The 57,671-nt window shown below is 66.6% G+C and carries 40 protein-coding genes, 1 tRNA gene and 3 pseudogenes (2 of these 44 cut by a window edge); 18 read left to right on the top strand and 26 right to left on the bottom strand.

Going from position 1 to position 57,671, the window contains the following annotated elements:
• Positions 1-208 carry the start of a transposase gene (locus tag JRI60_RS53290; RefSeq protein WP_239470505.1) on the bottom strand. Its footprint begins 314 nt before the window's first position, so the window shows 208 of its 522 coding nt (coding positions 1-208); it begins with the start codon at positions 206-208; its stop codon lies off the left edge, out of view.
• A 486-nt stretch (positions 209-694) separates the two neighbouring features.
• Here JRI60_RS53290 and JRI60_RS53295 point away from each other — a divergent pair.
• A pseudogene (locus JRI60_RS53295) lies at positions 695-1,861 on the top strand (recombinase family protein); the annotation flags it as partial.
• Between the two features lie 836 nt (positions 1,862-2,697).
• On the opposite strand, the gene istB (JRI60_RS13910) reads toward JRI60_RS53295, so the two are convergent.
• Both istB (JRI60_RS13910) and istA (JRI60_RS13915) read right to left on the bottom strand, forming a co-directional pair.
• Entirely contained in the window at positions 2,698-3,456 is a 759-nt protein-coding gene (istB, locus tag JRI60_RS13910; protein ID WP_204226325.1) for an IS21-like element helper ATPase IstB, read from the bottom strand.
• Between the two features lie 145 nt (positions 3,457-3,601).
• Positions 3,602-4,957, bottom strand: coding sequence for an IS21 family transposase (istA, locus tag JRI60_RS13915; protein ID WP_239470506.1), 1,356 nt, complete (start codon positions 4,955-4,957; stop codon positions 3,602-3,604).
• Positions 4,958-5,181: 224 nt separating this feature from the next.
• Here istA (JRI60_RS13915) and istA (JRI60_RS13920) point away from each other — a divergent pair, with 224 nt between their 5' ends.
• Positions 5,182-6,696, top strand: coding sequence for an IS21 family transposase (istA, locus tag JRI60_RS13920; RefSeq protein WP_204219789.1), 1,515 nt, complete (start codon positions 5,182-5,184; stop codon positions 6,694-6,696).
• A gap of 118 nt (positions 6,697-6,814) precedes the next feature.
• A complete protein-coding gene (gene istB / locus JRI60_RS13925; RefSeq protein WP_204219788.1) occupies positions 6,815-7,573 on the top strand; it encodes an IS21-like element helper ATPase IstB in 759 nt (252 codons plus the stop codon).
• Here the strand turns inward: istB (JRI60_RS13925) and JRI60_RS55105 are convergent.
• The 6 genes from JRI60_RS55105 to JRI60_RS13955 all read right to left on the bottom strand — a co-directional run bounded on the left by JRI60_RS55105 (position 7,503) and on the right by JRI60_RS13955 (position 18,590).
• Complete coding sequence (locus JRI60_RS55105) at positions 7,503-7,871, bottom strand: sigma factor-like helix-turn-helix DNA-binding protein (protein ID WP_204226326.1); 369 nt, start codon at positions 7,869-7,871, stop codon at positions 7,503-7,505. The genes istB (JRI60_RS13925) and JRI60_RS55105 overlap by 71 nt on opposite strands.
• Positions 7,872-8,028: 157 nt before the next feature.
• A complete protein-coding gene (locus JRI60_RS13935; protein WP_204226327.1) occupies positions 8,029-9,153 on the bottom strand; it encodes a transposase zinc-binding domain-containing protein in 1,125 nt (374 codons plus the stop codon).
• A 524-nt stretch (positions 9,154-9,677) separates the two neighbouring features.
• Positions 9,678-10,373, bottom strand: coding sequence for a collagen-like triple helix repeat-containing protein (locus JRI60_RS54480; RefSeq protein WP_204226328.1), 696 nt, complete (start codon positions 10,371-10,373; stop codon positions 9,678-9,680).
• A gap of 463 nt (positions 10,374-10,836) precedes the next feature.
• Complete coding sequence (locus JRI60_RS13945) at positions 10,837-11,385, bottom strand: hypothetical protein (protein WP_204226329.1); 549 nt, start codon at positions 11,383-11,385, stop codon at positions 10,837-10,839.
• Positions 11,386-11,662: 277 nt separating this feature from the next.
• Entirely contained in the window at positions 11,663-11,806 is a 144-nt protein-coding gene (locus JRI60_RS13950) for a hypothetical protein (RefSeq protein WP_204226330.1), read from the bottom strand.
• 265 nt (positions 11,807-12,071) lie between these two features.
• Positions 12,072-18,590 (bottom strand): type I polyketide synthase, encoded by a 6,519-nt coding sequence (locus JRI60_RS13955; RefSeq protein WP_204226331.1) that lies wholly within the window; start codon positions 18,588-18,590, stop codon positions 12,072-12,074.
• A 198-nt stretch (positions 18,591-18,788) separates the two neighbouring features.
• Between JRI60_RS13955 and JRI60_RS13960 the strand changes: the two genes are divergently transcribed.
• Both JRI60_RS13960 and JRI60_RS13965 read left to right on the top strand, forming a co-directional pair.
• A complete protein-coding gene (locus tag JRI60_RS13960) occupies positions 18,789-19,100 on the top strand; it encodes a DUF1349 domain-containing protein (RefSeq protein WP_204226332.1) in 312 nt (103 codons plus the stop codon).
• 123 nt (positions 19,101-19,223) lie between these two features.
• Complete coding sequence (locus JRI60_RS13965; protein WP_204226333.1) at positions 19,224-19,862, top strand: hypothetical protein; 639 nt, start codon at positions 19,224-19,226, stop codon at positions 19,860-19,862.
• 394 nt (positions 19,863-20,256) lie between these two features.
• Here JRI60_RS13965 and JRI60_RS13970 read toward each other — a convergent pair whose 3' ends face one another.
• Positions 20,257-20,508 carry an ATP-dependent helicase HrpA gene (locus tag JRI60_RS13970; RefSeq protein ID WP_239470507.1) on the bottom strand — a complete coding sequence of 84 codons (252 nt, stop codon included), beginning with the start codon at positions 20,506-20,508 and terminating at the stop codon, positions 20,257-20,259.
• Between the two features lie 26 nt (positions 20,509-20,534).
• Between JRI60_RS13970 and sitA5 the strand changes: the two are divergent.
• Positions 20,535-21,431 (top strand): annotated as a pseudogene (gene sitA5 / locus JRI60_RS13975) (SitA5 family polymorphic toxin); the annotation flags it as partial.
• A gap of 121 nt (positions 21,432-21,552) precedes the next feature.
• Complete coding sequence (locus JRI60_RS13980) at positions 21,553-21,987, top strand: tetratricopeptide repeat protein (protein WP_204226334.1); 435 nt, start codon at positions 21,553-21,555, stop codon at positions 21,985-21,987.
• Between the two features lie 478 nt (positions 21,988-22,465).
• Here JRI60_RS13980 and JRI60_RS13985 read toward each other — a convergent pair whose 3' ends face one another.
• The 4 genes from JRI60_RS13985 to JRI60_RS14000 form a co-directional block, all read right to left on the bottom strand.
• Positions 22,466-23,722 carry an SAM-dependent methyltransferase gene (locus JRI60_RS13985; RefSeq protein ID WP_204226335.1) on the bottom strand — a complete coding sequence of 419 codons (1,257 nt, stop codon included), beginning with the start codon at positions 23,720-23,722 and terminating at the stop codon, positions 22,466-22,468.
• A 37-nt stretch (positions 23,723-23,759) separates the two neighbouring features.
• Positions 23,760-24,929, bottom strand: a complete 1,170-nt coding sequence (locus tag JRI60_RS13990) for an acyl-CoA dehydrogenase family protein (protein ID WP_204226336.1) — start codon at positions 24,927-24,929, stop codon at positions 23,760-23,762.
• A gap of 25 nt (positions 24,930-24,954) precedes the next feature.
• Positions 24,955-28,980 carry a protein kinase domain-containing protein gene (locus JRI60_RS13995; protein ID WP_204226337.1) on the bottom strand — a complete coding sequence of 1,342 codons (4,026 nt, stop codon included), beginning with the start codon at positions 28,978-28,980 and terminating at the stop codon, positions 24,955-24,957.
• Between the two features lie 484 nt (positions 28,981-29,464).
• Positions 29,465-30,064, bottom strand: coding sequence for a TetR/AcrR family transcriptional regulator (locus JRI60_RS14000; protein WP_204226338.1), 600 nt, complete (start codon positions 30,062-30,064; stop codon positions 29,465-29,467).
• Positions 30,065-30,239: 175 nt separating this feature from the next.
• Here JRI60_RS14000 and JRI60_RS14005 point away from each other — a divergent pair, with 175 nt between their 5' ends.
• The 3 genes from JRI60_RS14005 (at position 30,240) to JRI60_RS14015 (ending at position 35,415) form a co-directional block, all read left to right on the top strand.
• Positions 30,240-31,532, top strand: a complete 1,293-nt coding sequence (locus JRI60_RS14005; RefSeq protein WP_239470509.1) for an alpha/beta hydrolase family protein — start codon at positions 30,240-30,242, stop codon at positions 31,530-31,532.
• A 7-nt stretch (positions 31,533-31,539) separates the two neighbouring features.
• Positions 31,540-32,604 (top strand): BamA/TamA family outer membrane protein, encoded by a 1,065-nt coding sequence (locus JRI60_RS14010; protein WP_204226340.1) that lies wholly within the window; start codon positions 31,540-31,542, stop codon positions 32,602-32,604.
• A 306-nt stretch (positions 32,605-32,910) separates the two neighbouring features.
• Positions 32,911-35,415 (top strand): RCC1 repeat-containing protein, encoded by a 2,505-nt coding sequence (locus JRI60_RS14015; protein WP_275439236.1) that lies wholly within the window; start codon positions 32,911-32,913, stop codon positions 35,413-35,415.
• Positions 35,416-35,614: 199 nt separating this feature from the next.
• Here the strand turns inward: JRI60_RS14015 and JRI60_RS14020 are convergent, their stop codons facing one another.
• From JRI60_RS14020 to JRI60_RS53315, 3 genes are all read right to left on the bottom strand, one after another.
• A complete protein-coding gene (locus JRI60_RS14020) occupies positions 35,615-36,271 on the bottom strand; it encodes a hypothetical protein (protein ID WP_204226341.1) in 657 nt (218 codons plus the stop codon).
• Between the two features lie 525 nt (positions 36,272-36,796).
• Entirely contained in the window at positions 36,797-37,420 is a 624-nt protein-coding gene (locus tag JRI60_RS53310) for a transposase (protein ID WP_239470510.1), read from the bottom strand.
• Positions 37,421-37,459: 39 nt separating this feature from the next.
• Positions 37,460-37,600 carry a hypothetical protein gene (locus tag JRI60_RS53315; RefSeq protein WP_239470511.1) on the bottom strand — a complete coding sequence of 47 codons (141 nt, stop codon included), beginning with the start codon at positions 37,598-37,600 and terminating at the stop codon, positions 37,460-37,462.
• A gap of 32 nt (positions 37,601-37,632) precedes the next feature.
• On the opposite strand from JRI60_RS53315, the gene JRI60_RS14035 reads away from it, so the two are divergent.
• The 3 genes from JRI60_RS14035 (at position 37,633) to JRI60_RS14045 (ending at position 38,509) form a co-directional block, all read left to right on the top strand.
• On the top strand, positions 37,633-37,815 hold the full coding sequence (locus JRI60_RS14035; RefSeq protein WP_204226342.1) for a hypothetical protein: 183 nt from the start codon (positions 37,633-37,635) through the stop codon (positions 37,813-37,815).
• A 27-nt stretch (positions 37,816-37,842) separates the two neighbouring features.
• Positions 37,843-38,139 (top strand): hypothetical protein, encoded by a 297-nt coding sequence (locus tag JRI60_RS14040; protein WP_204226343.1) that lies wholly within the window; start codon positions 37,843-37,845, stop codon positions 38,137-38,139.
• A gap of 160 nt (positions 38,140-38,299) precedes the next feature.
• Positions 38,300-38,509 (top strand): hypothetical protein, encoded by a 210-nt coding sequence (locus JRI60_RS14045; RefSeq protein WP_204226344.1) that lies wholly within the window; start codon positions 38,300-38,302, stop codon positions 38,507-38,509.
• Between the two features lie 50 nt (positions 38,510-38,559).
• On the opposite strand, the pseudogene JRI60_RS14050 reads toward JRI60_RS14045, so the two are convergent.
• Positions 38,560-39,330 (bottom strand): annotated as a pseudogene (locus JRI60_RS14050) (acyl-CoA dehydrogenase family protein); the annotation flags it as partial.
• Between the two features lie 479 nt (positions 39,331-39,809).
• Here JRI60_RS14050 and JRI60_RS14055 point away from each other — a divergent pair.
• The 3 genes from JRI60_RS14055 (at position 39,810) to JRI60_RS14065 (ending at position 43,940) form a co-directional block, all read left to right on the top strand.
• Positions 39,810-40,394 carry a sensor histidine kinase gene (locus tag JRI60_RS14055; protein WP_204226346.1) on the top strand — a complete coding sequence of 195 codons (585 nt, stop codon included), beginning with the start codon at positions 39,810-39,812 and terminating at the stop codon, positions 40,392-40,394.
• Positions 40,395-40,507: 113 nt separating this feature from the next.
• Positions 40,508-43,435: a PQQ-dependent sugar dehydrogenase gene (locus JRI60_RS14060; RefSeq protein ID WP_239470512.1), complete on the top strand. Its 2,928-nt coding sequence runs from the start codon at positions 40,508-40,510 to the stop codon at positions 43,433-43,435.
• Positions 43,436-43,739: 304 nt separating this feature from the next.
• Positions 43,740-43,940 (top strand): transposase, encoded by a 201-nt coding sequence (locus JRI60_RS14065; protein ID WP_204226348.1) that lies wholly within the window; start codon positions 43,740-43,742, stop codon positions 43,938-43,940.
• Between the two features lie 376 nt (positions 43,941-44,316).
• On the opposite strand, the gene JRI60_RS14070 is transcribed toward JRI60_RS14065, so the two are convergent.
• The 3 genes from JRI60_RS14070 to JRI60_RS14085 all read right to left on the bottom strand — a co-directional run bounded on the left by JRI60_RS14070 (position 44,317) and on the right by JRI60_RS14085 (position 49,700).
• Complete coding sequence (locus JRI60_RS14070) at positions 44,317-45,783, bottom strand: S41 family peptidase (protein WP_204226349.1); 1,467 nt, start codon at positions 45,781-45,783, stop codon at positions 44,317-44,319.
• Between the two features lie 147 nt (positions 45,784-45,930).
• A complete protein-coding gene (locus JRI60_RS14075; RefSeq protein WP_239470513.1) occupies positions 45,931-49,059 on the bottom strand; it encodes a CARDB domain-containing protein in 3,129 nt (1,042 codons plus the stop codon).
• Positions 49,060-49,448: 389 nt separating this feature from the next.
• Positions 49,449-49,700, bottom strand: coding sequence for a hypothetical protein (locus JRI60_RS14085; RefSeq protein WP_239470514.1), 252 nt, complete (start codon positions 49,698-49,700; stop codon positions 49,449-49,451).
• 241 nt (positions 49,701-49,941) lie between these two features.
• Here JRI60_RS14085 and JRI60_RS14090 point away from each other — a divergent pair.
• Both JRI60_RS14090 and JRI60_RS55110 read left to right on the top strand, forming a co-directional pair.
• Positions 49,942-50,044: transfer RNA gene (locus JRI60_RS14090), tRNA-OTHER, on the top strand.
• Positions 50,045-50,555: 511 nt separating this feature from the next.
• On the top strand, positions 50,556-50,657 hold the full coding sequence (locus JRI60_RS55110) for a hypothetical protein (protein ID WP_430384405.1): 102 nt from the start codon (positions 50,556-50,558) through the stop codon (positions 50,655-50,657).
• Between the two features lie 37 nt (positions 50,658-50,694).
• On the opposite strand, the gene JRI60_RS53325 is transcribed toward JRI60_RS55110, so the two are convergent.
• The 5 genes from JRI60_RS53325 to JRI60_RS14115 form a co-directional block, all read right to left on the bottom strand.
• Complete coding sequence (locus tag JRI60_RS53325; protein WP_239470515.1) at positions 50,695-51,777, bottom strand: MBL fold metallo-hydrolase; 1,083 nt, start codon at positions 51,775-51,777, stop codon at positions 50,695-50,697.
• A 173-nt stretch (positions 51,778-51,950) separates the two neighbouring features.
• Positions 51,951-52,073 (bottom strand): hypothetical protein, encoded by a 123-nt coding sequence (locus JRI60_RS54485; RefSeq protein ID WP_275439238.1) that lies wholly within the window; start codon positions 52,071-52,073, stop codon positions 51,951-51,953.
• Between the two features lie 253 nt (positions 52,074-52,326).
• Positions 52,327-54,717, bottom strand: a complete 2,391-nt coding sequence (locus JRI60_RS14105) for an arylsulfatase (protein ID WP_204226350.1) — start codon at positions 54,715-54,717, stop codon at positions 52,327-52,329.
• An 855-nt stretch (positions 54,718-55,572) separates the two neighbouring features.
• Positions 55,573-56,187: a response regulator transcription factor gene (locus JRI60_RS14110; protein WP_204226351.1), complete on the bottom strand. Its 615-nt coding sequence runs from the start codon at positions 56,185-56,187 to the stop codon at positions 55,573-55,575.
• A protein-coding gene (locus JRI60_RS14115) for a sensor histidine kinase (RefSeq protein ID WP_204226352.1) crosses the window boundary here: on the bottom strand, positions 56,184-57,671 show its 3' portion. Its footprint extends 423 nt past the window's final position; only the last 1,488 of its 1,911 coding nucleotides appear in the window; the start codon falls outside the window, past its right edge; it ends in the stop codon at positions 56,184-56,186. The genes JRI60_RS14110 and JRI60_RS14115 overlap by 4 nt, the downstream gene beginning before the upstream one ends.

Raw genomic sequence — 57,671 nt, forward strand, 5'->3', positions numbered from 1 at the left:
AGATGCCATGAAACCTCGTGAGGTTCGCCCGAGGCGGGGGTACCAGGGACGCCAGGCGACGCAGCAACTCCAACTCGGTGAAGAAGAGGTGCGTGGTGCCGCCCGGCAGCGGGCGCTTCATCCGATAGGCGATGCGACCGTCCTCCGCTCGTGACAGCCGCTCCAGCGCCAGCGCACCGCGCGCCCCGTAGCGGCATAGCCGTTCCACATCCCATTCGCAGACTACGATACATGCAGGGCCGGTTTCGGGCTGCGTGACCATCACCCTGCCGACTCATCCGCTCCAAGGCGTGCAGTTGCCGTTCATCCGCACCGTCCGCAGCCAGGACGGCAGGCGGTACATCGATGTGGAGCACCCACCTGGCTGGTGCATGAGGCTTCCCATCGAGTGGACAGACCGCTCCCCGCCTCAGCTTCCACCCAGCATCGGCGGTCGTGAGGCTCGCCTCGGCATTTCCGACCTGCTCAAGCTCGCTGATGCTGTTGAGGTGGCACTTCGCCAAGAGCCTGCCCCGCCGCCTGATTATGACTCAGCGGCTGCGCATAGCTTTATCCATGTTGCCTCCTCCAGTCCCTCAACCCGCACTGCCCTGGTCAACACTGCCCGCCGCAATCCGACAAGACCTCCTCAGAGCGTGGACGACCCTCCTGCACAAAATGCTTCGCGCCGAGGCCGCAAGCGCGGAGGAAAGCGATGAACGAGAAGATTCGAGCAACCCATCTGGAGCGGCGCGCGATTGTCTACCTGCGACAGTCCACACTCAAGCAGGTCCACGAACACCATGAATCCACCGCTCGCCAGTATGCCCTGCAACAGCGGGCCTTGGAGCTGGGTTGGCCGACCGAGCGGATAGAGACCTTGGATGAGGACATGGGCCAGAGCGGTGCAAGCGCGAGCTGGCGTGCAGGCTTCCAACGGCTGGCCGAGGACGTTGCACGCGGACGAGTAGGAGCCATCTTCTCCCTGGAAGTTTCGCGCCTGGCCCGCTCTTCAGCGGACTGGCACCGCCTGCTCGAACTGTGTGCCCTGGCCGATGTCCTCATCGCAGACGAGGACTCCGTCTTCAGCCCTCGGGATTACAATGACCGGTTGTTGCTCGGTCTCAAAGGCACCATGAGTGAGGCCGAGCAGTACTGGATGCGCCTGCGCCTGCAAGGGGGCAGACTCTCCAAGGCCAGGCGGGGCGAGCTCTTTCTCCCGCCACCGGTCGGCTACGAATGGGATGAAGCGGCTCAGCGCTTGCGCCTCGACCCTGACGAGCAGGTCCAACGCATGGTGCGCCTGGTCTTCGAGCGCTTTCGTATGGAGGGCAGTGCCTTCGCGGTCATGCGCTACTTCGAAAGGAATGGGCTGAAGATGGAAAGGAATGGGCTGAAGATGCCTGTTCGCTCTCAAAGCATGCACCAGGTGCGCTGGGGTCCCGCACGTCACGGAACCATCCTCCAGATACTTCACAATCCCGCATACGCGGGTGCCTACGTCTTCGGCCGCCGCGAGGAGCATCTGGCGCTGGTGAATGGTCAGTTGAAGCGACGGCGCATCATCAAAATGCCACAGGAAGAATGGAAGGTATGTCTGCGAGACCACCACCCGGCATATATTTCCTGGGAGGAATACCTGGCCAACCAGAAGAAGCTCCATGAAAACCGCTCCAACTCCAGGTTGCCGGACCAACGTGGTGCTGCTCGCGAAGGGAATGCGCTGCTGCAAGGCCTCGTGCTGTGTGGGCGGTGTGGCCACCGCATGCAGACGCGCTATCACGGCCTACGACGCCATGCGTACTACGAGTGCCGTAGTCCCACACCAGAAGGTGGCGACAAGAGCATGTGCTGGATGGTCGCGGCAGCAGCGATTGATGAGGCCGTTGCCAGGCTCTTTCTCGAGGTAACTCAGCCCCCAGAAATCGAACTCGGGCTCGCCGTGGCCCGAGAGGTGGAACGCCAGGTGGGCGAGGTCCAGCATCAATGGAAGTTGCGCTTGGAGCGTGTCCGCTATGAGGCTCAACTGGCGGAGCGCCGCTATAAGGCCATTGACCCAGATAACCGTGTCGTGGCCCGGACTCTTGAGCGCGAGTGGGACGACCGTCTTCGCGAACTCGAAGAGGCTGAGCACGAGTACCAGGAGGTCCTCAAGCGCGAGAAGCTCGAACTGACGGACAAGGACCGGGCAAGAATCCTTGCTCTCTCAAAAGACCTGTCTCGCGTCTGGAATGCGAAGAGCACGACCCATGCAGAGCGCAAAAATCTCCTCCGTATCCTTGTGCGAGAGGTAACGCTGAGGCCGCTCGAAGTGCCCGAGCGGATGACGCGTATTCAGGTGGTCTGGCAGACGGGGGCGAGCAGTGACCTCAGCATCCCACGTCGTACTCGATTCGAGGCAAGGAAGACCTCCGCCGAAGCTGTCGAGTGCATTCGCACGCTGTTCGAAGAAAAGAGGAGCGATGACGAGATAGCGGTCGAACTCAATCGGCGCGGCTTGCGCTCCGGTGGCAAACGCCCTTGGGATGCAAAGGCAGTGAGTTGGGTCCGCTGGCGCCACGGTCTCCATCACTTGCCCGTGCCACCGCAGGCGGGGCCGCAACCCACTCGCCGAGCTGATTGCGTATTCCGGCGAAGTGGAACACTCGTTCCGGGCGAAGTGGAACACCCGTTCCGGCCATGTGGAACAGTCGGAGCGTCAGCGACGCTGGCCGGGGTTCACTTCGCCCCCTTCTTGGCCCGGGTCAAATTCCCGCCCGGGCTGCGCACCGACTCGCCCGTGAGCTTGAGGCGATGGGCGTTGTGCACCAGCCGGTCGAGGATGGCGTCGGCCAGGGTGGCGTCGCCAATCACCGCGTGCCAGTCCTTGGGGTCGAGTTGGGAGGTAACAACGGTGGCTCCAGAGCCATAGCGGTCCTCCAACACTTCCAGCAGCTCCTTGCGCTCGCTGGCGCCCAACGGCTCCAGGCCGAAGTCGTCCAGAATCAGCACCTGGGCCTTGGCGAGTCTGCGCAGCAGGTGCGGGTAGGTGCCGTCGGCGCGAGCCTGCGCCAGCTCGTCGAAGAGACGCGAAGCGCGGCGGTACACCACGCCGTAGCCATCGCGGCACGCCTTCTGCCCCAGCGCGCACGCCAGGAAGCTCTTGCCCACGCCGGTGGGGCCCGTCACCAGCACGTTCTGCGCCTGCGCCACCCAGCGTGAGGTGGACAGCTCCAGCACCTGGCCCTTCGTCAGTCCGCGCGCCAGGCTGTAGTCGATGTCCTCCAGGCACGCCGTCTGGCGCAGCCGCGCGTTGCGCAAGCGCGAGGTGAGCTTCTTGTTCTCCCGGTGCACCCACTCGGCATCCACCAGCAGGCCCACCAGGTCCGTCGGGCCCACCTCCTTGTCGGCTGTCCGCTCCGTCCAGGTGCGTAGGTAGTTGGCCATGCCGTACAACTTCATCGCGTTGAGCTTCTCCAACGTCTGTTCCACCAGCATCGTCTCTTCTCCTCGTTGGGGGTGTTGGGTGTTGCTCCGCCTGCGCGCGCCCGAAGGGCGCGCGCAGGCGTCCTCCGAGGCACCGGGCCGCGAGGGCCGGCACCGCGGAGAGTTGTCCGCGCGCCGTGGCCGGGCGCGCGAAGCGTCAGTGGTAGTAGTCGGCGCCGCGCACGTTCTCGTGCGCGGGCAGCGGGCCCTTGTCCTCGTGCGCCGCCTCCACCTCCTCGAGGTGGTGCTGGAGGATTGCTGCCACGGACTTGTAGCTGTAGGCGCGGTGGCGCACGGCCCTGGCGCACGCCTTCTCCACGCGCTGCGGCCCGTGGCGCTCAGAGAGGCGGATGACGCCCAGGGCGGAGCGGAAGCCCTGCTCGGGGTGGGGACGGCGCTTCATCAGCTCCTCCACCAGCCTCGCCGTGCTGGGCCCCACCGTGGCGGCCCAGGAGAGAATCCGGCTGGGCGTCCACTGCGCGTGCGCGCGGTGGCTGGCCGGCATGTGCTCGGCCAGCGTGGTGAAGCGTCCGCGCTCCTCGCTGCGCACGTGGCTGGCCACGCGCCGGCCGCCCAGCAGCACCTCCACGCATGACTGCGTGTAGCGCACCTCCACCTGCTGCCCCACCAGCCCGTAGGGCACGCTGTAGCAGTGCCCCTCCAGCTCCACGTGGTAGTCCACGTTGACGCGCGCCTTCTTCCAGTGCGCCAGCTCGTAGGGCTTGTCCGGCAGCGGCTTGAGCACCGCCCTCTCCACCTCCTCGAAGAGTTGCCGGCGGCTCTTGCCCAGCTTGCGCATGGGCCGCGTGTTCAACTTCTCCAGCAGCACCGCCACCGCCTCGCGCACCTCGGAGAGCGACGTGAAGCGCCGGTTGCGCAGCGCCGCCACAATCCACCTCTCGGCCAGCAGCACTCCGTTCTCCACCTTCGCCTTGTCCCGCGGTTTGCGCGGCCGCGCCGGCACCACCGCGAAGCCGTAGTGCCTGGCCATGTCCGCGTAGCTGGGGTTGATGTCCGGCTCGTACCGGTGTACCCGCGTGACTGCCGCCTTCAGGTTGTCGGGCACCGCCAGCTCCGGCACTCCTCCGAAGTATGCCAACGCCCTCTGGTTGCACCCCACCCACGTGGCCACGTCCTCGCCGAAGACGGGCTCCGCGTACGTGTAGTTGCTGGCCCCCAGCACCGCCAGGTACAGCTTCGCCACCCGCACCTCTCCGCTCACCGCGTCGTGCACTTGCAGCCCGTCGCCGCTGAAGTCCATGAAGCACTTCTCCCCGGCCCGGTGCTCCTGTCTCATGGTGACGCTCACGCTCTTGGCCCACCGCGCGTAGCGCTCGCAGAACTGGCTGTACTGGTAGCCCTCCGGGTTGCCCTCCCGGTACTCCTGCCACAACAGTAACTTGGTGACGCCCTTGCGCCTGAGCTCCGCGTGCACGTGCGCCCAGTCCGGCTCGGGCCGATTGGCCACCACCTTGCCCTCGTCGGCGAACAGCAGCGCCGTGAGTGCGTGCACCGGACCATCGCGATCACCGATTCCGGAGCAAGCCGATCACCGATTCCGGAGCAAGCCGATCACCGATTCCGGAGCAAGCCGATCGGTGACACGGACGTAGGGATGACGGATGCAGTCCAAGGGGTCATCCCCGGAGTCATGGGAGCGGAGAAGACGCTGGACGTCACATGGAAGCAGGCTGCCTCCCTCGCAAGGAGGAGGACCTGGCCGCACCGAGGATGTCCATGAGGAAGCTACGAGAGATTCTGAGACTACACCTGGAAATGGGACTGACCGGCAGGGCGATAGCGCGCAGCTGCGGACTGTCACCGAGCACGGTGAGCGATTACCTGGGCCGGATAAAGCTGGCGCGGCTGAACTGGCCACTGCCGGCGGAGCTGGACGATGACGCAGCTCTGGAGCAGCTGCTCTTCCCCGACGAGCACAAGCCGAAGCTCAATCGCCCGGAGCCCGACTTCGCGCGAATCCACGAGGAGCTTCGGCGCAAGCACGTCACCAAGCAATTGCTGTGGCAGGAGTACCGGGAGCAGCACCCGGATGGCTACCAGTACAGCCAGTTCTGCGAGCACTACGCGCGCTGGTGCGCGCAACTGTCGGTGACGATGCGGCAGACGCACCGGGCCGGAGAGAAGGGCTTCGTGGACTTCAGCGGGGATGGGCTCGAGCTGGTGGTGCCCGAGACGGGGGAGAGGCAGAAGGTGAAGCTCTTCCTCTTCGTGCTGGGCGCCAGCAGCTACACCTACGTGGAGCCGGTGCTGGGGGAGGACCTGGCCACGTGGGTGGGCTGCCACAGCCGAGCGCTGGAGTACTTTGGCGGCGTGCCTCAGGTGGTGGTGCCCGACAATCTCAAGGCGGCAGTGCAGCGGCCTGACCGGTACGAGCCGGAGCTCAACCCCACCTACGCGGAGCTGGCCCGGCACTACGGTTTCGCCGTCATTCCCGCGCGCGTGCGCAAGCCGCGAGACAAGGCGAAGGTGGAGGCCGCGGTGCTGCTGGCCGAGAGGTGGATTCTGGCCGTGCTGCGCCACCAGCGCTTCAGCACGTTGCAGCAGGTGCGCGAGGCGGTGCGTCCGTTGCTCGAGAAGCTCAACGAGCGCCCCATGCGCAAGCTGGGCAAGTCGCGGCGGCAGCTCTTCGAGGAGGTGGACCGGCCCGCGCTCAAGCCCCTGCCCGCGGAGCGCTACGAGCTGGCGTGGTGGAAGAAGGCGCGCGTCAACATCGACTACCACATCGAGGTGGACGAGCACCTCTACAGCGTGCCGTACCAGTTAGTGGGCAAGCAGGTGGAAGTACGCGCCACCACGGCGTGCGTCGAAGTCTTCCTCGCAGGCCGTCGCGTCGCCAGCCACCCGCGCGCCAGCGGGCCGCGGCCGACGACGCTGCCCGAGCACATGCCCAGCTCGCACCGCGCCCATGCGCAGTGGACGCCCTCGCGAATACTCGAGTGGGCGGCCAAGGTGGGCCCCTCGACTGCGGCGCTGGCCGAGGAGCTGATGCGTCGGCGCAAACATCCCGAGCAGGGGTTCCGCGCCTGCCTGGGCCTCATCCGCTTGAAGGAGAAGTACGGCCCGGAGCGGTTGGAGCGCGCGTGCGCGCGTGCGCTTCGGCATCGTGCCTGTACCTACGGCAGCGTCGCCGCCATCCTGCGCAACAAGCTGGAAGCCGTGGAGCCGGTGGCCGAGGAGCGCGCCGCGCTGCCCGTCCACGAGAACATCCGCGGCCCTGACTACTACCACTGAGGTGAGAGTCTTCCTCCCCCTCGGGCAGTCCTCGAGCTCTCTGCCCCGGGGGAGCGCGGCGTCGCGCGGTGCGCGCCGCCGCGCGCTATCGCCGAGCTCGCTCACACAGAGGAAAGCCATGCTGATGAAACAGACACTGGAGAAGCTCAAGGCGATGAAGCTGCTGGGGATGGCCAGCTACCTGGAGGGGTGGCTGGACGTGCCTCCCACGCAGGACGTCAGCGCGTCCGAGTTGCTCGGGCTGCTGGTGGACGCCGAGTGGACGCAGCGAGAGAACCGCAAGCTCTCCCTGCGGTTGAAGAACGCGAAGCTGCGGCAGCCGGCATGCGTGGAGGACATCGACTACGCCCACGCCCGAGGGCTGACGAGGGCCCAGGTGGTGGAGCTGGCCTCGTGCCGCTGGGTGGCCGCCCACCAGAACGTCCTGCTCACCGGGCCGACGGGAATGGGCAAGAGCTACCTGGCGTGCGCGCTGGGCAACAAGGCGTGCCGCGAAGGCTACACGGTGGTGTACCGCAGGGCCTCCCGGCTCTACGACGAGCTGGCCCAGGCGCGGGCCGATGGCACCTGGCGCACGGTGCTGCAGCGCTTGTCCAAGGCGCACGTCTTCATCCTCGACGACTTCGGCTTGGAGCCACTGACGGCCAACGAGCGAAGGGACCTGCTCGAAGTCTTGGAGGACCGGTGTGGAACTGCTTCCACCGTCATCACCTCCCAGCTCGATCCCAAGCAATGGCACGCGCTCATCGGTGATGCGACCGTCGCCGACGCCATCCTCGACCGGGTGGTCCACAACGCCCACCGCATCAAGCTGATGGGCGAGTCCATCCGCAAGCAGCATGGAAAGTTGACGACCGAGCCGAAGCCGGAGAAGTGAGGGGCACCAGCGTCGCTCCGCTCCGATGATCGGCTTCGTCCGGAACAGGTGATCGGCTTCGTCCGGAACGAGTGATCGCGATGGCCGGAATACGCACCGTGAGCGCCGCGTCGTCGTCGAGTTGCGGCGGCAGCGGCCAGCTCGTCAGCTTCGCCGCCTTGGCCCGGTACAGGTAGCGATTCACCGTGCCCACGCCGATTCCCAGGCTCCGGGCAATCTCCCGCACCGACAGCTTCAGCTCCAACCTCTGTCTCAACAACTCTCTGAGCTTACGCATGGACAGCCTCTCTGCCGCCATCAACACCTCCTTGGGGGGAGGTCAGAGGCGGCGGCTCGTCCAGCACCGTCAACGCTCCACTGGGTTTCCCATCCCGCCACCTACTTCCAGGGTGCGTTCCACTTGCCCGGAATCGGTGTTCCACATGGCCGGAATGGGCGTTCCACATGCTCCGGAATCAGTGTTCCACTTCCCCCGGAATCGGTGTTCCACATGGTCCGGTGCACGCACTGATGGCCTCTACTCCGTGCGCGGGGTGGCTGAGTACTTCAACGTCACCAGGTGGATAGTGTACTACTGGATAAAAGAGGGCTGGCTCAAGGGTGTCGAGGGCGGTGGGATGGGGCGCTGCTGGTGGTTCAAGCTGGATAGCCAGACAATCAAGCGCCTGACTGATGCCAGGTCCCGAGGGTACGGGCCAGGCGGGCGTAGTCATTCCCAGAGCCGTCTCCGAGAAGAGGGGCATTATGCATAGCGCACCCAGTCCCTGCCTGTCGTTCTCGTGAAGGTGCGTGTTGGCGTGCAGGGAGAAGCCCTCCATGAAGGCGCATCGGGGCTGCTTGCTGGGAGGGGGCCGTACGTCTACCTCCGTCCAGCGCAGCCGCTGCTGCAGCGAGTGTGCCTGGTAGGCCTGCAGCGAGTCCTCGGGCCCTTGCGCGGGCAGGGCCCCTCTTTTCTCCAGCAGGCGCAGAACCCGGTGGCGCACCACCCTCAGCAGCTGCTCCACCTCACCTTGCGTGGGTGGCGGCAACGCCTCGAAGCGCACGCCGCCCTCCCCCGGCACGAAGACGCCGTCCGGTACCAGCGAGTGGAAGTGCGGCGTTACCTGCAAGGCGGAGCCGAAGAACTGGATGAACGACACGGCCCCGACCTGCCCACCCCGCAGACCCTGCCGCCGTGCCCTCCGCCGCTGCAGGGCGAACACCGCGCGCAGGAAGACGGTGAGGACCTCCGAGAGCAGTCCCACGTCCTTGAGCAGCACCCACCGCACCCGATGCGGAAAGGACAGCGTCCACTGACGGTAGGGCACGTGAGGCAGCACCCGCTCCACCAGGTGCACCGCTGTCACCTGCGCGCGCTTCGCGTTGCAGGAGGGACACACCCCTCGGCCCTTGCATGAGAAGGCGACGAGCAGCTCGTCCTTGCAACTCTCGCAGCGTACCCGCTCGAAGCCGTGCGCCAGCACGCCGCACTCCTGGTACCGGGCGAAGTCCCGCTCCACGTACCGGGGCAGGCCGCGCCCCACCTCGCTCGCCTCCTCCAGCAGCGTGGCCAGGTTGTCCCTCACCGCCTCGTACAGCACCGTCCCCTCCGGCCGCCTCCGCCGGTACGCCCACCCGCGCTCCTCCACCCGCCCCTCCCCAGCCACACCTCGCCAGGGCACACGCTACTGTCCGCCTCCCACGGACCTCCGTGGAGCCCCTGCCTGCTGGTGGGGTTCGGGGCCTACGAGAGCAAGAGGCGTAGGAGGGTCGCAGCTCGCGCCGGATTGCCCCCTTCCAGGGCCTCCAGGGCCGCTGTGACGTGCCTTGCTACATTGCTACAGCAGACCCGCGCTGGAGCGCTCTCAACACAGCTCGGCATGGGGCAGGGGGCGGCGTAAGCGGCTGGAACTCCTACGAAAACCACCCTCAAACGTTCTGGAATGCTCTCGCCGAATGCCTCCGGCGGCGGGTTCGATTCCCGCCGCTTCCTTGCAGAGCAACCCGCTTGGCCCCGGCTCCATCCCGCAGAGGGAACGGAAAAGGGCCCGGAATCGACTGGCGATTCCAGGCCCTTGTATTGCCGTGCCCGCCCATCCACAGCGCCTGCGCTTCAGACGTGGTTTTACTTCCTCAAACAGACGAAACTGACGTTACGGGACGTTGAACTGTATCCGGTGGCACCAAACCCCGTCAGATACCCGTGTTGCATGCAGTAATCGCGGATCGCCCTGTTACAAGAAAGCGACACGAGTTCGGATGGAGTGCAATTCGAGTTGAGCGCCGTGAGAACAGAGATATCCGTCGTTAGAACGACCGCTCCAGGACCCGGAGGGCCTTGTGGACCGGTGTCGCCTTTGTCTCCCTTGGGTCCCGGAGAACCCTGTGGTCCAGTGGAGCCCTGCGGGCCGGGATCGCCCTTGGGGCCCTGAGTGCCCAGCGTCACATTGAAAGAATCATTCTGTTCAATGTTGGGGCCGATCGACATCGTCAGCAGGTAGGAACCGGCTTCCAAGAACGCTAGAGGCACGGAGATGATGACCTTAGAGGTGTCGTAAGTCACGACCCCCACTCCAGTTCCCATGAATTGGACGACGGGCGGAATACCGGAGGCAGTACCGAAGTTCCGGCCGTGGATGGTCATCTGGCTCAAGGCGTAGTTCACCTCCACCTTCGTGATGACCAACTGCGTCTGCCAATCCTGCGCCTGTGCCGGAACCGAGAGTCCCGCCATCACGCTAGTCAGCACGCCCAGGCTTGTGGTCATGGGCGACATGCGCAGGCGGGCAGCCAACGTCCTACTCTTGAAGAGCCTCATCATGAGTTGAGTTTGTCTTTTTGAAGTGTGAATTTGCGAAGTGCGCGAAGGCTCTGTCGCTGGCACCCACCTTACAATAAAAGCCCTGTTTTTAAAGCGGCGACACCGGCCAAAGGTGCAGGTTGGCCGCTTCTCGAACGAGCAATTGAACGAGAGGCGAGCAGTCCCAGGTGGGCTCGGTGCTCTCTCCTTTGCCTTCACTCCGCGCGAGTAGCCGGAAGCGCCTGTGCTCCCGGCATACCCTGGAATTTGATGGTCCATAGCCTGCTCAGCAGGCAGGTAGACGCAAGTCATTGCGCTTGCTAGCGATACTGCCCAGTAGTGGAACTGGCGGGCTATACAAAGTGCGTGGAATCGAGAGCATTGCTGACCACCAGCATGGCCACTCACCGCGCCACCATCAATACCACCCGGCTCCCTCCCTGGTTTTGATGCTCGCGCCCTGCTTCCTGCGCCCAGGACGCCGTCAATGGATCGAGGAAGGGCAGATGCGCGCGGATTCATGTTGCATGTATGTCGCAAGAGCCTGCGGAATGACCTGGAACGGGGCGGGACAGAGGGGGACGCGGCGGGATGACGACTCCCAAGCATTCCGGGCAGTTACGAGGTAAGGGCGCGATTCTGCTGGGAGTTTCGCACCGCCCGGCGCGGGTTCGATTCCCGCCGCCTCCACTGGAAGTAAAGAGCCCCGGGCGCCATCAGGCGACCCGGGGTTTTCTTTTTCCGCTGAAGCCGCCAGCGGCAGCCGGGCGAGCTGGCCTCGCTCGTGGCGCTGCACCTGGAGCTTCGCCACCTCGGCGCAGAGGGCCTCCCACGGGAACGTGGTGTAGAGGTCGATGGTGTTGCCGCTCTTGCGCGGGGTGTGCGTACAGAGCTCAAGGATGTCCTTCCGGGCACCGTCCGTGCGGGCCAGGGAGATCATGGTCCGGCGCAGGTCGTGGCCCCGCCGGTGCCGCAGGCCTAGCGCCTCCATGTCCTTCACCAGCCGCTTGTAGGAGTGGTGGTCCGTCCGCATCCCGCCGAACTCCACGCGGGGGCCACGGTTGGTCGGTCGGGGCATGGGCACCACGAGGTCTTCGGGTGTTGGTGAGCGGCCCATCGAGGCAGGGCCGTCAGGTACGCCAACACCCGGCGCCTGCCTCCACACCAGTCACTGGTGAAGACATCCAACGCGAACGTCCTGCGCAGCAGCCCCGCCCAGTCTACTGGCGGCGTCCTCTCCTTCCTCCGCTCCTGCCTCGCTCCTGCCTCAGGCGCCACGCTCGCCTCCTCTGCTCCTACCTGGGGGCGCGTCACGCTCCTCTCCTGCGCTCCTGCTTGTGGGAGCAGCCGTGCGTGAGGGGCTCGATGCGCTCGACTTCGAGGGCAGGCAGCGGCTGGTACGCCTGCTCATCGAGCGCGTGGTGGTGGCGGGCGAGCACGTCACCATCGAGCACGCTGTCCCCCTCTCCGGTCGGTTTTGTCGTTTGCGGAAAAACGTCCGTGGAAGTGTTCGCCTGCGTGAGGTGTGGAGGCAGGCGGAGTGTTCGACCTTGAGTGCCTATCTCTCGCGATGGCGGAGCTGACGTTCAACCCCCACGCGGGGCTGCGTCCAGCGGGTCAGGGGGGATCGGGCCCGACGTGGGTTCCTCGAGTCCGCTATCTCGGCTTCTCGATGGGGCTCGATGCTGTCGCGACATCACCCTGGCAGGAGGCCAGACCTCACACGCTCCACCGCCGCAAGAACGAGCGGAGGAGCTCATTGAACGCGCCGGGAAGGTGGAGCGGCACGTAATGACCGCCGTGCTCGAATTCGTGATACTGCGCCCGCGGGATCTCTCGTTCCATGTGGCGGCCGTATCGCGGCACGGCGAGCGTGTCCTCACGTCCCTGGACCACGAGCGTGGGCGCCTTGATTCCAGCGATGCGATCGGCCGCATCGAAACGCAGGACCTCGGCCAGGTAGTCGAAGCTGCGCTCATAGCCCGCGTCGCGCTGCGATGCTTCGAGCGCCATGGTGCGGCGCGCGAGCGTCGAGGGAGCCTCTTCGGGCGTTGTCCGCCGGAGATCCGCGAGCAGCCTCCGCATCATGTCCTCCATGTTCCGGACGCTGTCCTCCTCCTCGAGGCGAGAGGTCGTATTGACCAAGGCGAGCGAGCGGACGCGGTGGGGCAGCGCGAGCGAAAACTCCTGCGCGACCATCCCGCCCAGGGACCATCCCACGATGTGCACGGCCTCGTGGACGCCGAGCCCATCGAGAACGGCGGCGACCCGCCTCGCGATCCGCGCCGGCGACAGCGAGCCGTGGGGCGCCGTGCTCCGACCATAACCCGGGTGGTTCGGGACGATGACCCGAAAGTCACGCCGGAGCTCTTCGATCTGGAACACCCAGATCGGGATTGACGCCATGATGGGGGGGAGCAGCACGAGCGGAGCGCCCGTGCCCGCGCACAGGACGTCGATGATTTCTCCAGAGGAGAGCGTGACCATGAAGGCTTCGAGGGGAGTGCCCGAGCCCACGCTCGCCCCAGGGACGGGCGTGATGTTCACGTCGCGCTCGACCCGCTCGACCGAGAGCGCCGGCTCCTCTTCCTCGGCCTTGCGTGACGCTGCGGCGCCGTCGTCGACCTCGTCCGGAGAGGGCCGCGTGAGCGTCGCCTGACGGATTCCGAGGAGCAGGTTCGTCAACGTGCTCAAGGTGAGAGTCTGGCGGGATGCATCGGGTCGCAGGGCCATCTGTGCGGACATCGTGACGCCGAATGTTTGCTCTGCTCGTCGAAGCATCTGGAGATACATCAGCGAGTCGACACCGACGCTCTGGAGAGAGCGGTCGGAATCGATTCCTGCATCGTCGCGCAAGGTCACCTGGCGAAAGATGCCGCGGATGAGCCGCTCGACCGTGGCCGGATCGTCTAGGTTCTGCTCTTCGTGGCTCGCTGTCAGCGCCCGGCTCCTCACGAGCAGCGGGTTGGAGGCTTTGGGCAGCGTCACCTGGTTTGTCCGATAGAGCGGTTCAGGGCGCGAGGCGAGGGCGCTCCGGAGCCGCTCCTTCGAGGCGGGTGTGGCGCGGAGGGCGTCCACGGATGCGACCGGCTCGCCCAATGCGTCGGCGATGGCAAGCGAGACCGTCCCTTCGCCATTGCGGCGAGAAAGGCGCACGCGCAGGCAGGAGGCTCCGGTCGCGCGCAGGGAGACGCCCACCCAGGCGGAGGGGAGCGCCAACTCGCCTGCATCGAGAAGAAGGGAATCGAGCGCGAGCGCGTGAAGGGCAGCGTCGAGCAAGGCTGGATGCAGACCGAAGTGGTCGGCCTGCTGCGCGGCCTCTTCGGAGAGGTGAACCTCGGCAAACAGGTCGTTGCCCTGCTTCCAGGCGGCGCACAGGCCCTGGAAGTCGTGGCCATAGGCGAGACCCGCTTCGGCGAGGCGATCATAGAGGCCGTTCAGGTCGAGCGGGGTGGCTCCCGCCGGCGGCCATGCGCGTAGGTCGAAGGAGGCCGACTCCGTGGTGGCTCCAAGGGTGCCGGTGGCGTGGCGGGTCCATGGAGTGTTGGGCGGGGCGTTCTCGGGCCGGGCGTGGAGGGTCACCGACCTGCGGAAGGCCTCATCCGGGATGCCGACGGAGAGCTGAAGATGGACCGCGCCCTTCGAGGGCAGCACAAGCGGGGACTCCAGGGTGAGCTCCTCGATACGGTCGAGCCCCACGCGGTGGGCGGCGACGAGGGCGAGCTCGACGAAGGCGGTGCCAGGCAGGAGGACCGTATCGAATACCCCGTGTCCGGCAAGCCAGGGGTGGCTTTGCAGCGAGAGACGGCCGGTGAAGAGCAGGCCATCGGCATCAGCGAAGGGAACGGCGGCGCCGAGAAGCGGATGCTCGGCGGAGACAAGGCCGGCGGAGGCCACGTCGGCGCTGCCGGCCTTGGGAGCGTCGAGCCAGTAGCGCTCGCGCTGGAAGGCGTAGGTGGGCAGCTCGATCCGACGTGCGCCGAAGGGGGCGAAGAAGGCCTTCCAATCGAGCTCGTGTCCGCGGGCGTGCAGGCCCCCCAGGGCGGCGGTGAGCGTTTCAACCTCGGGACGGTCATTGCGGAGGGCGGGCAAGAAGAGAGCGCGGGCCTGGGCCTCGTCGGACAGGCAGTCGTGGGCCATGGCGCAAAGCACGCCATGAGGTCCGAGTTCGAGGAAGGTGGTGACGCCTTCGGCCTCGAGGGTGCGCACGCCCTCGAGAAAGCGGACGGCGTGGCGCACGTGATGTACCCAGGTTTCGGGCGAGCCGAGCTCCTCGGCGCTGGCACGCTTTCCAGTGATGTTGGAGACGATGGGAATGCGCGGCGGATGGAAGGTGAGCCCCTCGACGACGTGTCGAAACGCGTTCAGCATTCCATCCATGCGAGGGGAGTGGGGGGCGTGGCTGATCCGCAGACGCGTGGTCTTGCGGCCGAGGGCTTTCACCTGCCTTGTGACCTCGATCACGGCCTCTTCGTCCCCCGCCACCACGGTGGACAAGGGGCCGTTGAGCGCGGCGATAGCGACGTGGGCCTCGCGTCCGACGAGCAGGGGCGCGACCTCGGCCGCGGAGGCCTGGAGCGAGACCATGGCGCCGCCCTGGGGAAGGGCCTGCATCAGGCGAGCGCGTGCGACGACGAGGGTGCAGGCGTCTTCGAGCGACAGCACGCCGGCGACGTGGGCGGCCACGAGCTCGCCGATGGAGTGGCCGAGCAACAGATCGGGCTTGACTCCCCAGCTTTCCGTGAGCCGGAAGAGGGCCACCTCCAGGGCGAAGAGGGCAGTCTGGGTGAAGGCGGTCTGGTGGAGCAGGGCGGCATCTTCCGAGCCTTCGGTTGCAAACAGGATGGGACGCAGGGGCCGCTCGAGCTGCGCATCGAGATGGCCGCAGACGATGTCGAGGGCATCGCGGAAGATGGGGAAAGCATCGTAGAGCGCCCGGCCCATGCCGGGATGCTGACTTCCCTGTCCGGTAAAGAGCAGAGCGAGCTTGCCCTGGGCCTTGGCTTCGTCGAGCACCACGTTGACAGCGGAGCTGCCCTGAGCGATGGCGCCGAGCGCCTCGAGAAGGGCTGCGCGGCCCTTCGCGACTACCACCGCGCGTCGTTCGAAGTGCGTTCGCGTGAGCGCGAGCGAACAGGCCACGTCCGCCAGCCCGAGGTCCGGATGGGCCTCGAGGTGTGCCCGCAGCCGCTCGGCCTGCGCCCGCAAGGCCGCTTCGGTCTTGCCCGATACGAGCAACGGCAGCGCCGCGGGCACCTCGGTTCGTGCTGCCTGTTCGGAAGAGCCCGGAGTGGGCCCGTCCTCGGAGGATGGCCAGAGCTCCGGGAACGCCGCTCCGGACGGCCGCTCTGCCGGGTAGAGCTGCCGCCAGGCCACCTGCTGGCCGCGGGTGTAGAGGATCCCCAGGGAATCGAGGAGCACCGCCCGTCCTGGCTCCTCGCGGCGCATCGAGGGCAGCGCGAGCCCAGGTTGGACGATGGGGCTCCGGTCGGAGCCGGCATGCGCGAGGCATTGCTCGACGGCCCGCGCGAGGACCGGATGAGGATTGACGTCGAGGAAGACGTCATGCCCGCTGCCGGTGAGCCGCTCGATCGTCTCCGCGAAGAGCACCGGCTCCCGGAGGTTGTTGCACCAGTAGTCGGCGTCGAGCTCCGAACCCTCCAGGCGATGGCCCGTGACGGTCGAGTAGAACGGCACTGGGGCGCAGCGGGGTCGTATCCCTTCCAGGGCCGAGCGGAGCTCCGGCAGGAGAGGATCCATTTGCGGACAATGCGCCGCAACATCGACGTTGATCCTCCTGGCGTACACGCCCGAGCGTCCGAGCTCGGAGAGGAGCTCGTCGATCGTGGCCGGATCGCCCGAGATCACGACGGAGCTCGGGCTCATGCTCCCCGCGACGGAGACCTTGTCCTCTCGCTCCAGGAGGGTGCGCCGCGCCTCCTTCAAAGACAGCTCGACGAGCGCCATGGTACCGCGGCCGGCGGTGCGCTTCTGGAGCCGACTCCAGACGCAGATGATGCGCGCGGCGTCCTCCAGGCTCATACAGCCGGCGACGGTAGCCGCGGCGATCTCGCCCATGCTTTGCCCGACGACGGCCGCCGGCTCCACGCCCCAGGACCGCCAGAGGGCCGCGAGGCTGACCTGGACGGCGAAGATTGCGGGCTGGACCCACGCAATGTCCTCGAGCCATGTCGCGTCGCCCGAGAGCAGCGCGTCCAGCAACGATCCGCCGAGGTGGGGACGCATCACCCGATCGCACCGCTCGATCGACGCGCGGAAGGCAGGCTCGCGTAGCAGGTCCGCGCCCATGCGGCGCCATTGAGACCCCTGCCCGCCGAACACGAAGACGGGGCCGAGGCGCCCCCGGCGGGCAATGCCTGCCACCGCACCCGGGAGCGGGCGATCCTGCAGCAGACCGTCGAGCCGCGCGGCGAGGTCGTCCCGCGTGCGCGCCGTGACGGCGATCCTCTGGTCTCCTTCGCCCGCGTGAGGGGCCGCGGCAGCGCAGAGCTCCGGGAGCGAGAGAGGTCGAGAGCCATCCAGGCAAAGGTCCCTCACCCTGGCCGCGAGCTGCCGGAGACGCTCGCCGTCCATCGAGGCGAGGGGCACCAGACAAGCGCTCTCCAGCCGAGCGCCCTCGAGGACGACATGACAGTTCGTCCCGCCGAAGCCAAAGGAGCTCACGCCCGACAGGGCCCTTCCATCTCGTTCGGGCCAAGGCTCCCTGGAGGTCGGGATCTTCAGGTGGAGGGCGTCGAACGCGATGTACGGGTTCGGGATCTCGAAATGGAGGTTCGGCGGAACTGTCCGGTTCTTCAGCGCGAGGGCCGTCTTGATGAGCCCCGCGATCCCTGCCGCGGTTTCGAGGTGGCCGATGTTCGTCTTCACCGACCCCAGGAGTAGCGGCCTATCAGCGGGCCGGCCTGCACCCAGCACGGCCCCGAGGGCGCTGGCCTCGATCGGATCGCCGAGCACGGTCCCTGTCCCGTGCGCCTCGACGTACTGGACGTCCCGCGGGTCGACGCCCGCGTTCGCATACGCGTCCCGGAGCACGAGCTCTTGCGCAGCGGGGCTCGGCGCGGTCAGGCCGTTGCTGAAGCCATCATTGTTGATCGCGCTCCCGAGGACGAGGCCATCGATGCGATCGCCGTCCGAAAGGGCACGGGACAGGAGCTTCAAGACCACCACGCCCCCGCCCTCGCCGCGGCCATAGCCGTTCGCGCGGGCGTCGAAGGCCTTCGAGCGGCCGTCGGGGGCCAGAGCCCCGAGCTTGGCCATCGCGACCATGCTCTCGGGCCCGCTCATGAGGCTCACGCCGCCCGCGAGCGCGAGCGTGGCCTCCCCGAGGAGCAGGCTTTGACGGGCGTAGTGGACCGCGACCAGCGCGGACGAACAGGCGGTGTTGATGGCGACGCTCGGGCCGCGCAGGCCGAGCGTGTACGAGACGCGCGCGGGAATGATGCTGAGATCCTGCCCTGTGGCGCTGTGCTGCGTGAGGCGAGCGAGGGAGCTGCCAGACAGCCTGGCATAGTCTTGCCACATCGCGCCGAAGAACACTCCGGTCCTGCTGTCTTTGAGAGAGCGCGGCGGGACGCCCGCGTCTTCGAGAGCCTCCCAGGAGAGCTCGAGCATCAGGCGCTGCTGGGGATCCATCTCGGTGGCCTCTCGCGGAGAGATGCCGAAGAACGTCGGGTCGAAGCGGTCGATCCCCTCGATGAAGCCACCCCAGCGCGTGCCCACCTTGCCGGGCGCGAGGGGATCGGGATCGTAGAGCACGTCGGTATCCCACCGGTCAGGGGGCACCTCGGTGATCGCGTCTACCCCGGACTCCAGGAGTCTCCAGTAGCTGTCCAGGTCCGGCGCCCCGGGGAACCGGCAGGCCATCCCGACGATCGCGATGGGCTCGTTCTGCGTGGGACTGCGTTCGGCACGTTCGGCGCGTCCGGGCACAAAAGCCTCGAGATCGCTCGCCCCACCGGCCAGGTGACGCGCCAGCGCCTTTGGGGTCGGGTGTTGCCACACCAGGACGGGCGACAGGGGGCGCCCGAGCGCCTGCGCCAGGTCCGCGAGCATGCCTGTCGCGCCCTGCGAATCGAGACCATAACGATTGAATCGTTCACGGACATCGATGGATCGCGGCTCGATGCGCAGCCGCTCCGCGAGAAGGGATGCGATCAAGGTGCGGAGGTCATCCTCCGTCAGCGCTGGCAGCCGCGGATGGGTCAGCTTGTTGGTCATTTCGAGGTGTTCGCCTGCGTGAGATGTGGATGCAGGCGGAGTATAGTTGCCAGTCCTCCCATTCGCCCTCTGCGTACAGCCGAGGGCGGATGAGGCATCGAGCCGAGCCATGGTTCCGTCTCCCATGGGCCGACACCTTGGCTGTCGGGGCATTGGCGGCGCCATGACGTCGCACCACCCTCGGGGAGTCCTTGCCATGTGAAGTGGCACAACCCGCCCTCGCGCTGGACCGCCAGCGAGGGACACCTCACCCTCGAGACGGGCGACCAGACGGACTTCTGGCGCGAGACCCACTACGGCTTCATCCGCGACAGCGGGCACTTCTTCCACCAGGAGGTGGAGGGCGATTTCACCGCGACGATCCGGTTCTCGGGAGAGTACCGGGCGCTGTACGACCAGGCCGGGTTGATGGTCCGGTTGGACGAGCGCCACTGGATCAAGGCCGGCATCGAGTACACCGATGGAGTGCAACACCTCAGCGTGGTGGTGACGCGAGGGTTCTCCGACTGATGGGCGAGCGCGGGGCGCGCCAGATTCAGCGCGCGACGAACCTCGCGGCGGCCGGCGGCGAGCTCAAGTAGCGCCGCGCCGCTTCTCCGGAGGGCCGTCCCCTCGCAGTCCCCGGAGCACGCCATGACCAGCCCTCAGCCCCCGTCGCGCACCCTCACCGCCGCGCAGTCGGTCATCATCGAGCGCTTCAGCAGCTTCCTCGATGCGGAGCGCGCCCGGGCTGCCGACATCGAGGCCTTGCGCAACATCGTCGCCATGGGCTTGCGGCACTTCGTCCACCCGGACAACTCCGCCATCGCGTTCGAGTTGATGGCGCTCGCGGCCGAGGCCGTGGGCGAGGAGCTGACGCCCGCGGGCATCTGGGAGTCCGGGGCGCGAGGCGAGCTGTGGCTCCACCACGCCGTCGCCTTCCGCGCCGCCCTGGCGAACCCGGACGCGCCGGAGCCGACGAACCCGCGCCGCGCCGGGCACCTGGGCTTCACCGCCTACAACGACGAGCCCGGTCCCCACGGCCCGTGGAAGACGTTCAACGGCCGCGCCGTCCTCGGATGGGATGACCTCGGTGAGCCCACGCGGGCCCGGTGGGTGGCGGCGGGGCGAGCGGAGCGTGACAAAGCGCTCGAGATGGCGGCGTACCGGGCGAACCGCGCCCTCGTGGACGCGGGCATCAAGGACACGGACGTGCGCGCCCTCGTCGCAGGCGCCATCCTCTCGGCGCTCTCGTCCGCGCAGGACTCGGCGTCCGCGAGCCGCAACGGCTGATGCGCCGCTTCTCCTGGGGGAACCCTCTTCCCAGGAGTGCCCATGTCTCCCTCCAGCAGTGCCTCTTCGCTTCCCACGCGGTCGCTGTTCCTCGTCCACGCCTTCGAGCAGATGGGGGCCACGACGTTGTGGGGAGCGAAGGGGAAGCGTGACCCCTCGACGGGTGAGCGCCTAATCCCTCGGACCCCGAGCACGTGGCGTATAGGCAGGATAGAGGCCGTGTTGAGGGAGAGGGCTGGTGCAGAGGGGCCGAGGAGGGCCGCTGACGGGTGCCGGCCGAGCTGTGAGCCAGGCCGGAGCAAAAGCGGCGCAGCCCCTGGGGGTACACGCCGGCCGAGGCCGCCCACCCAGGAGGTGCGCGGTAGGGGCTCTTCTGGCTGGGGCGGCGTGAGCCTCAACACCACGAGGCCTGGGGTGGCCCTCGCGCCGGGGCCAGGCGCGCACCTGCCGTGGGCAGGCCCAGGTGCTTCAGAATCGCGCGCACGCCTCCCGCCTCCTTCATGTACGCCAACACCCGCCGCCTGCCTCCACACCTCACGCAGGCGAATACGTCGAAGTCGAATGTCCTCCTGAGCACCGCCGCCCAGTCCACTCCCGACGTCCTCTCCTTCATCGGCTCCTTGCTGGCCGCTGCCTCAGGCGCCACGCTCGCCCCCTCCTCTTCTGCTTGGGGGAGCCGAGCCGGTGAGGTTGAACGGCGACGAGTTCAAGGAGGCCGTGGCGAAGCGTGCCTGGGAGATTCGGCCCTCCGCTCGGCCCCAGGAAGCCGCCCGGAAGTTGTTCGAGGTCGAGGCGCGGAGTGGTTCGTACACGTACGAGACACGCAGCCGCCGCGTCACTCCGCTCGGGCCGGACGAACATCTGGAGGGGGCACCACCGGCGGCGGCGGTGGAGTTGACGCGCGACTATCTGCGCTGGTGCGAGCGCACCGGCAGGCCCGGAGACTGTCTCCGCCTGCTGACGGAGAGCCCCATCGTCAACGGGGACGGCCGTTTCGCCCTGGCCCTGGCCCTTGCCAAGGGCGCCGTGCTCGACGAGATGCTGGAGGCGTTCAAGGACATGGCCGATCCACACGCCATGGTGGCGGCGGTTCTCTGGACTTGGACCACGTACATGGTCCTCATCTCGATTCCCGACGTGACGGTCTCGAAGGGTCTCGCGGCGGTGATGACCGCCACCCTTATCTCCTACGTGGGCGTCGACACCTTCTGGGGCCTCGTCGTGGGCTTCAAGCGGCTGATGGACGAGGCGGATCGGGCCGCCACGTTCAACGAGCTGCGCGAGGCCGGGGAGCGGTACGGCAAGATGATGGGCCGCAACGCGGCGCGTGCGTTCGCCATGCTGGCCATGGTGGCTCTCGGCAACACGGCGCCGGGGTTGGCGGCGAAGGTGCCGACGCTGCCCGGTGCGATGCAGGCGGCGGCGCAGGCGGAGACGCAGGTGGGTATCCGCCTCGCGGCAGCGGGGGAGGTGGAGACGGTTGCCGTGAGTGCCGAGACCATCACCATCGCACTTGCTCCGGGCGCCGTGGCGATGTCGGCTCAGGGGTCGGGTGCCACGAGCGCTCCGCTCCCGGCTTCGAGAGCACCCTCAAGATCAATAATAGGTTCGGGGGGATTGCGAACCTGACCATTCGCTGGTTCAAGTACACGGACGGTCAAATCACCATCAACACCGCTTTCATTCCCCCATGACGGACCATCTCGAATATCTGGCGAAGCGAGTGCTGGAGACAGGAGGAGCAGAGACAGAGCGGGCCTTCCGCGATGCGCTCCGTCACATCTCCGACCCTGCTGTGCTCCGGGTGCTTGCAGGAAAGTTCTACGCTGAGCCCGAGGTATCGGTGCCCACCTATGAACGACTCCTGGAGCTGATGCCCAAGGACGTGCTCACACGGGTTGAACTCGGATTCATCTATTTCCTCATGGGAGAAGACGGCGAGGCGCGTCGGCAGCTCGGCATGGCCCAGGCGTTGGACCCGGAGCACGTGCAGGTTCTCACCTTGGCGGCAGCGTTGGCACGTGAGCCAGCCGAGAAGGTGCGGCTCTACCGCCGCATTCTCCAGAAAGAACCGCTGAACGAGATTGCACGCGGCAAGCTTCGTGAGATGGGGGAAACGCCGTAGTTCTTGGCCTGGAGGCCGTAATGGGGCAGACGGATTCCAAGAAGAAGCTCGGGCGCTTCGCTGCCGACTGCCGACAATGAAGCACATGGAGGAGCAACCCAGGCCAAGAAGGCTGCGCGCCCGTTGCTTCTTCTTCTCCTCCTGCCTCGCCTCTTCCGGCCCTGACTCGGGACCCGCTTGAGGGAGAACCTTCAGGCCCACCATCTGCGCCGCGCTCGGCATCACGCTCAGCGGTTGAGCGTCCCGTCACCCCGGCCCCGCTCCGCTCGGGAACAGCTTGAGCCTGCCCCAGTAGACCGGACGATGGCCAGGAGGAAGAACCTACCTGGACCGGCACGGCAACACCCGTTGGCAACTGGAGCGGATACACAACGTGAGGCCCTCGCCGAGCTGGTGGCCCGCTTCCTCGCCCACCTTCCTCATCACGCCCGCCCAGGATGCGACGCCGGGCCTCAAGCTCCTCCCTGCCAGTCCCGAGTCAGAAGCAGGAGTCCTCCGGGCGCAGGTGCTCACGAGTGAGTGGCAGCCCGGAGGGGGCAACTCCCTGCTTCAACAGCAACGTCTGATAGACGCGAAGCCCGCTCCGCTGGAACTCCCGCGCGAAGCCAGCGAGGTAGGCCCGGAAGGCGCGGTAGCGGCGAGCCCCCACGAGCTGCTCCACACGCTCCGCGTTCCGCTCCAGCCGGTGCAGCCAATGGCGAAGGGTGTAGAGGTAATGATCACTCAGGCTCTCGACATCGCGGATATCGAACCCGGCGCTCTCCACGTTCGACAGCATCGTCCCTAGTGAAGACAAACCGGCCTCCGGAAAGATGAATTCCTGGATGAACTCCCCATGGCCGCGGAAATTCGCCAATGGTGAGCAGACAATTCCCTGGTTGAGGAACAGCCCGCCTTGTCGAAGCAGGGACGAGACCCTCTGGAAGAAGTCCTGCTGGAATGACTCGCCGACATGCTCGACGACCCCGACCGCCGCGATCTTGTCAAACCGCCCTGGCCCATCAAGGTCACGGAAGTCCTGGACCTTGATGTGGCAACGATCCGAGACGCCATGCTCCGCCGCCAGCTGCCTGGCGCGAGCCGCCTGGAGCTCGCTCAGAGTCGTCCCAAGGACCTCCGCACCATAGTGCTTCGCAGCGTACACGGAAAACGCCCCCCAGCCACACCCCAGGTCGAGGAGCCGATCGCCGGGACGCAGGAGCAGCTTGCGGCAGATGTGGTCCAATTTTCGCACCTGAGCGCTCTCAAGACTCTCGTCTGGAGAGCTGAAGTAGGCGCAGGTGTAGAGCAACTTGTCATCGAGCCAGAGCCGCCAGAATTCGAGCGGCAGGTCATAGTGATAGTTCACGGCCTCGCGGGTGCGCTCCTTGGAGGCGGCAAGCTCCCGCAGCGGAAGCCTGGCACTGCCGTCCTGGAGTGGTCCTCGCGGTTGGACCAACAGGCGCTCGATGCAACCAATCGCCGCCTCCATGTTGCCCTCGACGTCCAGGTCACCTTCGACATACGCCTGTCCGAGTGCGCGCACGTCCCGTAGGCGCAGCGTCCGCGAAGCGGCTTGTGCATCCTTGAAGACAAGCGTGAAATGGTGCTGCTGCCCGGGACTGGGCTCCAGGAGGGTATCCATCCCCAGTCTCACTGCGAAGTCCCGTGGGCCCCCTAGCGCAAGCAACGTATCAAGGGCGGCGCGCAACTGGGCATCTCCATGAAACTCGGTCATGGACTGGGTGGAATCCATCGCTTCCTCCTGGAATGTGGACCTTGCCGGGCGAGCATCACGCCTGCCGGACCTGCCCGTAGCCTCGCGTCTTGGCGATAATCTCGTTCATGATCTCGCTCGTGCCACCCCCAATGGGAAGGACGCGTACGTCACGATAGAGACGCTCCACGCGTGTCTCGCGCATGTAGCCCATCCCGCCAAAGAGCTGCACGGCTTCGTAACAAACATCCTGCGCCACCTGACTCGAGAAATTCTTTGCCTCGCAGACCTGCTCGATGACGCTGCCGCCTCTGCGAACATTATCGGCTACGACGTAGTTGAAGCACTTGGCGGCCCGCATCAGCGTGGCCATATGCGCCAGCTTGTGGCGAACCACCTGAGAGGCCAGCAATGGACCACCAAACGCGGAGCGCTCCTGCGCATAGCGCTCCGCATCGGTCAATGCCACCTCGGCGCTGGCATGTCCATAGGCAGCGAGGATCAGCCGCTCCATCTGGAAGTTGAGCATCGTGGCCTTGAAGCCGCTGCCCTCGTCGCCCAGCCGGTTTTCAACGGGGACCTGGCAGTCCTCGAAGGAGAGTGTGGCCGTGTCACTCGCTCGCCACCCCATCTTCTTGAGTGCGCGCGAGATGCTGAACCCCCGCGTGCCCTTCTCCACGACGAAGAAAGTGAGTCCCCGGTGCGGCTCGTTGCTGGTGCGGGCCAGGACACAGACGAGATCGGCCCGACTCCCACCGGTGATGAAGGTCTTGGAGCCGTTGAGCACATAGTGCTCTCCATCTCGAACGGCCCTGGTACGAATCGCCGCGACGTCGGACCCGGCGTGTGGTTCGGTGATGGCGAGCGCGATGAGTTTCCGCCCCGCCAGCACGGGAGGGATGAAGCGCTGCTTCTGTGCCTCCGTGCCGAGATGGAGGATGGGGGGGAGCGCGATGTCCAGGCTGTTCAGGCTGGCGAGCACCCCCGTGCACCCGCCCCACATGAGTGCTTCGATCTGCAGCAGCACGTGGAAGACGTCACCTCCCGCACCACCATAGGCTGGGGGAAAGTTCACCCCGAGGAACCCCGCGGCACCCGCTTTCTCGTAGAGCTCACGAGGAAACCCCTCTTCCTCATCCCACTGAAACGCATGGGGCGCTATCTCCGCCTCCGCGAACTTTCGGCAGTTCGCGTAGAACTGGCGATGGGTGTCTTCGAGAAAGGAGTCCAATAAAACGTCCGACATGTCCGCCTCGTGCCTGGCTTTCCTCTCAATGTTCCCTGCCAGCGTGAAGCTGTTGGCAGGTGCGGTAGAGTTCCGCCACCTCTGGGACCAGCTCGTACCCCATGAGTACCCGGCCAATTTTTTCACCCGGGTCGAGGATTGCTGGTAGCTCCCTCGCTACGTCCACGATGTGAGCACCGTACCTGCGGGCCACTACCAGGCAATACAGATAGTGGACCACCGAGATCGGCCGGTGCGGATCCTCGAGCGCTATATACTGGGCTTGCAGGAACGCGGCTTGAATGGAACGGTGCTCGGGAAGGAGCCGTGCGCCCTCCTCCGTCTGCGTACACATCATCAGCAGGGCCTCCCGCTGAGCGTCCTCTTGCATACCCAGCCGGGGCCAGGGGACGTTGGGGGGACGTGTCCCGAATCGCTGAGCATAGGCCTTCGCGTAACACCAGACGATGCTCGCGAGCACCGGACTGACCGCGACCCCAGGCTTCGGGGAGAGGTAGGTGTCGAAGACGGGCAGCAACTGCATGCGCAGATCTTGAGCCGACGAGTCGTCATCGCGTAACGCGCGGTAGCCGAGTCCGTTCAGGGCAATGCATCGGGCTACAGGTGTCCATTCGTCGAGCGAGTTGACGAGGAGCTCGATGGCGGGGCCGTCCATCGGGACGCGAGAGCTGGTCATCAGTGCACAGAAATTGGCCGTGATCAGGTGGGAGCGGGTCTCCTTCGCCTGCTGGAGTACCTTCCGCACCAGCTCTCTCTGGACCTGCTTGCCTTCCCCACAGAGCAGCTCGCCCGCGGTCTTGCACATCCGCGGCGTGTAGCCGATGTGCCGCAGCTCGTTTACGAACCCGGTACTGATGCACTGCGCGAGGTAGCGCGCGGCGAGGAAGTCTTGCCACTCGCGATGCATAAACCTGGCCCGATCGTGCCCGGTGGGGATGAAGACGCTGCGGCTGAACAACGCCCGGCAGGTCCTCTCCTGGAGGACCAGCCGGAAGCCCTGGAGCTGCACGGACAGGGATTCGTTGGACGTACTGCGGATGTACTCGCTCCACCGCTGGCAAACGCGCTGCGCCTCATCCCTCAGTGCGCCAATGGACATTTCGCCATGGAGCCCCATATAGAAGATGGAGCCCACCAGGGTGAGAGCATCCAGCCACTGCTCGACATCGGTGAGTTGATAGCCGTCGCCGGGCAGCTCGTTGAGATGGCTCTTCTCGATGATGGCCAGCAGAACCTGCCGTATGATCTCCGCCTGGGTCGGTGTCGAGCGTTCGTCGACGAGCCGGGACGCGCGCTGCCCGAGCCACGCCAGAACGAGAGGGGTCAGGAGCAGTTTTCGCGCGCCTGGATTCTGGATGTGCTTGAGCACGCTCCCCACGCCGGGAAAGCGCTCGCAGGCTTGTTCGACGGTGAGCGGAAGGATCTCCAGGATGTGGTCTGTATCACTGGCAAGCGCACGCAGCCCAGGCTGGCTGCTACGGACGCCCAGGACGAAAGACAGCCCCGCATTGTCCGCGAACTCGCGGGACAGCCAGTGGAGCATCTCCCGGATGTCCGAGATACCAAGGGCCTGGTTGTTGGCGAGGAATTCGTCGACCCCGTCGAACAGGAGGGCCGTGGGAAGCGTGGCGAGCCGCCGCTCCAGCCACTCGGGTCCGACCGCTCCCGGGAAGGTCAGCTGGTTGCTCACCCATTCGCACCATCGCTGGCTCAGAACGTTGAACAAGAGCTGCCCCCGCTTCACCGAATCCACCGCGAGGATGGTACGGATCTCCTCGGGACTCAGGCTCTCCTGTTGCATCGGAAGGATGAGCGGCAGGATGTGGCTTGCCTTCAAGTCTTGTAGGAACTCGAGTGCCAGCCGGCGTCCCACCGCTCTGAAGGTGATCGACTTGCCAACGCCCGCATTTCCGGTCACCACGATTCGGGGAGGCACGCTTGCTCGTGTCCGGATGAGCTTCAACAACCGCTCGCACACCTCCTGTTGTGTTCCGGAGATGGCGTAGTCGACGGTGGGCGGCGTGCCGTCCCGGGTGTCTCGTCCCCTCTCCGTCTCCATCTCCCCGATGAGCGTCTGGATGTGTACCGCGCGATCCAGGTCGAAGCATCGAGCAATGACCTCCGATGCCACCACCAGATCCGATTGCGCCATATAGGCGGGAAAGCTCACCGTATTGCAGATGGCATCCAGCAGGCTCTCCATCGGCGTCAAGGGTCGGACGTCGCTCTCGGACAACCCACTGGGAGGCCGTCTCCGCAAGTGCTCCTGCAGGTTGAGCACCTCGAGAGTGGGCCAAGGCAGCCGTGCCTGCTCCATCGCCTGGGCCCACTGCGTGTACTCCGTTTCGAGCACCCGCAGGTACCTGCGCCGCGCGGTGGCGCCAGGCGAGGGCACCGCCGATGGAGCGCCAGGGCCAGCCGGCTCCCTGGAGTTGGGTTCCGCCACGTCGACGAGCTGCCGTGCCCAGGATGAAACGAGCTTGCGCAAGTCGATGGGGCCTCCGTCCACACGTAATGCCTCCAGCAACCCAGCACAGTCGCGCCGGAGCATCGTCTTCGTCACGATGCAGCCCAGACCCTTGGTGATGAAGAGGAGGTTCACGCCGTGAGGAAACGCGGTCCGAAGCGTGTCGCGCAACTGGTCCGCTGCCGTCTCGATGTCCCGGCGCCGCGCAGCGCGCAACGCGGAGCGCACGAAGAGAATGTCCGTCTCGACTCCCAACCGGCGGAGCAACAACTCTGGCAGTTGGCTCCAATCATCCGCCTCGGAAGCGGCCAGCATGAATACAATGGCGAACCGGGAAATCTGGACGGCCCCCGGTGAAGGCTGTGCATGGTGGTAGAGGAGAGATCCATCTCCCGAGGAGGACCAGAATGGCTGCTGTGCCAGGGCGCCAGGATCGGACTCCATCCCCTGGACCTGCGGGGTTACGAACGCGGGAGTCGCGGACACTCGGGAGACCTCGAGGCGGCCCGAGAACGGACGCTCGCCATCGGAACGCATCCGCCGCAGGAGCTTCTCGAGCTGGAATGCGAGTTCGTCTGCCGTCTGGTATCGCTTGCTCCGGTCCTTGCTCATGGAACGGAGCACCACCTGGGAGAGGCTGGCCGGCAGGTCTGGACGGGAGATGCTCAACTGGGGGGACGGCGCGTCGGAGAGGACCTGATCCCGGACGGAGGCGACATCCGAGCTGGAGAAAGGAAGCCGCCCCGCCAGCATCTGGTACAGGATGACGCCCAGGCTCCATATGTCGGTACGCGCATCCACCGGCTCTCCCCGCCACTGCTCGGGAGCCATATAGACTGCTGTTCCCGCGATTGGCAGAACAGGCGGCCCGACGCTCCGCCCTCTGTCCTGCGGAACGTGTGAGCTCCCAGAAGGGGCTTGGGCCAGGAGGGCCAGACCAAAGTCGAGAATCTTCACCGGCTCATGGTCGGGCAGGAAGATGTTCTGGGGCTTGAGGTCGCGGTGGAACACCCCCTGCTGGTGAGCGTGCACCAGCCCTTTTGCCACCTGTAACGCGATGTCGAGCGCGTCCGTTGCCGGGAGCTGCCGCTTCCGCCGTGCGTTCAGGAGCTCCCAGAGCGAATGGCCCTGAAGGTACTCCATGACGATGAAGGGCGGGTCGTGTGAGTCGTCGAACTCGAAGATCTGAACGATGTTGCCGTGCCTCAGACGAGCAATGGCCCGGGCTTCGTGATGAAAGAGCGCCTTGAGCTCTTGTGAGGACAGGCCGCCGAAAGGCACGAAGAACTTGATCGCCACGTCACGGAAGAGCTTCGAGTCCCTTGCGCGGAAGACCCTTCCCATCCCTCCAGCGCCGATCTCCTCCAGCAGTTCGAACTTACCACCGAGACCCACTCGCGCTGGCAGCTTCTCATGGACAGGGGGCGGTTGTACTCCGGTTGCCGGCGATGCGACGGCCTTGAGCAAGGAATCCTCGATGCTGGAGGACACATCGCGCTCGTCCAAGCCCCTCACCTTGATGGGAATGCCCTCGGTCGAAGGAGACTCACCGACGGGCTCCCGCTCCTCATACGGATCCGGCATGACCGGGCTCCCTGTGGTTGGCCGGAAATTCATCAAAGTGGCCCGCCCAAACGCCTGCTTGTCGATTCAACGCCCCCTTCAGGAAAACTTGGGGTTCGTGCCACGCAGCGCGCAACCCATGCAGGAAGAAGGGCAGCCATGCGACTGGCATGCCGCCTCTCCCAGCGTCACACTCTTGATGCGAGCACCCACCTGATGCCCCTGGTCTCCTGGTGCAGCGTCCATCGTCTCCCCTCTACGAGAGAGATGAACGAAGGACACCTTGTGATGGGCGGAGGGCGCGGGAATGCAGCCCCAGCGGAGGGGCAAGCCGGGAGGCCTGGATGAAATCCAGCGTCCAGGCATCTCGGGTTCTTCGAGGGACCCACCCAAGGGCCAGGCGGCCTTTCAAGGGTCAGGAAACCGCCGCTCTATCCAACTGAGCTACGGAACCGCGAGTGGGACGTGGTTTGTAGCAGGCACCCTGGCTCGCACCGTGAGCAGCTCAGGGAGTGAAGAGGAACCGCGAGGACTGCTTCACCCAGGCCCGTCGCGTCTCGAGCGAACCGAAGTCGAGCCGGATGAACGGATCGAACAGCCTCGGCATCATCGAGAGCAGCGACAGCGAGGACCAGAGCTGGGTCAACGCCAGCCGCAGCCCGCTCTCCGACAGGTGAGGTGTGACCGGGGCGAGCCGCGAGGCCAGCTCCCCAAGGAACGTGTTGAGGCGCTGGATGGCGGCGCCGTCGTAGCGCTGATGCACGAGCGCTTCGTGGAAGTGCGCATGCGCGATGCGCGGGTAGCGCGTCGTGTTGCTCACGATGTCCTCGAGCAGGGTCTCGAACGCCTCGCGAATGCCGAGCCCCTCGGCCCGGAGGCGGTCGAAATCCGCGAGGACGTTCCCGAACGCCTCCTCCAGCGTCCGCTCGAGCGCCTGCGCCAGCAGCTTCTCCTTACTCCGGAAGTAGTAGCTGATCGCCGCGCTGTTCACCTGCGCCTCGCGGGCGATCTCCCGGATGCCGGTGGCGTCCAGCCCGTCCCGCCCGATGCAGGTGATGGTCGCCGCGAGGATGCGCTCCCGGGTCTCCTGCTCCTTGCTACCCATCCCTTCAACCCCTTGAAATAACACGTGTTCACGCCGTGCATTTGACACCACGGCCCGATTCAATCTATCGATTCAATCAACCGATTGAATCCGGAGATTGAATCCTATGACTCACCCTGGTGGCAACAGTAGCGCAGGAAGGCTCACCCGACGAAGCGTGCTGGTGGGAGCGGGGTTGTTCGCGGGAGGAGCCGCGGCGGCGGTGGGCACGCGGAGGGCGCTGGAGCCAGCCTCGACGGACGTCATCGGCATCAACCCGCGAAGCGACGCCTGGTACGACCTGCGCATGTCCGGAGACGGGCTGATGGACAACCAGCTGCTGTGGTTCCTGGGCCACGCCGCGCACGGGCAGAGCGACGTGGGCGACGTGCTGGAGACGGCCCAACGCATCCAGCCCGGCGACGAGCGGAGCTGGTTCGAGGCGTGGCTCCAGACGGCGCGGCGGGTCCACGGCGTCGCCAGCACCGCCGAGTCGAAGGGCCACGCGCTGAGCGCGGGCCAGGCCTACGCGCGCGCCGCGAACTACTACCGAGCGGCGACGATGCACTACACCAACACGGCGGATCCGCGGCTGCTCGAGGTGACGCACAACGCCGTCACCACGTTCGAGAAGTCGAACGCGTTGCTCGGCTATCTGGCGCAGCCGCTCGACATCCCCTACGAGGGCACCACCCTCCCCGCCTACTTCCTCCGCTCGCCGTACGCGAAGCCGAGCGCCCCCATCCTCCTGCTCCACCAGGGCCTGCATGCCTGGCCGGAGGAGACGAAATGGGTCTGGGACGGCGCGCACAAGCGGGGCTACCACGTGCTCCTCTTCCACGGGCCGGGCCAGGGACGGGCGCTGCGCGAGAAGCGGTTGAGCTTCCGGCCCGATTGGGAGAAGGCGGTCAGCCCGGTGGTGGACGCGGCCGAGCGCATCAGCGGCGTGGACCCGCGCCGCATCCTGCTGATGGGTCTGTCGTTCGGAGGCGCGCTGGCCCCCCGGGCGGCTGCTTTCGAGCCGCGCATCGCCCTGTGCATCGCCAATCCGGGCGTCCTGAGCTGGTGGGAGTCCACGAGCGGGCACTTCAACCGCTTCCTCCCGGGCTCGCTCTCCCTGCTGAAGTCGCACCCGGAGCGGTTCGATCAGGCGATCCTCGGGCTGGCGGAGCGCTGGCCCACCGCGAAGTACTGGCTGCGCGACGTGTTCTGGAAGCATGGAGCCCGCACGCCCTCCGAGCTCTTCCGCAAGCTGGAGGAGTTCAACAATGAGTCCGTCGTCGACCGCATCCGCTGCCCGGTGCTCATCATGGAGGGGGAGGCGGAGGACGCGTCGCCCGGCCAGTCCCAGAAGCTCTACGACGCGCTGCGCGGGCCCAAGCACCTGATGACCTTCACCCGGGACGAGGCCGCGCCCCTCCACTGCCAGGCAGCATCCACGGCACTGGCGGAGCAGCGGCTGTTCGACTGGCTCGACGAGAACGTGTGAGACCGAGATGACCTCCCTGACCCTTCTCTCGGCCACCCTCGGCATCGTCCTCGCCACGGCTCCGCAAGAGGAGCGCGGACAGTTCAGCGTGGTCCCCTTCGTCCTGCCCGCGTACCAGCCGGAGACGAGCTTCCTGCTCGGCGGCGCGGCCTCGTTCGTGTACCAGCCCCCGGTGGCCAGCGGCCGCCGGGAGTCCCAGGTGCTGCTGAGCGCCGCCGCGAGCGTGCGCGGGCAGTTCACGCTGCTGTTGCAACCGGACGTGTACTTCCTGGACGACCGGCTCAACCTGACGGCCACCGCCAGTGTGGCGCGGTTTCCGGACCGCTTCTTCGGCATGGGCGCGAACACGCGGGCCGAGGACGTGGAGGAGTTCACGCCCATCTTCCTCGAGCTCGAGCTGAGCCCGAAGTGGCGTGTCGCGCCCCGGCTGTACCTCGGCCCCACGCTGCGTCACCAGTATGTGCGCATCACCCAGATGGAGGAGGACGGCGCCCTGCGCACCATGACGGGCGCCCATGGAGGGGGAACGCTCCAGCTCGGCCTCATGGCGCTCTATGACTCGCGAGACAACACCCTGAACCCCACGACGGGATTCCTGATGCGGCTCAACCTGCGCAGGGCCAGCGCGGACTGGGGCTCGGACTACACGTTCGACCTGCTCCGGTTGGACGCCCGGCGGTACATCACACTCCCATGGGGCCAGCGGCACGTGCTCGCGATGCAGGGCCTGGTGGAGTTGCGCCGCGGCGAGCCACCCTTCTACGACACGGGGCGGCTCGGGGGCATGGAGCTGGGCAGGGGGTACCTGGAGGGGCGCTTCCGCGAGCGCCAGCACCTCGCCGCACAGGTGGAGTACCGCGCGCCCCTCTTCTGGCGGCTGGGCGCAGTGGCCTTCGCCTCCGCGGCGACGGTGGCCCGGAGCCTGGGGGGCCCCGAGACCTGGGAGCTCAAGCCCGCGGGGGGCGTGGGACTGAGGCTCGCGCCCCTCGCCGACGTGCCGGTGAACATCCGGCTCGACGTGGCCTACGGCACGGAGCTGGGCTTCTACCTGAACGTGGGCGAGGCCTTCTGAGGCACATGTCCAGGCGCCGGTGCGTATAGGCAGGATAGAGGCCGTGTTGAGGGGGAGGGCAATCGTCAGAGAGTCCGTGCTGCAGGAGCTTGGACCGTCCGCAACCCATGAGTCACTTGCGGCCATCCGAGCGCAGGCCGCCATGCAGCCGCCGAAGTTCCGGTCTTGTGTGGCCTGTGGACATCGGATTGGCACCTTGACGTCACCGACTTGCGAGAGCTGCGGCTCCCGAGCGAGAAACGGATAGGGGCCCTGATGAGGCCTATGCCTAAGGGACCCTGAAACCCTGGATGCCAGGAGGTGGCCATGAGGCAGATGCTGTGGACGTGGAAGACGAAGCGCTTCCTGGGGGCAATGGCCGTACTGCTGCTCGCCGCCAGCACGGGCTGTGAAGAAGCCAGACCCAATACGCCCCCCACCGTCCTGGAGGGCACGCAGTCCGCCACCCAGGTGCAGGCCCTGGAGACGGTCACCCTTCGCGTGACGGCGCGGGATACCGAGAGCCGCTCGCTCCGCTTCTCCTGGGAAGCCAGCGCGGGCACGCTCGGCACCCGGAACGATACGGAGACCACCAGCGAGGTGACGTGGAGCGCCCCCGCCTGCTCCGGCCGCGGCACCGGCGACGTCACCCTCACCGTCACCGTCTCCGACGAGCAGGGTGGCTCCGACTCCAGGTCCTTCCCCCTCTCCATCCTTCGCTGCCGTGCCCTCTTCATCGCCAGTGGCGACACCCACTCCCTGGCCCGGCTCTCCGACGGCACCGTCTGGGCCTGGGGAAGCAACAACTCGGGCCAGCTCGGTGATGGGACAAGCACCGCCGCGCGCGCCACGCCTGCCCAGGTGTCCGGGCTGACGGGCGTCACCGCCCTGGCTGCCGGCTTCAGTCACTCGCTGGCCGTGCGCCAGGACGGCACCGTCTGGGCCTGGGGCAGCAACAGCTCGGGTCAGCTCGGCGACGGCACCACCACCTCGCGCTCCACCCCCGTCCAGGTACCTGGGCTGACAGACGTCACCGCCCTGGCCGCCGGCTCCTACCACTCGCTGGCCGTGCGCCAGGACGGCACCGTCTGGACCTGGGGCCTCAACAACTACGGCCAGCTCGGCGACGGAACCACCACCTCGCGCTCCACCCCCGTCCAGGTGCCTGGGCTGACGGACGTCACCGCCGTGGCCGCCGGCTTCGGCTTCTCCCTGGCCCGGCGCCAGGACGGCACCGTCTGGGCCTGGGGACTCAACGACTACGGCCAGCTCGGCGATGGGACCACCACCCAACGCTCCACTCCCGTGCAGGTGTCCGGGCTGACGGGGACCACCACCCTGGCCGCTGGCCTCACACACGCCCTGGCCCTGCGCAACGACGGCACCGTCTGGGGCTGGGGACAGGCCGGCCTGGTGGGTCAGCCCGGCAATGAGCCCACCCCTTGGGCGATTTCCACTCCCGTGCAGGTACCCGGGCTGACGGGCGCCACCGCCGTCGCCGCCGGCAGCTACCACTCCCTCGTCCTGCGCAATGACAGCACCGTCTGGGCCTGGGGGAACAACGACTTGGGTCAGCTCGGCGATGGGACCACCACCCCGCGCAACACTCCTGTCCAGGTGCCCGGACTGACCGGGGTCATCGCCATCGCCGCCGGCTCCAACCACTCCCTGACCCTGCTCGACGACGGCTCGGTCCGGACCTGCGGGGACAACGCCTTCGGGCAGCTCGGTGATGGGAAGACCACCCACCGCTTCACTCCCGTCCAGGTACACGGGCTGACGGGCGTCACCGCCATCCTCGCGGGCGACCGTCACACCCTGGCCCTGCGCAACGACGGTACCGTCTGGGCCTGGGGCAGCAACAGCTCGGGTCAGCTCGGAGATGGGACCACCACCCCCCGCCGCACCCCCGTCCAGGTGCCCGGGCTGTCCGGCATCACCGCCCTCGCCAGCAGCTGGAACCACACCCTGGCCCTGCGCAACGACGGCACCGTCTGGGCCTGGGGGAGCAACGACCACGGCCAGCTCGGCGACGGAACCACCACCCGGCGTTCCACCCCCGTCCAGGTGCCCGGGCTGTCCGGCATCACCGCCCTCTCCGCCAACGTGTCCCACTCCCTGGCCCTGCGCAACGACGGCACCGTCTGGGCCTGGGGCTTCAACTTCTCAGGGGAGCTCGGCGATGGAACCACCACCCAGCGCACCTCCCCTGTCCAGGTGTCCGGGCTGACGGATGTCACCGCCCTCTTCGCGGGCGTCGAGCACTCCATGGCCCTGCGCAACGACGGCACCATCTGGGCCTGGGGTGCCAACGGCGTTGGCCAGCTCGGCGATGGCTCCTCCACCCCGCGCACCACGCCTGCCCCGGTGTCCGGGCTGACCGGCATCACCGCCCTCCGCGTTGGCGGGGGCCACACCCTGGCCTTGCGCCAGGACGGCACCGTCTGGGCCTGGGGTTGGAACCAATACGGCCAGGTCGGCGACGGGACCACCACCCACCGCCGCACCCCCTTCCTCGTGCCCGAGCTGACGGGCATCACCGCCTTCTCCGCCGGCTTCAGCCACAGCCTGGCCCTCCGCGAGAACGGCACCCTCCTGGCCTGGGGTTACAACCTCTACGGCCAGCTGGGCGATGGGACCACCTCTCCCCGCCTCACCGCCACCCAGGTGTCCTCGCTGCCCGGCCTCACCGCTGTCGCCACGGGCTCCTCCCACTCCCTGGCCCTGCTCGGTGACGGCACCCTCCTGGCCTGGGGCAGCAACTCGAACGGCCAGCTCGGCAACGGGACCGAGGCCGCCAATCCAACCCCCGGGCCCGTCTCCCTCCCGTGAAGCCCCACGGCGCCGGGGAGGGCACGTCCAGACTCCCCTGGGAAAGGCGGGAAAGGTGTCAGAGGATTCGAGTCGGAGCCTGCCGCTATCGAGGGGGGCATCACCGCAACGAGCCGGCCGTCCTCCCGTACAAATCCTCTGACACCTTCTGCGGCGCGTACAAATCCTCTGACACCTTCTGCGGACACCTTCTGCGGGCTCAGCAACCGCCGACGTTGTGCAACTTACGCGACCGCTGATCCCAGAGCAGAAAGCGCCCGTCCTTCTCGCAGCACCCGATATAGAGGACATCACAGCGGTGCTTCTGCGCCCAGTTCACATCGACATCCTTGGGTGTCACCTCGGTGCAACCCAGCGTGCGGTCCGCGGGCAACGGTCCGCGGTTGCTCGGCTGGCTGCCCGGAAATGATTGCCACTTCAGACCGGACGGACTGCTCAGACCCACCCGGACCTCGGCCGCATCGTCGTACCTGAACCGACGGAGCTCGCGCGACAGGGTCTCCAATCGAGGGCCGGAAGGATTGGGTTCGGAGGTCAACCCCCGGGCGAGCTCCGACTGGGAACTCAGGCCTGGTAGCGCATAGTCCACGGTGCCGTCGCAATTGAAGTCGCCCTTGACTGCCTCCGGTCCTTCCGCGGATGGATCCAGGATACCGAGCGGGGTGAAGTCGGGGGCCGCCTTGCGGAGCGAGGCCTTCGCGTTGGCGGGAAGCGCGGAGAGAAAACGCTCTTGTGCCTTCACGGCGTCTACCCACTGGGCCCGGGCCTCTTCCTCGGAGGCGAACCCGATCGAGGCCCACCAGGGTTTCGCGCTGGGGGCGACCGCCTCCGGACGAGCCCCCGCATCGGCAATCACTGAGGGAGGCGCCCCCGCGTCAGGGAGTGCCTTTGCTTCCACGGCGGCTGGCGCCTCCGAAGACTTGCAACTGCTGACCAGAGGGCCCGCTACCATCAGCCAGGCGAACGGGGTCGTGCGGAGGGGATGGCTGCGTCGAGCTCGGATGGGCATGCCGCCCATTCTAGGTCATTGCTGCCCTCCTCTGGGTTGCTATGAATTCTCGCACCATGATCTCCAAGAGTTCCTCCTCATCCGACCTGCTGGTTCGCGCGCGACAAGCCCTTCGCGAGGAGCGGTTCGAAGAAGCCGCCGCCCTGGTAGAACAGGCCGCGGGAGCACTGGTGCTGCGTATAGGCAGGATAGAGGCCGTGTTGAGGGGGAGGGCTGGTGCAGAGGGGCCGAGGAGGGCCGCTGACGGGTGCCGGCCGAGCTGTGAGCCAGGCCGGAGCAAAAGCGGCGCAGCCCCTGGGGGTACACGCCGGCCGAGGCCGCCCACCCAGGAGGTGCGCGGTAGGGGCTCTTCTGGCTGGGGCGGCGTGAGCCTCAACACCACGAGGCCTGGGGTGGCCCTCGCGCCGGGGCCAGGCGCGCACCTGCCGTGGGCAGGCCCAGGTGCTTCAGAATCGCGCGCACGCCTCCCGCCTCCTTCATGTACGCCAACACCCGCCGCCTGCCTCCACACCTCACGCAGGCGAATACGTCGAAGTCGAATGTCCTCCTGAGCACCGCCGCCCAGTCCACTCCCGACGTCCTCTCCTTCATCGGCTCCTTGCTGGCCGCTGCCTCAGGCGCCACGCTCGCCCCCTCCTCTTCTGCTTGGGGGACCAGAAATGGCCGCAGGTGCGCGCCTGGAGCGAAGACGCCGTGAAACCTCGTGAGGTTTGCCCGAGGCGGAGGCACCAGGGACACCACACGCCGTAAGAATTCCAGCCCGGTGAAGAGCAGGTGCGTGGTGCCGTCCGGCAGCGGGCGCTTCATTCGGTAGGCGATGCGGCCGTCCTCCGCTCGTGACAAACGCTCCAGCGCCAGCGCACCGCGTGCCCCGTAGCGGCACAGCCGCTCCAGACCCTGCCTGTCGTTCGCATGAAGGTGCGTGTTGGCATGCAGGGAGAATCCCTCCAGGAAGGCGCACCGGGGCTGCTTTCTGGGAGGGGGCCGGGCGTCCATCTCCGTCCAGCGCAGCCGCTGCTGTAGCGAGTGTGCCTGCTAGGCCTGCTGCGCGTCCTCGGGCCCTTGGGCGGGGAGGGCCCCTCTTTTCTCCAGCAGGCGCAGCACCCGGTGACGCACCACCCGCAGCAGCCGCTCCACCTCTGCTTGCGTGGGCGGAGGCAATGGCTCGAAGCGCACGCCGTCCTCGCCTGGAGGCCGTGCTCCGGTTGATGCCTGTCCTGGTGGAGGAGGACACCGAATTCAAACACCGCGAGGTGCTCAGGGACACGGACTTCCTGCGCGAGCGCCTCTCCGCGCTTCCCCCGAAGAAGTTCGAGTCGATCTCCAGCGCCGACAAATACACGGTGACCGTGCAGTTGGCTGCCTGGGACAGGGAGTTGGGGCGGCATTAGTACTTCTTCTCCAAGACGCTGCTCAACATGGACGTCTACCAGCAGCTGGACACCCAGGTCGCCACCAAGAACCTGGGCACCGAGTGGTTGAGCTCGGGCGCCTATTACCGCCTGGCGACGAGCACCTATGGAAACGTCGTCTTCGGCAATCCCCAGGTGCAGACCATCCGGAGCTACGGCCAGCGTACGCCCCATGCCCTCATCGCGACGCCGCAGCAGAACCCGAACGTCTGGATTGTCGGCTGGGAGGACCAGAACGCGGGCGGCAACCGCACCTTCAACGACTCGGTCATCCTCATCAAAAAGGTGCCGCCGTCCCCGTAGGCCCGGTCCCGTCGGCGCGCGAGTGCCTCGGCGCGCTGAAGCACCGCGGTAAGTGGGGGCCGTGGCGCTTCGCGACCCAGCGTTGCGTCACGGCCGACGGAAATTGGACCTCGGTCCGCGATAACGGTGGCATAGTCCCTTCCCCTTCACCGAGGTCACCATGATTCGCTCCACGAAGAAGGCAGCCCAGGTCCTGCTCGCGGTCGCCGCGGGCTTCGTCGTGTCGTTCGGTGCCACCCAGGCCGTTCCGGGCGCGCAGCAGGTGCCGCTCGATATCAGCTGCAACGACTACTGCGTGCCGCAGTGCGTGGAAGCCGGCTTCGCGTATGGCTTCTGCCAGGCCGGCAGGGTGTGCGCCTGCTACAACTGAGGACGCGGCTCTGAGCGCGGGGCTGGCCAGCCAGCCCCGCGGCTCGTGCATCAACCCAGCAGCTTGAACGTTTCGCGAGCAATCACCAGCCGCTGCACCTCGCTGGTGCCCTCGTAGATGGTCTGCACGCGGGCGTCGCGGAAGTACCGCTCGACGGGGAACTCGTCGATGTAGCCGTAGCCGCCGTGCAGCAGCTCCGCCGCCTCCAACTGCGTCTTCATGTCCGCCATCATGAAGCGCGGGCCCTGGAAGTCGCCGATGGACTGACCGAAGGCCTTGCGGTCCTTCGAGTACGCCACCGCCGCGTCCAGCGCCGCCCGGCCCACGCCGCACGCCTGCGAGGCGATGCCGATGCGGCCGCCGTCCAGCGCCGTCATCGCTAGCCGGAAGCCCTGCCCCTCCTGGCCCAGGAGGTTCTCCGCCGGAATCACGCAGTCCTCGAACGTCAGCGACACCGTGTTCGAGGCGCGCAGCCCCATCTTGTCCTCGTGCTTCCCGATGATGAGGCCCTTCGTCCCGCCCTCCACGATGAAGCAGGACAGGCCCTTGTTGCCCGTCGGGGACGTGCGCGCCCACACCACCATGACGCCGGCGTACGCGCCGGACGTAATCCACTGCTTGCTGCCGTTGAGGACGTACGTGTCGCCGCGCTTCACCGCCGAGGTGAGCATCGCGCCCGGGTCCGAGCCCGCGTGCGGCTCGGACAGCGCGAAGGAGCCGGCAATGGCCTCACCGGACGTCAGCCGCGTGACGAACTTCTCGCGCTGCGCGTCCGTGCCGAAGGCGTGGATGAGCTCCGCGCACATGTTCGTCACGGCCATGTGGGGCGTATAGGCGGGAGAGAGGCCATGTAGAGGGAGAGGGCTGGAGCGCAGGAGCCGAGGAGGGCCGCTGACGGGGCCGCCCGAGCAGTACGCCAGGCGGGTGGAGAAGCCGCGCAGCCCCTTGGGATACACGTCGGCCCAGGCCGCCTTCCCATGAGGTGCGCGGCAGGGGACTGGCTCTCTTGGCTGGGGCGGCTTGAGCCTCAATACCACGCGGTCTGGGGGGGCCCTCGCGCCGGGGCCAGCCCCGCACCTGCCGTGGCCAGGCCCAGGTGCTCTAGAATCGCTCGCACTCCACCCCCTCCCTTCACGTACGCCAGCACCCGACGCCTGCCTCCACACCTCACGCAGACGAACACGTCTAAGTCGAACGTCCTCTTGAGCAACTCTGCCCAGTCCACTCGCGGCGACTTCTCCTTCATCGGCTCCTTCCTGGCCGCTACCTCAAGCCTCGCGCTTGCCTCCTCCTCACCTGCTTGAGGGAGCGCGACACGCATGGAGAGATCGTCCGCTGGTTCGGCACCAACACCAACGTGGATGAGCAGCGCCGCCAGGCCACCGCGCTCAAGGAGGCCGTCGAGGCGCGCGACATCTTTCTCTCGGTCGCGAGCCACGAGCTCAAGACGCCGCTCACGCCCATGGCGATCCGCCTCCAAGGGCTCGCGCGCACTCTCGACAAACAGGCCGACTCACCTTTCGTGCAACAAGTGCGCGCGTACACCGAAAGCGCGAAGCGGCAGATCGACAAGCTCGCCGCGCTGGTCAACGACTTGCTCGACGTGTCGCGGATCTCCTCCGGGCGGTTCCGGATGGAGCTGGAGCCGACAGATCTGGCGGTGCTCGCTCGGGACGTGGTGACGCGCTTCGAGCCGGAGGCGCAGCGCGCGGGCTCATCGCTGGAACTGCACGCGCCGCCCTCCCTGACCGCTCGCTCCGCGAAGCTGCGTGTCGAGCAGGTGTTCACCAACCTCGTCGACAACGCGATCAAGTATGGCGCCGGCGCGCCGCTCTCGGTGACGCTCGAGCGAATGTTGTTCCCGGTGAACGCGCTTTCGAGATAGTACCGGATTGCCACACCCACCTTCACGCTGCCAACGAGCTGCGTGAGCCTGTTCAACCGGAAGAGGCAGCAATGCAATCACAGGTGCGCAGGAGTGTACGGGCATGGTCTCCCATGCCACTTTTCGCAGCGTTCGCGGTCTGCTCCCTTGTCGTAGGCTGCTCGACATCGTCGGCGCCGTCGACGCCGGAGCTCGAGGTTGTGCGCGCGGGCGCGGTCATTCAAGACGCCAATTTCGCCGACTCCGTCTTCGTCAACGGCCTCCAGGGGCCGACCACCATGACCTTCGCGCCCGACGGGCGCCTGTTCGTCTCGGAGAAGAACGGCTCGCTGCGCATCGTCGAGAACGGCCAGCTTCTGCCGACTCCGTTCGTGGCGCTCACCGTGGACGATGACAACGAGCGCGGGCTGATGGGCATCGCGTTCGATCCCAACTTCCCCCATAACCATTACCTGTATGTTTATTACACGGCAGACGACGGCACCATTCACAATCGCCTGAGCCGCTTCACCGCCAACGGCAATGTGGCGGTGCCCGGGAGCGAGCTGGTGCTCGCCGACTTTCCGACGCTCGACGCCGCCAACCACAACGGCGGCGCGGTTCACTTCGGACTCGACGGCAAGCTCTACGTCTCGGTCGGCGAAAACGCGGTCTCCTCCAACTCGCAGAGCCTGAACACGCCGCTCGGCAAGCTGCTGCGCTTCAACCCGGACGGCACCATCCCCACCGACAATCCGTTCTACGCGACCGCCACGGGGCTCGCCAAGGCGACCTGGGCGCTGGGTCTGCGCAATCCCTTCACCTTCGCCGTTCAGCCCGGCACGGGGACCCTGTTCATCAACGACGTGGGCGAAGGCGGCTGGGAGGAGATCAACCGCGGCCAGGCCGGTGCCAACTACGGCTGGCCGTTCACGGAAGGTTATTTCACGAATCGCCCGGAGCTCACGCAGCCGTTCTTCGCGTACCCGCATGGCACCGGTACGGCCGCCGGTAACTGCATTGCAGGCGGTGCCTTCTACAACCCACCGACCTCGGCGTTTCCCGGCGCATACTACGGCCAGTACTTCTTCGCGGATTACACCAACAACTGGATCAGGCGCATCGACCCCAACTCCGGCGCGAATTCGCTGTTCGCGACGGACATCGCGGGGCCTGTGGATCTCGACGTGGGGCCCGACGGCGCGCTCTACTATCTGGCGCGCGGTTCGGGCCAGGTGGGTCGCATCGCCTACACGGCGTCGCTGCCGCCGAGCATCGCTCAGCAGCCAGCGAACGCGCTGGTGTCGGTCGGCTATCCGGCGACCTTCACGGTCTCGGCGAGCGGAGAGCCGCCGCTCACCTATCAATGGCAGCGGGGCGGCGTGAACATCGCCGGTGCGACGTCGCCGAGCTACGTGCTGAACTCCGCGCAGCTCGCCGACAGTGGCGCGCGCTTCCGCGTGGTCGTGACCAACGGGCTTGGCTCGACCACCAGCGCCGAGGCGGTGCTGACGGTGACGTCCAACAAGCCGCCGGTGGCCACGATCGTGACACCGGGCGCGAGCGCGACCTACACCGCGGCCACCAACCTGACGTTCTCCGGCTCGGCCAGCGACCAGGAGGATGGCTCGCTGCCGCCGAGCGCGATGACCTGGAGCATCGTCTTCCACCACGATACCCACACGCACCCAGCCATGCCCGATACCACTGGCATCGCGAGCGGGAGCTGGCTGATCCCGAACGTCGGCGAGAGCTCGTCCAACGTCTGGTATCGCGTGTGGCTCACGGTGCGCGACTCGATCGGCCTCACCCACACGACGTATCGCGACGTCTATCCGGTCACGGTGCCGATCACGGTGCACACCGTGCCGTTCGGGCTGCAGGTGCTGATGGACGGGCAGCCGTTCACGGCGCCGCACAACACGGTCGGCGTGGTCGGCGTCATCCGCTCGGTGGGCGTCGACTCACCGCAGTACGCGAACGGAAAATTCTGGGCGTTCTCGTCGTGGTCGGACGGCGGCGCGCAATCGCATACCTTCACCACGCCTGGCAGCTCGGCCACATTTACGGCCACCTTCGTCGAGACCTCGGGCGGGAGCTGCTACCAGATTCAAAGCGAGCGCACGGACAAGTGGCTCACCGTCAACACCGCGGGCAAGGTCGTCGCCGGCAGCACGACGCAAGCCGGGGGGCAGATCTTCCAGCTCGTTCCGACCGGCACCCGGTACAAGCTCAAGGGCTCGGGCAGCGCGTTCCTGGCGGTGGTGTCAAACCAGCTCACGATGAGCGCAAACTTCTCCAGCGCGGAGTCGTTCACGCAGCTTCCCTGCGGCTATGGCGGGCGCACGCGTGTCGGCTTCCAGGCCTCGTCGGGAAGCGCGCCCCACTGGAAGGAAGCCACGCCGGGCGAGCCGATCCAGAGCGGTGACGGCGGCAATGGCGGCGCCTGCAACGCGGCCGATGGCGGCGCTTGGGAGGGCTTCTACCTCGAACCGGTGGCCTGCCCGGGGAGCAGCACCGGCCCGGTGTGCGGCAACGGCACCGTCGAGGGCAGCGAGCAGTGCGACGACGGCAACACCAGCTCGGGCGATGGCTGCAATGCGACGTGCACCATCGAGGCCGGCAGCAGCGCGGGCTGCTTCCGCATCCAGAGCGAGCGCACCGACAATTGGCTCACCGTCGACGGCACGGGCAAGGTGGCCGCCCTCAGCACGACGCAGACCGGTGGCGAGGTCTTCGAGCTCGTCACGAGCGGCACGCAATACAAGCTCCGAGGCGCGAGCGGCGCGTACCTGGCGGTGGTCGCGAACCAGCTCACCGTGAACGCCACGCTTGGCACGGCGGAGCCGTTCACGCGCCACGCCTGCGGCGTCTACGGCGGCCGCAATCGCTATGGCTTCGAATCGTCGACGGGCACCGCGCGCAACTGGAAGGAGGTCACCCCCGGCGCTCCCATCCAGAGCGGAAGTGGCGGCAACGGGGGCGTCTGCAATGCCACCGACGGTGGATCGTGGGAAGCCTTCTACCTCGAGCCCGCGACCTGCCCCGGAGCGAAGAGGTAGGTCCCCCACCCCGTAGACCCAGGGAAGTGGAGCGCCCAGACGGGCCGGAAGCCCCAGCGGCTTCCGGCCCGGTGAGACTCCACACAGGGGCTCCTGGCTTACCAGTCGAACGTCCTCTTGAGCAACTCTGCCCAGTCCACTCGCGGCGACTTCTCCTTCATCGGCTCCTTCCTGGCCGCTACCTCAAGCCTCGCGCTTGCCTCCTCCTCACCTGCTTGAGGGACCAGAAATGGCCGCAGTTTGGCGCCTGGAGCGAAGACGCCGTGGAACCTCGTGAGGTTTGCCCGAGGCGGAGGCACCAGGGATGCCAACACCAGAAGCCCAGGCGCTGTACCGGGGTAGGGCCAGTCTGGTGGAGAACGTCAACGCACAGCTCAAGCAGCACTACGGCCTGGAGAAGCTGGTGGTGCGCGGGCTGGACAAGGTGACGAGCGTGGCCGTGCTCACGGCTCTGGCGCACAACCTGCTTGTCCACGGCTCCACTCTCGTGAACCTGCTGGGCTGACAACTACCACGGACCCGCCGCGACCTCCGCCGGGCCCACGTCCCATCACGCTCCTATGCGCCCTATCCGGTCCGGGTGTCGGCCGACGAGGGCCGCGCTGCGCCCTCATCTGGCCTTCCTCCTCGATAATTTATCGACTGCTCTTCAGCGCTCGACTGGGGCTGGTACAAGCAGAGCTGGGTCCGGTGGAAGCACAAGGAGATTGGCAATCCCTACACGGAGCCCTCCTCCTCGGACCAGCCGCGCGTGATAGCGGAGACCCTGGACGCTCAGTTGACCTGGCTCGACGGCTTCCTATGAACGACCGGTGGGCTCCCACGGAGCTCCGCCCAGCCCGCTCTGGGAGTGTGCCGCCCCTGGCTGCGGAGCTGCCCGCTCAATCCTGCCGCGGGCAGGCGGCTGCCGAGGGCGTCGTCCAAGCCCTGCCGAGCGCGGCGACGGCGAGCCGGTAGGCCGCGTCCTGCTCGACGCGGCGTTCGCCCACCGCGGGCTGCACGAAGCAGTGTGGCATCGCGCCATGATGGGCGAGGGGCTCGGGCCAGACGAAGCGGAAGGCGAGCAACGGGATGCCGATCTCCATTCCCGAATGGGGCAGCGCCAGGTCCCATTTGTAGCCGCTGGTGTTGCCGCCATGCGTACCCCCCACTTCCTCGCCGACGAAGAGTCCGCGGTCGGTCGCGCGCAGCATCGAGGCGAGCTCGGCGCCACCCGAAAAGGTATAGCCGTCGGCCAGCACCACCAGCCTCCCCGTGAAGACCGGCGCGACTGGTTGCCAATGGGTCATGAGCCCCTCGGGTGGGGCATTCAGCCGGAACAGGTCGCCCCCCGGGCCCTGGCGGACAGTGGGCAGTTCCTCGGCATCGTAGATGTCGTGCTCGAACACCTTGCCCGACAGGCTGGTCACCCGAAGCTTGTTCGGGCGCGAGCGCACCGAGGCATATTTCTGCATCGGCGCGGGAACGAGATACGAGAAGAGGATGCTCTCGTTCGGCTCGGAGCCGCCGCCATTGTCGCGAAGGTCGAGGATGAGGTTGCGCACGTTGCGGGCTTGGAGCGCATCGAAGATCGCCTGGAGGGTCGCGCGGTAATCGGCGCCGGCCGCGCGATAGCGCCGATTGCTGAATGTTGGGACATAGAGATAGGCAGTGTCGGCGTCGATCCATTGCAACGTTGCGACCGGGTTGGGATCGGGCGGCGGCGCGGGACGTGCGGAGACCGGGACGGAGGAGAGGCGACGGCGCACGGCCCTGCCGTCCGGGAGCCGCAGCCGCAAGTCGAACGCCGGCTCGTTGCCTCGCATCCACCAGCGCGTGACGGCATAGCCGCGGCCAGCACGATCGCGCATCACGCCGGTGCGGATGTCTCCGTCATGGGCGCTCGCCCGCATCATCTCGTCGAGCAGTGCGCGCTGCTCCTCTCCGTTGATGGCGAGCAGGCGAGTGCCAGCGGGGATGTCGGCCGCGGCGCCATGGCCGGCGACCACGAACACGCCGTCGTCCCGCCACAACAGGTCGAGCGGGAAGAGGCGTGCGTCCTCGCGGTGGCGGCAATTCATCGCGTCGCTGCGCGCGACCGACAGATGGCCCTCGCCGATGCCTCCGAGCAGTGGGCGGAGCGCACGAAACAGCTCCTCGTCCGAACGGGCGCGGGCGGCCTCGGCGCGCGCCTGGGCCTTGCGGCGTTCCCAGTCCTGGCGAGTCTGTCGCCAGTAGAGGTCCGGCATCGCGGTCTCTACCGTGGAAATGGCGAGCTCCAGATCCTCGCGAGCCTGGAGCGGCGTGAGGCTGCCGGACGGGCATGAGGAAACGGCGAGTCGCAAGGCCAGCACGGCGGAGACGAGCATCGCCCTCCTGCTAATGCAGGGCCGTGACGATCGCCAGGGGCATCACTCCCATCTCAGCTCCAGGGTGTGTCTGGCGGCCGTGGCGTGGATCTTCAAGCCGGGCTACCGGCGAAGACCCAGGCGCCACGGCCCCTGGCTGCGCTCGTCTCAGGGAGTGACGGTGACGAGCGTGCCCGCCCTGGCGTTGTTGTCCTCGAACAGCTCGACCATTCCGTTCTGCGGATCCACCACGGCCCCCACGTAGTACGCTCCCGTGTTGGGCACGTACGCCGGGCCCACCACCGACAGCAGCTGGCACTGGCCCGCGCTCAGCGTCGCCGTGGAGTTGTAGCCCAGGAAGGCATCCGGCGAGGGGCCCATGGGGCCGTTCGGAGTGATGGTGGTGTCCGCCGACAGGTAGACTTCCACCACCGTGCTCCCAGCCTGCGTGCCCTGGTTGCACACCGTCACCGAGGCCGTGAGCGACTGGCCCTGCTTCACGGTGCTCGCGCTCGACACCGCCGAGACGAAGAAGTCCGGCTTGTTGCCAATGCCGATGCGGTTGCCCGCCTTGGCGTTGTTGTCCTCGATGAGCTCCGCCAGCGAGTTCTGCCCATCCACCACCGCGCCCAGGTAGTAGGTGCCGTCCGCGGGCACGTACGCCGAGCCCTGCACCGTCAGCGCCTTGCACTGCCCCGCGGTGAGGTACTGCGGAGCGGCACTGCCCAGGAAGCTATCCGGCGAAGGCCCCGTGGGCCCGTTGGGCGTGATGGTGGTATCCGCCGAGAGGTAGACTTCCACCGACGTGGTGCCCGCCTGAGTGCCCTGGTTGCACACCGTCACCGAGGCGGTGAGCTGCTGGCCCGGCAGGGCGCTGGCCGGCCCCGTCACCGCTGACACCACGAAGTCCGGCTTGTTACCGATGCCCAGGCGGGTGCCCGCCTTGGTGTTGTTGTCCTCGATCAACTCGGCCACGGAGCTCTGAGGATCCGCCACCGCGCCCAGGTAGTAGGCGCCGTCCGCGGGCACGTACGCCGAGCCCTGCACCGTCAGCGTCTGGCACTGGCCGGCGCTCAGGTACGTCGAAGAGGCGGAGCCCACGAAGGAGTCAGGCGAAGGCCCCGTGGGCCCATTGGGAGTGATGGTGGTGTCCGCCGAGAGGTAGACCTCCACCGGCGCGCTGCCCCCCACGGTACCCTGGTTGCACACCGTCACCGAGGCGGTGAGCTGCTGGCCCGGCAGGGCGCTGGCCGGCCCCGTCACCGCCGAGACGATGAAGTCCGGCTTGCGGCCGATGCCCATGCGGGTGCCTGCCCGGGTGTTGTTGTCCTCGAGCAGCTCGGCCACGTCGCTGTACGGGTCCGCGACGGCGCCCAGGTAGTAGGCGCCCTCGGTGGGCACGGACGGCGAGCCCTGCAGCGTCAGCGTCTGACACTGGCTCGGGTTGAGGTACTGCGAATAGACAGAGCCCACGAAGGAGTCAGGCGAAGGCCCCATCGGCCCGTTGGGGGTGATGGTGGTGTCCGCCGAGAGGTACACCTCCACGCCGGTGCTGCCACCCTGAGTGCCCTGGTTGCACACCGTCACCGAGGCGGTGAACTGCTGCCCGGGGCTGCTCGACACGAAGCTGGCCGGCCCCGTCACCGCCGAGACGATGAAGTCCGGCTTGTTGCCGATGCCCATGCGGGTGCCCGCCTTGGTGTTGTTGCTCTCGATCAGCTCGGCCACGGAGTTCTGCGGATCCGCCACCGCCCCCAGGTAGAAGCCGCCCTCGGTGGGCACGTACGCCGAGCCCTGCACCGCCAGCGTCTGGCACTGCCCTGCGTTGAGGTACGGCGAGGAGACATAGCCCACGTAGGAGTCCGGCGAAGGCCCCGTGGGCCCGCTGGGCGTGATGGTGGTGTCCGCCGAGAGGTACACCTCCACGCTGGTGCTGCCCCCTTGCGTACCCTGGTTGCACACCGTCACCGAGGCAGTGAACTGCTGCCCGGACGGGGCGCTGGCAGGCCCCGTCACCGCCGAGACGATGAAGTCCGGCTTGTTGCCAATGCCCAGGCGGGTGCCCGCCTTGGTGTTGTTGTCCTCGATCAACTCGGCCACGGAGCTCTGAGGATCCGCCACCGCGCCCAGGTAGTAGGCGCCGTCCGCGGGCACGTACGCCGAGCCCTGCACCGTCAGCGTCTGGCACTGGCCGGCGCTCAGGTACGTCGAAGAGGCGGAGCCCACGAAGGAGTCAGGCGAAGGCCCCGTGGGCCCATTGGGAGTGATGGTGGTGTCCGCCGAGAGGTAGACCTCCACCGGCGCGCTGCCCCCCACGGTACCCTGGTTGCACACCGTCACCGAGGCGGTGAGCTGCTGGCCCGGCAGGGCGCTGGCCGGCCCCGTCACCGCCGAGACGATGAAGTCCGGCTTGCGGCCGATGCCCATGCGGGTGCCTGCCCGGGTGTTGTTGTCCTCGAGCAGCTCGGCCACGTCGCTGTACGGGTCCGCGACGGCGCCCAGGTAGTAGGCGCCCTCGGTGGGCACGGACGGCGAGCCCTGCAGCGTCAGCGTCTGACACTGGCTCGGGTTGAGGTACTGCGAATAGACAGAGCCCACGAAGGAGTCAGGCGAAGGCCCCATCGGCCCGTTGGGGGTGATGGTGGTGTCCGCCGAGAGGTACACCTCCACGCCGGTGCTGCCACCCTGAGTGCCCTGGTTGCACACCGTCACCGAGGCGGTGAACTGCTGCCCGGGGCTGCTCGACACGAAGCTGGCCGGCCCCGTCACCGCCGAGACGATGAAGTCCGGCTTGTTGCCGATGCCCATGCGGGTGCCCGCCTTGGCGTTGTTGTTCTCCAGTACCTCCACCACGGAGTTCTGCGGATCCGCCACCGCGCCCAGGTAGTAGCCACCCTCGGTGGGCACGTACGCCGAGCCCTGCACCGCCAGCGTCTGGCACTGGCCGGGGTTGAAGTACTGGGAGGAGACAGAGCCCACGTAGGAATCCGGCGAAGGCCCGGTGGAACCCATGGGAGTGATGGTGGTGTCCGTCGAGAGGTACACCTCCACGCCGGTGCTGCCCCCTTGCGTACCCTGGTTGCACACCGTCACCGAGGCAGTGAGCTGCTGCCCGGGCATGGCGCTGGCGGGCCCCGTCACCGAGGACACCACGAAGTCCGGACCGGATACGACAGCCTGGCTCGTGGTACCGCGCTCAACTGCCGTGCTGCTGTCCGCCGAGCCCTCGCACCCCGCCGCCGCCAGCAACGCCACCGCTCCCAGAAGGCTTCCGACCCTGCTGGTCCTTCGATTCATGCGCCACCCCAGGTGAAATCAGTCAGTCCGGCCTACCGCGCAATTCACGCGAAGGGCGAAATAACAACTCGGGCGATGAAGGGACAAGCAAAATTGCCGCAACTTTCCTCTCTCAGAGTATGAAAAAGCCACCTCTGCCTACTTGGAACGAGGGAGAGGTGGCTCTTCGCAGCAGGGAGCGGCGTATAGGCAGGATAAAGGCCGTGTTGAGGGGAGGGCTGGTGCAGAGGGGCCGCTGAGGGCCGCTGACGGGTGCCCCCCGGGCTATGCGGCAGGCCGGTGCGGAGAGAGTGCAGCCTCCTGGAGGCACACGCCGGCCCAAGGGGCCCCGCCTCCTGGAAGGACGCAGCAGGGGCGTGGGCTTGTGGGGCAGCGCGACTGCTTGGGGCTCAACACCACGCCAGCTGCGCTGGCCCCTGCGCCGGGGCCAGCTGAGCAGGCCACGAGGGCAGCCCCAAGTGCTCCAGAATGGCGCGCACCCCACCAGGAGCCGTCAGGTACGCCAGCACCCGCCGCCTGCCCCCACACCTCTGGCAAGTGAAGACGTCCACCAGCAGTGTGGCCAGGTTGTCCCTCACCGCCTCGTACAGCACCGTCCCCTCCGGCTGCCTCCGCCGGTACGCCCACCCGCGCTCCTCCACCTGCCCCTCCCCAGCTACACCTCGCCAGGGCACACGCTACCGTCCGCTTCCCACGGGCCTGTGTGGAGCCCCTGCCTGCTTGTGGGGTTCGGGGCCTACGAGAGCAGAAGGCGCAGGAGGGTCGCGGCCCGCGCTGGGTTGCCTCCTTCCAGGGCCGCCAGGGCCGCCGCGACGTGCCTTGCTACATTGCTACAGCAGACCCGCGCTGAAGCGCTCTCAACACAGCCCGGCATGGGGTAGGGGACGGCGTAAGCGGCTGGAACTCCTACGAAAACCGCTCTCGACCGTTCTGGAGCGCTCTGGCCGGAAGCCTCGGGACGCGGGTTCGATTCCCGCCGCCTCCACTGGAAGTAAAGAGCCCCGGGCGCCATCAGGCGACCCGGGGTTTTCTTTTTCCGCTGAAGCCGCCAGCCGCAGCCGGACGAGCTGGTAAGCGCTCGTGGCGCTGGACCTGAAGCTTCGCCACCTCGGCGCAGAGGGCCTCCCACGGGACGAGGGTGTAGAGGTCGATGGTGTTGCCGCTCTTGCTCCTTCACCCGCCGCTTGTAGGAGTGGTGATCCGTCCGCTGAGATCACAGGCGCACAAAGTGCGCGGGTCTCAGTCTACGGACTCACTTCGAGTTTGAATCTTTGACCCCGACCCATTCGAGAGCTTCCTCGTTTTCGCCGAAAGTGCGCATCTCAATGGCCTTGCCGTTTCGGAACGTGAAGACATCCATGATAGGCGATGGAAAAATGGCAGCGTGAGGCACCGCGAGCCTGGAGAACGCCAAAAGCGTTCGGAGGGACGCGGGCGGGAGTTTTTCGTAGCGACTTGCGCGGAGAAAAACGGACCGCATAAGGCTCGACGGCTCCCTGGCGTACGCGCAGCAGAAGGGCGACACGCTGAAGGCGGTGGTGGAGAGACTGGGAGTGTCGGAGCCGACGTTGCAGGCGTGGTCGAGCGCGGAGGGGTGATTGCGGAGGAGCCCGAGGGCGCCCTCCTCGAGCCATCCTATGGCGTTGCCATCAACGTCGGAATCGATGCGAAGCTCCGCGGATCATGCGCGACGACGATGGTCATCTCCGGATGTCGCGCCGATATCGCGGCCATATGCGCGAGGTTCTCACGAACGAGCTGAGGCTCGACGTCCGCGAGGCGCTGCGTGAGAGGTCGCTCCTCCTGCTCGGTGACGCCCTCCAGCTGCCAGGCGAGGTCTCCGATGAAGGCATAACGCTTGTTGTCCGGAAGCGTCACGAAGACAATCACAGAGCCTGGCGTATGGCCGGGCGCCGGGACGATCACCACCGCGCCATCTCCGTAGACATCATGGCTCTCCGCGAAGCCGAGATAGGGATGCGCTTCAAACCGATACTCTTCGATTTGAAGCGATTTGATAGTTCTTGCCGGGGCCGTCGTGAAGTTTTCACTTTGGGCGAAGCTTCGTTCCGCGGGAGGTATCCAGACAGGTACCTCGGGAAAATCCGCGGCGCCGCTGATGTGATCCCAGTGGGAGTGGGTCAAAAGGATCGCACGCAGCCGGGTCAGGTCATACCCGCTCGATTGGAGCTGCTCCCTCGCGGTCTTGTCCAGCGTATACCGGGTCAGGAGTTGAAAGACGAGCGGCAGCGTCGCGAGGTGCTGTGCGATGTCCCGGCCGAACCCTGTGTCGATCAAGAGATCGCCCTTGGGGTGCTTGATCAGGATCGCGGTCATGGAAAACCCTCGCGGCTCGAAGAGAGAGCCACCGCGATACCCAAAGGACGCGCTGCGATAGGTGGCGCCGGTCGGAAGCTGGGCGATCGACATCTCGGAAGGCGCGGAAGCCGGCGGGAGAGCGCCGATATCGAAGTTCTTTGATACAGAGAATGGCGACGCACGATAGGTAGACAAGAGCCCCAGCGGCAGCAGATAAAGCGTGAGCGAGAGCGCACGCAGGGGGCGAGAGAACGAGCGCAGAAAAGAAGAGCCAGCGGCGCAGGCAATGCCAATCAGGGCGCCAGGCAATACCAGCCATGAGGTCGGTCCGTGAGCGCTCAAGAACAGGATCCACACCGCGAGCAGGACCGGCGCGACGCACGCAAGGAGCAATTTCATGGGGGACCGCCTGGGAGTTCGGTGCACACGCAGAGGAGATGCGCTGCTCTCGCGAGCGCTCGAGAGGCCGTCCACCTGGAGCGCGGGTTTGAAGACATCGATCACCTCCAGGGAACAACCTTATTCCTGTAGCCCACGTGGGCATAGGAAAAATGGGAGGAAGCCTGGGGGCGTCAGAAGGCGTAGCGTACCCGGCAGTAGGGCATGCGCCGGGCCAGGAGTTGCTTGAACTCCGAGACGAGCCGGCCCTTCAACCCGGTGCGGTAGCGCACGTTGGTGCCGCCGCCCTGGGACACCTTGGCCTCCTGGGTCTCCGGTGTCCACAGCAGCTCCTCGGCCCGGGGGTGCCACTCTTGGCAAGCCCCTGGTACCAGGGCTGGTGCTGCTGGACATTGTGACAGCCGTGACGACACTCGACCTGCAACAACGCAACGTGTTGGAGCACCTCGCCGAACGCCTCCGCGCATCGGCGAGGGCTGCCTCCTGCCTTCCCTCCTCCCATTCACGACCAGAGCTCAGGCTGCGCTCTCTGCCTGAGCCGGTGAACGGTTACTCGATCGCCATCAGCGCGTGCACGCGATGTTCGGGGCTCTTGAGGCCGGCTGGTCCCGTTACCTCGATCTCCGCCCAGTCCACCGTGCCGGTGAAGCGGTTGTTCCCTTCGAAGTCCTCGCACAAGGGGCCGCCAGTCTTGTTGCCGACCATCAGGAAGGCGTCCACGTTGAAGACAACCGGATTGGTCTTTGGGATGACGCCCTGGCCGAGTTGGACCTCGCTCGCCCCGTCTTTTCGGAAGAGTTTCACCGTGCCGCCCTGGCCGGTCTCCTCGCCGCCGTCGTACGTGAACTCCATGCGGACCTGGTACGTGCCCGACGGCAGCAAGGTCGCGTTATCATCCTGACGGACGTAGAAGATCTCGAGCCCCAGGTAGTTGTAGACGTAAGTGAGAATTCCATTTTTGGCATAGAGGCCAAAGCCGCCAAAATCGTTGCCACGGGCGAGGATCACGCCTTGCACTGGCCCAGATAGATCGGCCGGCACTGTGATCTGTGCGGTGATATTGAAAGAGCGGTTGAAGTTGTCGATCACGACCGGGTCGGCAACGAAACTACCGTCGACGTACCTTTGGCGGAGGGCGCCCTCCGCGGGGGGCAGGCGCTCTATCTTTCGGTCGTCGAGGGGGAAGACGTTGTAACGGGCCGCCTCGATCTGAAAAAGGTTCTTCAGCTCCTCTAGCTTGTCGGGGTATTCTGCGGCGAGGTTTTTTGCCTGGGTCCAGTCCTGCTTATTCAAGTCCTCCGACTTCTCGGCATACGTGAAGTAGAGCTCCCACTTATCGTCTGCGTAGTCCGGTAGGTTGTAGAAGTCCCAGGGCCTCGAGTGGAGGGTGACGGCAGTCCAGCCTTCATGGTAGATGCCACGATTGCCAAACATCTCGAAGTACTGGGTCCTGTGGCGCTCAACCGCGTTGGGGTCCTTGAACGTGTAGAAGAAGCTCAGACCCTCGATGGGTTTCTGCAGCACTCCGTCGACGCTTAACGGCTCCGGCAGCCCGATCGCTTCGAGGACCGTCGGAAGCACATCGGTCACGTAAATGAACTGGTGTCGCAGGTTGGCGGGTCCCGCAATGACCTTTGGCCAATGGACGATCATGCCGTTGCGCGTGCCTCCGAAGTGGCTGGCGACTTGCTTGGTCCACTGATACGGCGTGCACATGGCCTGGGCCCAGCCGACGGCGTAGTGATTATACGCTTTCTTGGTGCCGAAATCTTCTATGTGATTATTGATGATATCTATCTGTTCCTGCGGCGTCATCTCGATGCCGTTGAAGCCGATCATCTCGTTGAAAGTGCCGAGAAACGTGCCTTCGGCGGACGCTCCGTTGTCGCCGAGGATGTAGATGATGAGCGTGTTCTCGAAGATATCGAGGGTCTTGAGCGTCTGGATCACCCTGCCGATCTGGTAGTCGGTATGTTCGAGGAAGCCGGCGTAAATTTCCATCTCGCGCTTCAGGGAATCTTGGACCTCGGGCGCCATTGTTTCCCAGGCTGGAACACCATCGTTGGGAGGTGTCAGTTGCGCGGACCTCGGGATGACTTGTATGTTTCTTTGGCGCTCGAACGTGGCCGCGCGCAGGGCGTCCCAGCCTTCGTTGAATTTCCCTCTGTACTTGTTACTCCACTCTTCCGGGACCTGGTGGGGGGCATGGGTCGCGCCTGGAGCGAAATACATGAAGAAGGGCTTGTCCGGCGCAAGGGACTTCTGAGTCTCAATCCACTTGATGGCCTGATCGGCCAAATCCGTGGTCAGGTGGTAGTTCCCACGTTCTGGCATTTCGATGTAAGTCGTTCCATCGTAGAGCGTAGGGTAGTACTGGTTGGTTTCGCCACCCACAAAGCCATAGAACTTCTCGAACCCCATGTAGGTGGGCCAGTGGTCGAAGGGCCCCGTGGTGCCAGTTTCCCAGGTGGGCACCTCGTGGCACTTACCGAACTGAGCCGTCGAGTAGCCGTTGTACCTGAGTATCTTGGCGATCGAGGCGGCGCTGTTGGGGATCACCGAGGTGGCGCCGGGCGCCGAGGTCGCCATCTCGGTGATGCAACCCATGCCGACGGAGTGGGGGTTGCGGCCAGTCAGTAAGGCGGCGCGCGTCGGACTGCACAGGGCTGACGTATGGAAACGGGTGTACTTGATGCCCCCCGCGGCGAGCTCCTTGGCTGTCGGAGTCTCGATGGGCCCCCCGAAGGTTTCAGAGGCGCCGAACCCCACATCGTCGATCAGGATGACGATGACGTTGGGGGCGCCCTCGGGCGGGCGGATCGGTAAGAGGGGAGGGAATTCAGGCTGCGGGTCCGCGGCATTGTACTTCGTCGGGCCGACATAGGGACGGTCGGGGATCGGCAAGATTTCGCGTTTGGGAAGGTCTCGATCCAACGGCATTGATGACTCCTGTTCGTGGCGGCACCCAAGTATCGTGGGGCACCAGTGGGGCACTCAAGAGAGCTGAATTCCTGTGCAAACGTCAAGAAGATATTTGGGCTCTACACTTGGTTTATAGCGTCTCAGCAAAGGCTCGCATTCACGTGCCGGAGTGGGCCTGCCCCTGTTTTGTGGCTCTCCCGCAGTTTGTGTAATCGACGCACTCACGCGGCGAGCAGCACGCTCAAAAAGCTTGAGTTCTGGAGTGCTGCCTTCTCAGGAGACCGAGCGGCGCCTTCTTCTGCTAGGGTCTGATTTGTTATACCAAGCCCTGGTCTCGAGCAGAGGGCAGAGCGCTCATGCCTGCGGGTTCGATGCAACCTTCAGAGAGGCTTTGCGCTCAGGGCACGTACACTTCCGTCGTGGCAGGTGGGCGGGTGCCATCTTCGCCACCCACGACGAGAACCCTGCCTGAGGGAAGCAGCGTCGCGGTGTGGCGGGAGCGGCCTTCGACCATGGAGCCAGCCACAGACCAGCTGTTGGTGTCTGGATCATACAGCTCAGAGGAAGAGGGATCGGTGAGCGATTGCCCCCTGAGACGAGCACATTACCCGAGGGGAGCCGCGTGATGGTGTGATGGTAGCGGCCCATGGCCATGTCACCGGCGTAATACCAGGCGTCGGTAGCTGGATCGTACACCTCCGCAGGCGAGAAGGGAGAGCGGTAGGTTTTTCATGCGAAGTGGCCCTGGGTTCATGGTGGGGAAAGGCCCAGACGGCCAGCAGCCAGAGGAGGTGCCGGGTCATGCCTGCGCAGCCACATCTACCCAGAGTGTCAGGTCATGGATATTGGACCTAGTGCCTACACAGCGCGGGCTCAGCCCTGGCCCAGCCGGTCCACGAACCGCACCAGCTCCGCCACCGAGTCCACGTCCAGCTTCTGGATGACGCGGGCGCGGTGCACCTTGATGGTCTTCTCGGTGGTGCCCAGCCGCTGGGCGACCTCCTTGTTGGTCAGCCCCTGGGCCACCAGCGCGCATACCTCGCGCTCGCGGGGAGTGAGGACGGCATGACGGGCATGCAGCGCGGCTGTCTCGGCGCGGCCGGCGCGGGCCGCCGCGTCCTTGAGCAAGGCCTCGGAGATGGCTCCCAGCAGTTGTTGCTCATCAAAGGGCTTCAGGAGGAAGTCCACGGCGCCGGCCTTCATGGCCCTGACGCTGGCCGGCACATCCCCGTGGCCGGAGATGAAGATGACAGGCAGGTGGCAGTCCTTGGACTCCATGGCCTGCTGCAGCTCCAGCCCGTTCAGCCCCGGCATCCGCAGGTCCAGCACGGCGCAGCCCGGCGTGTCCCCGGACAGCTGCGCGAGGAACTCGGAGGGCGAGGCGAAGGGCTTCGTGGCATGGCCGGCGGCCCGCAGCAGCCGACCCAGCCCCCGCAGCACGGACTCATCGTCGTCCACGAGGAAGATGGTGGCGGGGGCTTGTGTCATGGCGAGGACTCCGTGTGCGCTGCTGGAAGCACGCACCGTAACAGAGCCCCCTGCCCCGGAGGGCTCTCGGCTTGCAAGCGGCCGCCGTGCGCCTCGACGATGGAGCGGCTGATGGACAGCCCCATGCCCAGCCCCTGCTCCTTGGTGGAGTAGAAGGGCTCGAAGATGAGGGCCAGCCGCGACGGCTCGATCCCTCCTCCCGAGTCCTGCACGCTCAGCTCCACCTGCCCCGGGCCAGGCGAGGCGGTGCGGACCCGCAGCTGGCGCTGGCCCGCGGGGACATCGGCCATGGCATCCATGGCGTTGATGAGCAGGTTGAGCACCACCTGTTGGAGCTGGATTCCGTCCCCCTGGACGGCGGGCAGAGACGGGGCCAGCGCCAGCTGCAGGGTCGCGCCGCGCAGGTGCATGTCGTTGGCCAACAGGCGAGCCACCTCGCGCACCAGGTCATTGAGCGAGTGGAGCTCCTGCCGGGGCTCCCCCCGCTTGAGCAGCGCGCGCATGCGGTGAATGACTTCGCCCGCGCGCTTGTCGTCGGAGATGATGTCCCCGAGGGCCTCGCGCACCTCGTCCAGCTCCATGGGGGTGGCGTTCAGCAGGCGGCGTGCGGCCTGGGCGTTGCTGAGGATGGCGGCCAGGGGCTGGTTGAGCTCATGAGCCAGTGAGGCGGCCAGCTCGCCCAGGGCGGCCACCCGGCTCACGTGGGCCAGCTGATCCAGGGTTCGACGCGCCTCCATCTCCGCGAGTTTCTCCAGGCGTTGGCGCTCGAGGAGCTCGGCCTGGGCACGCATGCGGCGGCGGCGCTCCACCACGAGCCCCCCGGCCACCAGCGCCTGCAGGCCGCTGATCGTCAGGGCCCCCAGGACCCACCAGCGGTAGCGCTCCCAGAGCGTGGGTTCGTCGAAGGCGAGCCGCACCTCGGGAGGCACCCGCTCGCGGGGGATGCCCCAGCGCCGCAGCGCGCGGGCATCGACCGTCGGCGTGTCCACGGGTGCCGGCTTCAGGGGCGCGAGGAATTCCTCCTGCTCTCCGCGCAACACGCGGGAGGTGAGCATGCCCAGCTGTTGGCCCACGGCCTCGTAGCTGACGAGCGCTCCGCCGACGAACCCCAGACCCAGGACGGTGTCGTGGAGGGCGAAGCAGGGCCGGTTGCTGGCGGAGAGCAACATGCGTGCGATCTCGCGCCCCACGAAGGGTCTCCCGCTGGGATCGGTCATGAAGGTGAAGGTGAGGACAGTGGTGTCGTCCGGCAGGGTCCTCGCGCGCTCGAGCAGCTCGGCCAGCGGCAGGTTGCTCAGATCGATGAGCTCCAGCCCCCGCTGCGCCAGCAGCGGTTGCAGCTCTCGCACCATCTGCTCCTGCTGAGCGCGCTCCCAGGGACTGGAGCCGTTGACGAGCGCCAGCCTCCGTGTGCCAGGCAGCATCTGCAGGGCCAGCTCCGCGGTGGCCCGCATGTCATAATGCAGCCAGAGGCCCGCCACCCG

The sequence above is a fragment of the Archangium violaceum genome (genome assembly GCF_016887565.1).
Classification (GTDB): domain Bacteria; phylum Myxococcota; class Myxococcia; order Myxococcales; family Myxococcaceae; genus Archangium; species Archangium violaceum_B.

Excerpts from the sequence above, each read along its gene's own strand:
- istB (WP_204226325.1), bottom strand. The coding sequence starts at position 3,456 with ATGCTGGTGGAACAGACGTTGGAGAAGCTCAACGCGATGAAGTTGTAC.
- istA (WP_204219789.1), top strand. The coding sequence starts at position 5,182 with ATGAGGAAGCTACGAGAGATTCTGAGACTACACCTGGAAATGGGACTG.
- istB (WP_204219788.1), top strand. The coding sequence starts at position 6,815 with ATGCTGATGAAACAGACACTGGAGAAGCTCAAGGCGATGAAGCTGCTG.
- JRI60_RS55105 (WP_204226326.1), bottom strand. The coding sequence starts at position 7,871 with ATGGCGGCAGAGAGGCTGTCCATGCGTAAGCTCAGAGAGTTGTTGAGA.
- JRI60_RS54480 (WP_204226328.1), bottom strand. The coding sequence starts at position 10,373 with ATGATGAGGCTCTTCAAGAGTAGGACGTTGGCTGCCCGCCTGCGCATG.
- JRI60_RS13945 (WP_204226329.1), bottom strand. The coding sequence starts at position 11,385 with ATGCGGACGGACCACCACTCCTACAAGCGGCTGGTGAAGGACATGGAG.
- JRI60_RS13955 (WP_204226331.1), bottom strand. The coding sequence starts at position 18,590 with ATGACCAACAAGCTGACCCATCCGCGGCTGCCAGCGCTGACGGAGGAT.
- JRI60_RS13965 (WP_204226333.1), top strand. The coding sequence starts at position 19,224 with ATGACCAGCCCTCAGCCCCCGTCGCGCACCCTCACCGCCGCGCAGTCG.
- JRI60_RS13980 (WP_204226334.1), top strand. The coding sequence starts at position 21,553 with ATGACGGACCATCTCGAATATCTGGCGAAGCGAGTGCTGGAGACAGGA.
- JRI60_RS13985 (WP_204226335.1), bottom strand. The coding sequence starts at position 23,722 with ATGGATTCCACCCAGTCCATGACCGAGTTTCATGGAGATGCCCAGTTG.
- JRI60_RS13990 (WP_204226336.1), bottom strand. The coding sequence starts at position 24,929 with ATGTCGGACGTTTTATTGGACTCCTTTCTCGAAGACACCCATCGCCAG.
- JRI60_RS13995 (WP_204226337.1), bottom strand. The coding sequence starts at position 28,980 with ATGCCGGATCCGTATGAGGAGCGGGAGCCCGTCGGTGAGTCTCCTTCG.
- JRI60_RS14000 (WP_204226338.1), bottom strand. The coding sequence starts at position 30,064 with ATGGGTAGCAAGGAGCAGGAGACCCGGGAGCGCATCCTCGCGGCGACC.
- JRI60_RS14010 (WP_204226340.1), top strand. The coding sequence starts at position 31,540 with ATGACCTCCCTGACCCTTCTCTCGGCCACCCTCGGCATCGTCCTCGCC.
- JRI60_RS14015 (WP_275439236.1), top strand. The coding sequence starts at position 32,911 with ATGAGGCAGATGCTGTGGACGTGGAAGACGAAGCGCTTCCTGGGGGCA.
- JRI60_RS53310 (WP_239470510.1), bottom strand. The coding sequence starts at position 37,420 with ATGGACGCCCGGCCCCCTCCCAGAAAGCAGCCCCGGTGCGCCTTCCTG.
- JRI60_RS14035 (WP_204226342.1), top strand. The coding sequence starts at position 37,633 with ATGCCTGTCCTGGTGGAGGAGGACACCGAATTCAAACACCGCGAGGTG.
- JRI60_RS14040 (WP_204226343.1), top strand. The coding sequence starts at position 37,843 with ATGGACGTCTACCAGCAGCTGGACACCCAGGTCGCCACCAAGAACCTG.
- JRI60_RS14045 (WP_204226344.1), top strand. The coding sequence starts at position 38,300 with ATGATTCGCTCCACGAAGAAGGCAGCCCAGGTCCTGCTCGCGGTCGCC.
- JRI60_RS14060 (WP_239470512.1), top strand. The coding sequence starts at position 40,508 with ATGCCACTTTTCGCAGCGTTCGCGGTCTGCTCCCTTGTCGTAGGCTGC.
- JRI60_RS14065 (WP_204226348.1), top strand. The coding sequence starts at position 43,740 with ATGCCAACACCAGAAGCCCAGGCGCTGTACCGGGGTAGGGCCAGTCTG.
- JRI60_RS14070 (WP_204226349.1), bottom strand. The coding sequence starts at position 45,783 with ATGCTCGTCTCCGCCGTGCTGGCCTTGCGACTCGCCGTTTCCTCATGC.
- JRI60_RS14075 (WP_239470513.1), bottom strand. The coding sequence starts at position 49,059 with ATGAATCGAAGGACCAGCAGGGTCGGAAGCCTTCTGGGAGCGGTGGCG.
- JRI60_RS53325 (WP_239470515.1), bottom strand. The coding sequence starts at position 51,777 with ATGAAATTGCTCCTTGCGTGCGTCGCGCCGGTCCTGCTCGCGGTGTGG.
- JRI60_RS14105 (WP_204226350.1), bottom strand. The coding sequence starts at position 54,717 with ATGCCGTTGGATCGAGACCTTCCCAAACGCGAAATCTTGCCGATCCCC.
- JRI60_RS14110 (WP_204226351.1), bottom strand. The coding sequence starts at position 56,187 with ATGACACAAGCCCCCGCCACCATCTTCCTCGTGGACGACGATGAGTCC.